Origin of the sequence: Arthrobacter sp. CDRTa11, assembly GCF_026427775.1 — a bacterium.
Taxonomy (GTDB): domain Bacteria; phylum Actinomycetota; class Actinomycetes; order Actinomycetales; family Micrococcaceae; genus Arthrobacter.
The window spans coordinates 5085695-5143365 of the sequence record NZ_CP044532.1 but is presented as its reverse complement, the minus strand read 5'-3'; the positions used below and the strand labels follow the sequence as shown (position 1 = coordinate 5143365).

The following is a 57671-nucleotide window of genomic DNA, read 5'->3' as shown; positions in this document are numbered from 1 at the left end:
CCGGCAGGCCGAAGGTGGAGCTAGAGGCATAGCCGCGGCCTCAGAGGTGTTCGGGCAGGACTTCCCTGGCCAGATCCGCGATGCGCCGCTCATTGGGGAAGGAGAGCTTCCGCGCGAGTTCCTGGATGGGCACCCATGCCACGTCAACGGCTTCCTGGTCGGGATCGTTTTCAATGGTGAGCTCACCACCGGTGGCGCGCAGGAGGTAGTGGTGCACGGTCTTGTGAACCCGGTGGCCGCTGACCGTAAACCAGTAGTCGATGCTGCCCAGCGGAGCAAGGATCCGGCCGTCGATGCCGGTCTCCTCAGCGATCTCGCGGACTGCAGCCTCTTCGTTGTTTTCTTTGCCCTCCGGATGGCCCTTCGGCAGGCACCATTCCAAACGTCCGCCCCTGTTCAGGCGGGCAATGATTGCCACCCGGAGTTCGTCGTCGGACGTGTCCACCACAACGCCACCGGCGGAAATTTCCTCAACCGTAGGCAGAGATGCCGGCGCCGAATGCTGGGCAGGCGCGACGTGGGCACCGATTGCCGACGGCAACGGTGGGTTTGTCCTCCTGCCGGGAGCGCTCGGTACGGGATGGGCCATGAAGTCCACTCTAACGACTCTTCTCCCTCCGTGATGACCGAAACATGGCATCAAGGTGGACTCCGCATGAAGCCCCTTGGACCGCGGACGCGGCAAGAGGCCTTGTGCAGACGGGGTGGACTGACGCTTTCCGGCCGTTTTGCCACCTTTTTCCATTCGGTCTGACAAGCTTAAGTAACTATGGCGCACGCACATCACAAGACTGATACCCACACCGTCGACTTCCAGGTGGACCCGGTGGTCCTGGAGCTGGGGCAGCGCTTTGTCGACGCCGGACATGAGCTCTCGCTGGTGGGCGGGCCGGTGCGGGACCTCTTCCTGGGACGGACATCACCTGACCTTGACTTCACCACCGACGCCACGCCGGACCAGACGGTTGCCCTGATCAAGAAATGGGCTGACAACTACTGGGAAATCGGCCGGGCGTTCGGAACGATCGGAATGCGTAAGGCAGGCTTCCAGATCGAGATCACCACGTACCGCGCCGAAGCCTACGATCCCGAGTCCCGCAAGCCCGTGGTGGCATTTGGCTCGTCACTGACTGATGACCTGCTGCGGCGCGACTTCACCATCAACGCCATGGCGCTGCGGCTGCCAAGCCTGGAACTCGTTGACCCGTTCGGAGGTGTCCGGGACCTGCATGCATCGGTCCTTGCCACGCCAGGCGCGCCCGAGGCGTCCTTCTCCGACGATCCCCTCCGGATGATGCGGGCCGCCAGGTTCGCGTCCCAGCTCGGCATCTCAGTGCACGACGACGTCCGGCTGGCGATGAGCCAGATGGCCGAACGGATTGCCATCATTTCAGCCGAACGCGTCCGTGATGAACTCATCAAGCTGATCTGCGGCGCCCACCCCCGCGTGGGCGTGGACCTGCTCGTGGACACGGGCCTGGCGGAGTTCGTGCTGCCGGAAGTGTCAGCGTTGCGGCTTGAATCGGATGAGCACCACCGCCACAAGGATGTCTACCAGCATTCCCTGCAGGTCCTGGAGCAGGCCACCGAGCTGGAAACAGGGCCGGATGGTGGCGTGCCCGCCCCGGATTTTGTGCTGCGGTTCGCTGCACTGATGCACGACGTCGGCAAGCCGGCTACGCGGCGCTTTGAACCGGGCGGCGCGGTCAGCTTCCGGCACCACGACATGGTGGGGTCAAAGCTGACCGCCAAACGGATGAAGGCGCTCCGCTTCGACAATGACACCATCAAGGCCGTGGCGCGCCTGGTGGAGCTGCACATGCGCTTCTATGGCTATGGCGAGGCCGGCTGGAGCGACTCCGCCGTTCGGCGCTACGTGACCGACGCCGGCCCTCTCCTGGAACGGCTCCACCGGCTGACCCGCTCGGACGTCACCACGCGCAACCAGCGCAAGGCTGAGCGGCTGGCCTTTGCCTACGACGACCTCGAAGCCAGGATCGCCACCCTGCGCGAGCAGGAGTCCCTTGATGCTGTGCGCCCCGACCTTGACGGGGCCCAGATTATGGCCATCCTGGCGCTCAAACCGGGACCTGTTGTGGGCCGTGCCTATAAGTTCCTGCTCGAGGAACGGATGGAAAACGGCCCCCTGGATCCCGACGATGCAAAATCCAGGTTGCTGGAGTGGTGGGCGGACCAGCCCGAATCAGCACCGCCTGCACCCGAGACCGGCATGTCCCCTGCAAACGTGGAACTCTCCCCCACTGAGGAGCCCAAGTGAACATCCCGATGATTGCGCCCCGACCCCAGCTCTGGATCCTGCGCCACGGCGAAACCGAGTGGTCCAAGAGCGGCCAGTACACAGGCCTGACCGACCTGCCGCTGACCGTGGAGGGTGAACAGCAGGCCGTTGAAGCCCGGAAGGTCCTGGACCCGGTGGACTTTGACCTGGTGCTGACGTCGCCCCTGCGCAGGGCCCGGCGCACTGCTGAACTGGCGGGCTTCCCCGACGCCCAGCACGAACCCCTCGCCGTGGAATGGAACTATGGCGACTATGAAGGTGTCAGCTCTGACCTGATCCGCAAGGACAACCCTGACTACCTGATCTGGACGCACGGGGTGCCCAACGGGGAAACCCTGGACGAGGTTGCTGCCCGCGCTGACAAGATTGTGGCCAGGGTCCTCGAGTCAGGCCTGGATAATGTGCTCATTGTGGCGCACGGTCATTTCTCCCGAATCCTGACTGCCCGCTGGCTTGAACTTCCGCCCAGCGAAGGCAGGCATTTCATTCTGGGAACAGCAAAAGTCTGCACCCTGGGCTGGGACAAAAAGACCCCCGCCATTGTCCGCTGGGGACTCTAATTACCTTATTTACAAAATTCTTTTGAAATATTCATGAATTGAGTGGCGAACCGAAGCACTCCTAGTGTAATTTTATTTCTGACCCCAGAGCGTCTTGCCGGGGTCACGGCGCACGTTGCGCGGCCAGTCAGCTGGTGCAACGGCTTAGCGGAAAAGGAGGTTGGGAAAATGATTACTTTGACTAGCGGATGGAAGATGAACATCACCGCGTCCCCGGCCCCTGTCGCTTTTGCGCGCCATCTTGATCGACGAACTGACTCTTAGGACCTATAGCTCCTGATGTACGCATCAGTGGAGCAATAGCCCCTTCATAGCCCCCCGTAGCAGGGTGGTTGGCCGTCAGCACACGATCCAGGCGGAACCCCGCGGTTGCGCAGCACCCCATAGTTCAGAACCAGCTTCTTGTTGGGTCTGCCGCGCCATAGCCTCAGGGGCCTCTTTTCGCACTTTGCGAAACATCGATAATTAGCACCGGGCATTTCTTTGCCTAAATTCAGTTCTCTATTGTCGCGACTATAAAGGGCTCTATTTGCTGTGCCCAATTATATTCCGCTGAAGATCCGAGGAAACAAATGACCGCCACGATACCTGCTGCACCACATTCCCAGCCCGTCAACCAGGCTGCAGACCCAGCGAAAGGAGGTGAAACCACCATGATCAAGAAGATCCAGAAGGCACTGTTTTCCCGGCGCAAACCCATCCGTGAACAACCCCGTGAGTTCAACGCGGAACTGTTGAACGCACACCGTGAGTACGTCTTCTTACTGATGCACCAGCAGATGCGCGGCCTGAACTGATGCCGCAGCCCTCTTCGTTCGCCTAGGAGGAGCTAATGGCCAGTATCGGCAGGAATCCGCCAGGAGCCCACGCGGCAACGCGTGGGCTCCCCCTTTTAAGTCCGGGCCTCCTTCTGCCATTCAGGTGAGCGCGCCTTTTGGTACCCGTGTCCTGTACCGGCCAGGCCGGCGTCGGGAGTTTCGTGCGGTTCCGGCGAACGGTTCGATCGCCCCGGGTGGCAGCCACCCGGGTAAGCTCGAAAGCATGCAGGAGACCAGACCGCCGGCGAACCGACGACGCACCCGGCTGGTGGTTCCTAGCCGCAGCGATCTGCTGCTGAGGAACTTCACCGAGCTGATCGGTGGACCAATGGGTACCCGATCGGCCCCCGGGGTTGTTTCACCAGGGATATTCACCGTGGAACGGGTACTGATCATCCTGACGGTCATCGCCGCGCTGGCGGGCATTGGCATCAAAGGCTATTGCCGTGCCAATGGGTGGGAGTCCCCCAGCCAGTTTTACGCGACGTGCTACTCCGACTTTCCAGAACTCTTCCGTAACCGGGGCCTTGGGGAGGGGACCTTTCCGTTCTTTAGCCAGGGAAGCCTCTTTGAGTACCCGGTCCTGATGGGCCTGATCGCCGGAGCAACAGCCTTTCTGGTTCCCGGCCAAGGGGTGAGCGATGACCGCATCCTGGGGTATTACGACATCAATGCCACCCTGATTGCCGCTGTCTGGATCGTCACGGTGCTGGCTACTGCGCGTATGTCGAACCGCCGGCCCTGGGATGCGGCCATGGTGGCGCTGGCCCCTGGCATCGTCTTCGCCGGGACCATCAACTGGGACATGTGGGCTGTGGGAATGCTGGCCCTGGGAATGTACTTCTTTTCGAAGGAACGGCTGCTCATTGCCGGGGTCCTGATGGGGTTGGGCACCGCCACGAAGCTTTATCCAGTGCTGATCTTCGGTGCGATTCTGCTTCTCGCTCTGCGCACCGGCCGTATCAGGGCGTTCCTGGTGACCGGCGGCGCCGCGCTGGTGTCCTGGCTCGCGGTGAACGTTCCCATCGCGGCGATAAACCCCTCCGGCTGGCGGTACTTTTACCAGTTCACGGAAGACCGGCCGGCCGGCTACAGCTCGCCCTGGTTCGCCTACAACCTGGTGGCGGAGAGGCTCCGCTGGAAGATCCTGGACGCCGAGAGCATCAACGCCCTTGCCCTGAATATTTTCGTGCTGGCCTGCATCGGGATAGCGGTGGTAGCACTGACGGCCGCGCGGCGTCCGCGGATAGCACAGCTCGCTTTCCTGATCGTGGCGGCCTTTATCCTCACCAACAAGGTCTACTCACCGCAGTTCGTGATCTGGCTGATCCCCCTCCTGGCCCTCGCAAGGCCCCGGTGGCGGGATTTCCTGGTCTGGCAAGGCATAGAAGGCCTGCACTGGGCAGCCATCTGGATGTACCTCGGACAGGTGACCAGCAACGGCCCGTCGCAGCACAATATAGACATGCCCTACTACGTTTTCGCCGTAGCGGCCCATATGCTTGCAACGGCATATCTTATGTTCAGGGTGGTGTGGGACATATACGAGCCGACGTACGATCCCATCCGCAGGCATGATCTGGATGACCCCCACGGCGGTCCTTTTGACGGCGCTCCCGACTGGCTGAGGATCGCTGTAGGCCGCCCGGCCGAGTCTGTCCTTCCGTGGAGGGCGAGGAGCCATGCCTGACGTGGCCGTTGTTGGTTCCGGCCCCAACGGGCTGGCCGCCGCCGCAGTGATGGCCCGGGCGGGCCTTTCCGTTGAGGTCTACGAGGCCGCAGGAACGTTTGGCGGGGGGACCCGAACCGTAGAACTGATGCAGCCCGGGCACTTCCATGATGTTTGCTCGTCCGTTCATCCCATGGCGCTGGCCTCGCCGTTCTTCCGGGATTTTGAGCTGGCCCGGCGGGTGGATCTGGTGGTTCCTGATCTTTCCTTTGGATCACCGCTCGACGGCGGCCGTGCGGCCCTTGCCTACCGATCCCTGGACCGGACGGCTGACGGACTGGGGCAGGACGGTGCCGCGTACCGGAACCTGATGCGCCCGCTCGTGAGCCGCATCGGCGGCGTCATGGACTTCACCCAGCATCAGCTCCTGCGGATGCCCCGGGATCCGCTCGCGGCAGTCCTCTTCGGCCTCAGGACGCTTGAACAGGGATCGCCGCTGTGGAATGCCAGGTTTCGGGAGGACCTCGCGCCCACGCTGCTCAGCGGGGTCGCTGCGCACGCGGTATCGCACCTTCCGTCGCTGGCGGCTTCGGCTGCCGGGCTGATGCTCACCGCGCTGGCACATGCTCAGGGCTGGCCGATTCCTGTTGGCGGATCAGCCTCCATCGCCGCAGCACTCGCTGCGGACATTAAAGCCCACGGCGGCGCGATCCATACAGGAACACCGGTAGACAACATCAAGGACCTTGGTGCCCCCCGTGCCATTCTCCTGGACGTTGCCCCCCAAGGACTGCTGAACCTGGCAGGGGCGGATCTCCCCACGGCATACCGGCGATCCCTGGAATCCTTTCGCTATGGCAACGGTTCCTGCAAAGTGGACTTCATCCTGTCCGGACCTGTCCCATGGGCAGCCCGTGAACTGGCAGGTGCGGGGACCGTGCACGTCGCAGGAACGCGGGCGGAGCTCGCTCACGCGGAGAACGAGGTGTCGTCCGGCAGGCATCCCGAACGGCCGTACGTGCTCGCGGCGCAGCCCTCGCCGTTTGACAGCGGCCGGGCGCCGGCAGGCCGGCACATCCTTTGGACGTACTGCCATGTGCCGGCCGGATCAGACCGGGACATGGGCGAGGCGGTCACGGCCCAGTTGGAAAGGTTTGCCCCAGGATTCCTCGATGTGGTGGTCCAGACTCATGTGACAACGGCCGCTGGACTTGCCCGGTACAACAGGAACTATATTGGCGGCGACTTTAGCGCCGGCGCCATGGATGTGCGCGGATTGCTGCAGCGGCCTGTGGTTTCCCCCGTCCCGTGGCGAACACCCTTACGCGGGATCTATCTCTGTTCCTCTTCCACGCCCCCGGGCCCGGGCGTCACCGGAATGCCCGGGTTCTTCGCGGCAAAACATGCACTCAAGGACATATTCGGACTGCCCGTCCCGCACCTCGGCCTCTGAGCCGGCGCGAACGAACACTTGAGGCCCCGTCTCGCGGGGCCTCAAGTGTTCGTTCGCGCGAAGGTGTGCGTACTAGTTTGCGGCGGTGAAGCGTGCCCGGCGGTGGGCAGGCGTTTCGATCTCATCGAGCAATGCAACGGCATAGTCCTGGCTGGAGATGCTGCCACCTGCAGGGGAATCCTTGGCAGTGACATACGTGCCAGTGCGTTCGCCCGGCTGGATGAGGGGAGCCGGGGCAAATACCGTCCAGTCCAGGGACTCGGAAGCCTTCCGGACAGCATTGAGGGCGGCTGCGTGGGTTAGTGCCTCTGCTTTGTAGGCTTCGGGAAAGTCGGGTGAATCGACCAGCCGAACGCCATCGATCTCCAGGGAGCCGGCGCCGCCCACAATGAGGAGGCGGGTCCCTTCAGCGTTGCTGTACGCGGTATCCATCGCTGCGAGCCATTCGCCGTGGTCCCCGCCGGTGCGGCTGGGTCCCGTAGCGAGGACAACGGCGTCGTGATCCTTGGCGATTTCCGCGAAGGTGCTTTCGTCTGCGAGGTGGGCTGCGACAGATTCTGCGCCGGACACGTCCGCGCCCGAGCGGGAGATGGCCGTTACCTGATGGCCGCGGGTCAATGACTCATTGACGATCTGGCTGCCGATCATGCCCGTGGCTCCATAAACTGCAATTTTCATGATTCTCCTTCGTGGTTGCTACGCTGACGAGGTCCAAAGTATCCAGTGGATACTGATAGCTTCAAAGGAACTCAGTTACCCCATGGAAACCATGCAGACCGGGGCCGCTGCCGCCAACTCCCCCGCCTCCAACTCCCGCGCCTACAGCTCTCCCGCCTTTGACGTATTTGAGCCGGACTGTCCCTCCCGTGTGGTCTTTCAGCGCATCGGGGACAAGTGGGCTTCCCTGGTCATCCAGGTTTTGGCGGACGGCCCGGTCAGGTTCTCTGAACTGAGGAAAATGGTCTACTTTGTCACACCCAAGGTTCTGACGCAGACGCTCCGGACCCTCGAGCGGGACGGTCTGATCACCAGGCAGGTTTTTGCCCAGGTCCCTCCCCGGGTGGACTACGAACTGACCGCCTTGGGCCGCTCCCTCCTGGAACCCCTCATTGCGCTTCGCCGCTGGGCCGAGGACAACGTGCCCACCATCCTGGATGCACGTGATGCCTACGATGATGCCCAGGATGCCGCCCGCCTGGGTTGAGAACCTCCCAACGCGGACCAACAGGTTCGCCCGGTCCGAAGCCCTGCAGAAACGGGGCATAATAGCGCGGGTGGGGAACTCAAAAAAACTGACACTTGCCATCATTGGACTTATTCTCGGCACCTCCTTGGTTGCGTGCGACGACGGCAAAGCCGGTGCGAGGGACGCCGCCGGGCAGCTTGCGGCGGCAGTTTCCGCGCTCGACGTCGGCTCCGTTGCCTTTGACGGAAAGGACTCCGCGGCCGCCAACGAGCAGCTCCTTGAGGTTTTCAAAGCACTCGATCCGGAGAAGCCGGCGGTTGAAGCCGGTGAGGTGACGGTGGAGGGCGATACCGCCGCCGTTCCGCTGAACTACACCTGGAAGATCAGTGGCGCTGAGTGGAAGTACACAGTCTCCGCCAAACTCAACAAGTCGGGCGATAGGTGGCTGACGGCGTGGGAGCCTGCCGCATTGGTGCCGGGCCTGGCCGACGGCGAAATCCTCACCAAGGACTCCCAGTCCCCGCCGCGAGCGGACATTCTGGGCGCCGGTGACGCCAAGCTGGTCACGTACCGCCCCGTGGTTAATGTCGGCATTGACAAGCCCCAGCTGGGATCAGCAGACCCTGCGGCGTCGGCGACGAAGCTGGCGGAACTGGTGGGCGTGGATCCCGCCGCCTTCGCTCAGCAGGTGGCCGCTTCCGGCCCCGAGGCCTTCGTTTCGGCGATCACCCTTCGTGAGGAGGGCCGCACCATCACCGACCAGCAGATCGCCGCGATACCCGGCGCCCGGGCCATCCCGGCAACCCTGCCGCTCGCGCCCAGCCGCACCTTCGCGCGGGCAGTGCTTGGTTCTGTCGGCGAGGCTAATGCCGAACAGATTGAAGCATCCGACGGCGCCCTGACCGCCGGTGACGTGACTGGCACAGGGGGACTGCAGCAGCAGTACGACGCCCAACTCCGCGGCACGGATGCGGTAGTGATCCGGGCCCAGCGCGCCGGCCTCACGCAGGAGGAGATCCAAGCCGCCCGCCCCGATCCCCGGCGGGTTGTTTTCGAGGTGGCGCCCACACCTGGCACGCCGTTGAAGACCACCCTTGATCCGAACCTGCAGGCTCTGGCGGAAACCGTCCTGGCGAAGGTGGGCCCGGCGTCGGCCATCGTTGCCGTCCGTCCCTCCTCAGGTGCCGTCCTGGCGGCCGCCTCCGGGCCCGGCAGCAACGGCTACAACACAGCGATGCTGGGCCAGTACGCCCCTGGGTCCACCTTCAAGATGATCGATTCGTTGGCCATGCTCCGCAACGGCATGACTCCGGATTCAAAAGTGGAGTGCACACCTACGCTCACCGTCGATGGCCGGACCTTCAAGAACGCCGAGGGCTATCCCGCCGGCTCACTGGGCTCCGTCACGCTCCGCGATGCCTTTGCCCACTCCTGCAACACGGCGTTCATCGCGGCCCGTGACAACGTCACCCAGGCGCAGCTAGAAGCTGCCGCAATGGCCATGGGAGTGGCGGTGGAAGCCCCCACCCTTGGCGCGGATGCCTTCCTCGGCTCGGTCCCAGGTGAGGCTGCAGGCACCGAACATGCAGCCTCCATGATCGGGCAGGGCAAGGTCCTGCTGTCACCGCTGGCCGCTGCCATGATGGCCGGATCAGTGGCCAAGGGGGCGCCGGTTTCACCGCAGCTCGTCCTGAACCCCGACGCCGGTGCTCCCGCCGCCGACACTGCCGGCGAGCCGAGCGCTGAAGCCGGGCAGCCGACGTCGACTGTTACGCCCGAGGCGCCGTCCAAGGCATCCGACAAGCCCATCACCAAGGAGGAAGCTGCGGCACTGGCGGACATGATGCGGGCCGTGGTCACCTCCGGCCATGCAGGGTTCCTGGCCAGCGTCCCGGGAGCGCCCGTGGCAGCCAAAACAGGAACCGCCGAGTTCGGCAACGAGAACCCGCCCAAAACCCACGCATGGATTGTGGCCGTGCACGGTGACCTTGCGGTGGCTGTTTTCGTGGAGGACGGCGGCCTCGGAGCCACCACGTCCGGGCCCCTGCTGAAGGAATTCCTGACTGCCGCCGGCTAATGACGGAGTTTTCGTCCACTTACGGCGGGTTGGATCGCCCGGAAGTCGCCATAAGTGGACTAAAACTCGGGGTGGTGTGGGCATGGGAAGATTGTTGGCGTGGCCCATATTGACATTTCCGGCATCGATTACTTCCTCTCCGACGGCACCCAGCTGCTCAACGGCGTGACCTTTAAGGTCCCGGACGGCACCAAAACTGCGCTGATCGGCCCCAACGGCACCGGGAAAACCACCCTCTTCCGCATCATCTCCGGTGACCTTTCGCCTGACGAAGGCGTGATCGGACGGTCAGGGAATATGGGCATCATGCGCCAGTTCGTCGGCCAGGTCCGCGACGACTCCACGGTCCGCGACCTTCTGGTTTCCGCCGCTCCGCCCGCTCTGGCAGCTGCCGCCCTCGCCGTGGACGAGTCTGAGCTCGCGATGATTGAGCACGACGACGAACCCAGCCAGATGCGGTACGCCCAGGCCATCGTGGACTGGGGCGATGCCGGCGGCTACGACGTGGAAACTGTCTGGGACGAGGTCTGCATGGCCGCCCTGGGACTGCCCTTCGACCGCGCACAGCACCGCCCGGCGTCGAGCCTTTCCGGCGGTGAGCAGAAGCGCCTTGTCCTGGAGGCGCTGTTTGCGGGGCCGGATGAACTGCTGCTGCTGGATGAACCGGACAACTACCTGGACGTTCCCGGCAAACGCTGGCTTGAGGACAAACTGAACGAGTCCAAAAAAACCGTCTTCTTCATCAGCCACGACCGCGAACTGCTGAACAACGCCGCCGGCCGTATCGTCACCCTGGAACCCGGAATCAACGGCGCCGGGGCGTGGGTCCACGGCGGTGGCTTCGGCTCCTATGTCGATGCACGCGCGGACCGGAACGCACGTTTTGAGGAACTGCGAAAGCGCTGGGACGAGGAGCACATCAAGCTCAAGGAACTCGTCAACATGTACAAAAACAAGGCGGCGTTCCGCTCCGACATGGCCAACCGCTACCACGCAGCCCAGACACGGCTGGCCAAGTTCCTGGAAGCCGGCCCGCCGGAAGCCCTGCCGATCGAGCAGAACGTGAAGATGCGGCTCAAGGGCGGCCGCACGGCCAAACGCGCCATTGTGGCGGAGAAGCTCGAACTTACCGGCCTGATGAAACCGTTCTCCACGGAGGTGTGGTTTGGCGACCGCGTTGGCGTGTTGGGTTCAAACGGCTCGGGCAAGAGCCATTTCCTGCGGCTGCTCGCCACCGGCGGAACGGATCCCGAGCGCGAGCACGTTCCGGTGTCAGATGTTGAAATCGCCGAGGTGCCGCACGAAGGCACCGTTAAGCTCGGCGCCCGGATCCGGCCTGGCTTTTTTGCCCAGACCCATGTCCGGCCCGACCTTCTGGGCAAGACCCTGCTCGAAATCCTGCACCGCGGCGACGAACACCGCTCGGGGCTGGGCCGGGAGGCGGCGGCCGGGGCACTGGATGGCTATGGCCTCGCCGGGCAGTCGGAGCAGAAGTACGAGTCCCTGTCCGGCGGCCAGCAGGCACGGTTCCAGATCCTGCTGCTCCAGCTCTCCGGGGCAACCCTGTTGCTGTTGGATGAGCCCACCGACAACCTCGATCTGCACTCTGCCGAGGCGCTGGAACGGGCCATCGACCACTTCGAGGGGACGGTCCTGGCCGTGACGCACGACCGCTGGTTCGCGCGCACCTTTGACCGCTTCCTGGTGTTCGGTTCGGACGGCCGCGTCTACGAATCGGCCGAACCGGTGTGGGACGAGAAACGGGTGGAGCGCGCCCGCTAAGAAGGATACTCTCTGGCAAGTGAAGTGGTGGTTGATGCGAGAGCGTTCGCATTTTTACCGCAGAAAGTGAGGGAGCGTTTGGCTACGTATACGCCCTGCGTCTGGTCTCTGAGCCGTCCGCTGCATAGGTGACCCATTCGCCTACCTTGCGTCCGGCGTCGTAATTTCCTTCATCCATCACATCGCCGGTGCTGTGCCAGCGCTGCCAGAAGCCGTCCTGCTGGCCGTCCACGGAGGCGCCTTTCTGGAGCAGTCCGCCGCCCTCGCGGTACCAGACGCACGGTCCATCCAGCTGGCCGTTGGCGTATCCGGCTTCAGATTTCACCTGACCGTTCCGGAAATAGAACGTCCAGCGGCCGTGCCGTTCACCATTGAGGTATTCACCGGTACCCGATACCTTGCCGTCTTTGAACAGTTCATCAGCCATGCAGCCACTGTACCGCCATCATTTGATCAAGCGCGTGATTAATTGATCAAATATTGCTAGCATTTGAGCATGAAGACCGATGAGCGCCACCGGCTGATCGGGGAACTCCTGCGCGAGCGGGCGGAAGTGAGCGTTGAGGACCTGACGGCGGCCTGCGACGCCTCAGGAGCAACCATCCGGCGCGATCTTGAAGTGCTCGCAGCGCACGGCGTTCTTCGCCGGATCCACGGCGGTGCAAGGAGCCTCATCGTGGGCGGGGAGAACCCCGGCTACGGTCAGCGTGAACTTGAAGACCAGGACATCAAACTGCGTATCGCTGCCGGTGTGGCCGGATTGCTGCGGGACCAGGAACGCGTGTGGTTGGACAGCGGCACAACCGCCACGGAAATCGCCAGGACCCTGCGGGGCCGGCAGCTGACCCTGATGCCCATGTCCCTGCGTTCCCTGAATGCGGTAACAGCCGAGGACCGGAATGCCGGGCAACGTCCCTCGCTGCTCCTGCCTGGCGGGAGCCTCGTCCCGGGCGAACTCTGCTTCCGGGGACCGATGGCGGAATCGAACATCAGGTCCCTCCGCTTTGACAGCGCTGTAGTCACACCCTGCGCCTTGAACCTCAAGGACGGGCTGCTGGCGCACGACCTGGACGACGCCGCGGTGAAGCGGGCCGGGCTGGAGTCTTCGGGGCGGGTGATTGTTGCCTGCGCTGGCTCCAAATGGAATGCCAAGGCGATGGCGCTGGTGGCCGAACTGGACCTCGTGGACGTGATCGTGACTGAAAAGGACCTTACTGTGCAGGAACTCGCGCAGCTCAACAACCTCTCGGTGGAAGTAGTGAATGTATGAGCATCAATACCAGCACCACAGCCGGACCGGCCCTGAAGGCAGCAGCAATAGCCACATTCGTGGTCTTCGGAATCAACGGCCTGGTTTTTGCCAGCTGGGCTGCCCGGATCCCCGCAGTGACCGAAACGCTGCATCTGACGTCGGGACAAATGGGCACGCTCCTGCTGTGCACAGCCATCGGTTCACTGATCGCACTGCCCACCGCAGGGCTCGTGGTGGGCAAGCTCGGGACGGCCAACACGGTACGCGCCGCGGGCGTCCTGGTAACGCTGTCAGGCGTCGGCATTGCCCTGTCACTCCTCGCTGAATCCGTTGCCGGCACCGCCGTTTGCCTGTTCTTCTTCGGAATCGGGATTGGTCTGTGGGATGTCGCCCAAAACATCGAAGGGGCCGACGTCGAACACCGGCTCAGGCGCACCATCATGCCGCAGTTCCATGCCGCATTCAGCGGTGGAGCGTTTGTGGGAGCGTTGATCGGTGCTGGCCTGTCCAACCTGGGAATTGGCCTGCCGGTTCACCTGTTGGTCATCGCCGGCGCCGTGGGCCTGGTGGCCCTGCTGATGCCGCGCTATTTCCTCCCTCATCTTCCCGCCGCTGTTCCTGCCGACGGTGAACCGAAGCCAGCCAAGGGGCCCTCTGCCTGGCGAGACAGCCGGACCCTGCTGATCGGGGTGGTGGTACTGGGAGCGACCCTGACCGAAGGTGCCGGCAATGACTGGATCGCCAAGGCCTCGGTAGACGGGCTCCACACCACAGAGTCCACGGGCGCCCTGATGTTTGCCCTCTTTGTCCTTGCCATGACGGCCATGCGCTTCTTTGGCGGCCGCGTGATCGACATTTATGGCCGTGTGGTTGTCCTGCGGGCCAGCATGGCGGCCGCAGCAGCCGGGCTTTGCCTGTTTGTGCTGGCCGGAAACGTGTGGCTTGCGGCAGTGGGAGCTGCGCTGTGGGGCGTCGGTGCCGCCCTGACGTTCCCCATGGGAATGTCCGCGGCGGCGGATGACCCAAAGCGCGCGGCTGCAAGGGTTTCCGTTGTATCCACTTTGGGGTATGTCTCCTTCCTGGCTGGGCCCCCGCTGCTCGGATACCTGGGGGACCTCACGGGAATCCACCTGGCGCTGCTGGCGATCCTCGCCCCCATCGTGGTGGCGCTCCTGCTTGCCGGGGCAGCCAAACCGCTGCCGTCCAAGTAGCTCCGGGCGGGATTCATCTCTGCCTGCGGCAGGTTTACCCGTAACGGGCTGCGAGGCAGGCGAAGGGCCGCGGAATCCGGCGGTATGGTGGGGACATGCGCAGGATGTGGGGCAGAAGCCCGGGCTGGATCAGTCGCTTTGACCGGCACCTGGTCCGGGCTGTTTCAGACTTCCCTGGCGGAAACCACGACACCTTTTTCCGCCGTCTCTCCGCGTCCGCCAACCACGGCAAGCTGTGGATGGGTGCGGCCGCGGTGATGGCTGCCTTTCCCGGAAAGCCGCGGCGGGCCGCACTGCACGGACTCATCGCGCAGGCTGTGGCGTCGGCCGTGACCAATATAGGGTTCAAGACCCTGCTGCCGCGGGCCCGTCCGCTGCCGGAACACCTTCCTGTTTTCCGGTTTGTGCATCCCCAGCCCACCAGTTCGTCTATGCCGTCCGGACATTCCGCATCGGCGATTGCATTCGCGGTGGGGGCAGGCCTGGTCAGACCGTCGCTGGGCATGGCCCTGGCCCCGGTGGCGGCTGGGGTTGCCTACTCACGGGTCCATACCGGCGCACACTGGCCGTCCGATGTCCTGTTCGGTTCCGCCATCGGGGCGGGGGCAGCACTCATCACCCGAAAGTGGTGGCCGGTCCGTCCTCCCTTCCCTGAAACCGCCCGCAGCCGGACCTCAGCCCCGCAACTGCCCGGCGGTGACGGACTCAGCATTGTGGTGAACACGCTCGGTGGATCCTTTACGACTGAGACGGCGGTGGCACTCCAGGAAGTATTCCCAAAGGCGTACATAAATACTGTCGAGGCGGGAGAGAAGCTGGAGGAGGAGCTCCAGTCGACCGCCCGCTTTCCAGGAACCGTTGCGCTGGGAGTTTGGGGCGGCGACGGAACCGTTGGCACCGCGGCTGCTGCCGCGATCCAGCATTCGCTGCCCTTGCTGGTCCTGCCCGGAGGTACCCTCAATCACTTTGCAAGGGACGCCGGCACAGGGTCCCTCAAGGCGGCCCTGGCTGCCGCCGGGAGCGGGGAAGCGGCTCTTGCCGACGTCGGGATAGTTTCCGTGGAGCGGGGTCTTCCAGAAAACCCGGAGACTGCCGAGCTGGTGATGCTCAACACTGCGAGCATCGGCCTGTATCCGAATCTGGTGCGGCGCCGTGAGCAGCTGCAGCCGGCGCTGGGCAAGCCGCTCGCCGGAGTTGTGGCCATGTTCCGGACGTTCGCAGCCGGAACGCCCACCACGCTGAAGGTTGACGGGGTGAGGCGCAAACTCTGGATTGCCTACATTGGGCGCGGCCGGTACTACCCCAGGGACCATGCTCCCCTGGTGCGTCCGGTCCTGGATGACGGCGTCCTTGACGTCCGCATGATCACCGCCGACGAATTGTTCGCCCGGCTCCGCCTGCTCTGGTCCGTCCTGACCGGTACGGTGGCCACGTCGCGGATCACCCACCTGAGCGAGGCCACCAGCCTGCGCATTGAGTCCGGCGGTTCACCCATGGTGCTGGCCGTGGACGGCGAGGCACTGGCGGGAGTCCGCAGGGCTGACTTCCGGGTGGAACGGCATGCTCTGACGTACTACTCACCGATGTCCTGAGGGAAAACCTGTCCTGAAAATTGAAAAACGTGGTGCCGGCCTAACGGGAACAACAGCCAAAAGAGCTGGTGCCGGTCATCCATGCGGACTACCCTGATTCAACCCTGAATCATCCCTGAGACCGGCGAAATCGGCAGCTTCCGTCGGTAGCGTTGAGGATGCACACCAAAACTTCCCCGCATCCCGCAGCCCAAAGCTGCTGTTCGAAGGAACCTTCCCATGATCGAGGCAAAAGGCCTGACCAAGGTGTACGGCGAGAAGACCGCCGTCGCCGGAGTCGACTTCACCGTCCAGGCAGGACGGGTGACAGGCTTCCTGGGCCCCAACGGCGCCGGTAAATCCACCACCATGCGCATGATCATGGGACTGGACCGTCCGACGTCGGGCACGGTGACCGTCAACGGCGCACCGTTTGCCAGGCACGCCGCGCCACTGCGCGACGTCGGGGCGCTGCTGGACGCCAAGGCCGTCCACACCAGCCGCTCGGCTTACAACCACCTGAGGGCCATGGCCGCCACGCACAGCATTCCGAAGAAGAGGGTGCACGAGGTCATCGAAATGACGGGCCTGGCAGAAGTGGCCAAGAAGAAGGTGGGCGGCTTTTCGCTCGGCATGGGACAGCGGCTCGGAATTGCTGCTGCCCTGCTGGGGGACCCGCAGACCGTCATCCTGGACGAGCCCGTCAATGGCCTCGACCCGGAGGGTGTGGTCTGGGTCCGGAACCTGGTCAAGTACCTGGCCTCGGAGGGACGCACCGTGTTCCTGTCCAGCCACCTGATGAGCGAAATGGCTGTCACCGCGGACCACCTCATTGTGATCGGCCGCGGGAGGATCATCGCCGATGCGCCGATCCGGGACATTATCAACGGCAAGGGCCGGATCCGTACCCGCGTCCGGACTGACCAGCCGGACCAGCTGATGCAGCTGCTCGCAGGGGACGGTGTCTCCATTGAGCTGCAGGAAAACGAGCTGCTCGAAGTTACCGGCCTGGACCCGCGCCGGATCGCCCGCGCCGCGCTGGACAGCCACGTCATGATCTACGAACTGACCCCGCTGCAGGCAAGCCTTGAGGAGGCCTACATGGAGCTGACCAAGGATGAGGTCGAATACCACTCGCTGATCACCACGGGGGACACTGCTCCCGTCCAGTCCGGAGGCAACTGATTATGAGCTCAACCACCCTCGACCCCAAGCCTTCCCGCCGCGGGGCGCATGCGGGCGCCGTCGTTTCCGGAAAACTGCCCGGCGACGCCACCAGCACCGGCCCGGGCCCCTCCTTCCTCCGCGTGCTGAACTCCGAATTCATCAAGTTCCGCACCCTGCTCTCCACGCTCATCCTGCTCGGCTGCACCATCCTGGTAATGGTTGGCTTCGGAGCGCTCTCAGCCTGGGGTGTTGGCCAGTTCGCCGAGGAAGCATTGCGGGACCCGCAAGCCGCCGCAGCGCTTGCCGCCCAGGGCGGGGACCCGGCCATCACCGTCCCCACCTCCGCCATTCCGTTCGCCCAGCTCATCCTGGGATCGCTTGGCGTACTTCTGATGAGCTCCGAGTTCGCAACGGGGATGGCGCGCTCCACCTTTGCAGCGGTGCCGAAGCGGACGCCGGCCTTCATAGCCAAACTGCTGGTGGTGATGCTGACCGCGTTCATTGTCACCGCGGTCTCGGTGTACCTCGCTGGTTTGGTGGCCCTGCCAATCCTGGACAACTACGACCTCAAGCTGGACCTGTCCAGCTCCCAGTCGGTGAAGTTGCTGCTCGTCAACAGCGTCTACGTCGCAGCCGTTGCCGCTATTGGCATGGCACTGGGATCCCTGCTCCGGAACTCGGCCGGCGGCATCATGAGCCTCGTTGGCCTGTTCTTTGTGGCGCCGATTGCGTTCCAGCTGATTCCGGGCGACTTCTTTGTCCAGACACGCAAGTACCTGCCCGGCAATACGGTAGAGGCCATAACAGCCGTCCAGCACGCGCCCGACACCCTTGAAGTCTGGCAGGCGGCCCTGGTCCTGGGCGCCTGGGTGGTTATCCCGGTGGTGCTCGCCGCCGTCGTGCTGAAGAAACGTGATGTTTAGGCGGCCGCTCGCCTAGGCTCAACCCATGACCCATGCAGTACCTGTAAAGGACGCGCCGGCCGGCCAGGCCGACGCGTCCTTTGCCGAGATCACAGCCAAGCGCCGCGGCACGATCCGCCGCTACCTCTTCCAGCACCCCCGGGTGATGGACGGGCTGGTTGCCCTCAGCTATGCGCTGCTGGTGGCCCCCACGGTGGTGGATGCCGTGATGTCCGGCAGTTGGCTGGCAGCCGCCCTCCTCCTCATGGTGGCCGGAGCCATGTTCTTCCGGCGCTCGTACCCTGTGGCACTGGTGGCCTTTGTGGCCGTGATGGAAGTGGCCGTTACGCTTCTCCATCCCTGGGGCTCCAATGTTTCCGCCGGGCTATGGTTCTCGCTGTACGCGGTGGCAGTGGTGCACACGAGGCGGTTCGCTCTGATGACGCTGGCATTGGCTACGGCGCCGCTGGCCCTGCTGTACCTTCTGGCCGCCGTCGGCCCCATGGAAAATTCCTTTGTCCATGACCCGGGAGCCAATCCGGGGGACTTCCACCTCCTGACCAGCATCGCCACCGGTGCCACCATTGCGCTCTCCAACGTCATTGCCACCGGCATCGGAATCTCCGTGCGGCAGCGGCGGGAACACGAACAGGAAATCGCCGCCTGGGCGGCCCGCACGGCTAGCCTGGCCTCTGTCAACGAACGGAACCGGATCGCCCGCGAAATGCACGACGTCGTGGCGCACTCGCTGACGGTGATGATCAGCCTGTCGGACGGCGCCGCCGTCGTGGTCAGGAAAAGTCCCGACCGCGCCGGCGAAGTCCTCAGTGAGCTCTCCCGTACCGGCCGGATGGCCCTGGGCGACATGCGGCGGGTGCTGGGTGTCCTGCGGGACGACGCCCAGGGGAACGCGCCACGCCAACCGCTCGCATCAGGAGACAGCCTGGCCAAGCTGCTGGAGGGATTCCGCACGGCCGGCCTCCCTCTGCACTACTCGCACACCGGCCCTGCGCTGCCCCAGGATGCGGCGTTCCAGCTGACGGTCTACCGGATCGTGCAGGAATCCCTCACGAATGTGCTGCGGTACGGCCGCTCGCTCAGCCGCGTGGACGTGGGCATTGTCCGTGCCGGCTCAACCGTGACCATAGACGTGCTCGACGACGGCACCGGGCATGCCGCGCAGGGCTCTTCTGAACCTGGCGGAGCCGGCCCGGGTTCCGCGTTCGGACCGGGCCCGGGGCCCGGTGGTGGGCCCGGGCCCGGTGTGGGGCCCGGCATTGGTGTCGGGTCTGGCCAGGGGCTCGCGGGGATGGCGGAGCGGGCACGGATCTATTCGGGCACGGTGGAGGCCGGCCGGAGCGGACACGGCTGGCGGGTTCGGGCGCTGCTGACCTGGCCTGGTGACCGGGAGGCCGGGCAGCCCGGCAGGCCGGATTCCGCTGGCGGGGCACCTGTACAACCGCTCCCACCCAGCAACAGCCACATCCACCAGCCCCCCGGCCAAGAGCCTGAAATTCAACAGCCCCAAGTCCAAGAGCCCCAAATTCAACAGCAAGGCAAGGCATGACAGACTCCCAACCCATCACCGTCCTCCTGGTGGACGACCAGCCGCTGCTCCGAATGGGCTTCCGCCTCATCCTTGAAGGTGAGGATGATCTCGGGATCGTCGGCGAGGCCTCCGACGGCGCCGAGGCTGTGCGTCAGGTCCGTGAGCTTAACCCGGACGTTGTGCTGATGGATGTCCGAATGCCCGTCCTGGACGGCATCGAGGCAACACGTGCCATCACGGCGTCCGGGTCAGCGGCGAGGATCATCATCCTGACCACCTTTGATGTGGACGAGTATGCTTTTGCCGGCCTGCAGGCAGGCGCGTCCGCCTTCCTGCTGAAGGACGTGGCGCCGTCAGAGCTGATTCATGCCGTTCGCGTGGTGGCCAGCGGCGACGCGGTGGTGGCCCCGCGGGTCACCCAGCGGCTGCTGGAAACGTACGTCCGCGGTGCCCACAGGCCTGCCAACGCGGCAGCCCCACGGGATCCCCTCCTGGAGGACCTGACGCCCCGTGAAACGGAGATGCTGGAGGCCATGGCCGAGGGGCTGTCTAATGGTGAGATCGCACACCGCTATTTCCTGTCTGAAGCCACAGTCAAGACGCATGTCCGCAGGATCCTGACCAAACTCCACCTGCGGGACAGGGTCCAGGCCGTGGTGTATGCCTACGAGACAGGTCTGGTTGTCCCAAGCAACCCCGACTACTGACGCACAGCCCGTACACAGGAATGCCCTATGCACGTTACAGGCGTTAGCGGTTGGATGGAGGCATGACCAATCACGAGCCCCATCCCAACCACGACCGCGGCCTTGAGTTCGATCTGTCCACGCTCATGAGCCGCCGTTCGCTGGGAATGTTCCTCGGCGCCGGCGGCGCCGCCGCGGCATTGGCTGCCTGCACTCCCGGGGGATCATCGTCCGCCCCGGCCACATCGTCCGCCGCCGCTACAGAAACTGCCTCCGCAACCGGCTCTGTGGCGCCTTCTGCCAGTGCTACTCCCACCGTGACCCGGGCCATTGCCGAGTGTGGCGTGGAGATCCCCGAGGAAACGGCAGGACCCTACCCCGGCGACGGCTCCAACGGCCCCAATGTCCTGGAGGCCTCCGGAGTTGTCCGCCGGGACATCACCTCCAGCTTCGGGACGTCCGGCACCAAGGCCGACGGCGTGCCACTGACCTTCACCCTGACGCTCCTGGACAACTCCAACGGCTGCGTGCCCCTGGCCGGGGCGGCCGTCTACGCATGGCATTGCGACAAGGACGGCAAGTACTCGATGTACGATTCGGGCCTGACGGACGAGAACTACCTCCGCGGCGTCCAGGAAGCCGACGCGAACGGACAGGTCACCTTCACGTCAATCTTCCCGGGGGCCTACCGCGGACGCTGGCCGCACATCCACTTTGAAGTGTTTGAATCCATGAGCAACGCGGCGTCGGCCGGGCAGGTTCTGGCCGTTTCCCAAATCGCCCTCACCGATTCCTCCTGCCGTGACGTGTATTCCAGGACAGGCTACGAAGCCAGCGCCAGCAATTTCCCCAGCACCACCCTGCAATCGGACATGGTGTTCCGCGAGGACGGCGGCATCTACCAGCTGGCCACGATGTCAGGATCTGGTGCCACGGGTTATACGGCGGGGCTCAACGTCACCATCTAGCGCCGCAGGTGGGGCCGTGGCCCGGCACTAGACTCGAGACCATGCCTTTGCCTTCCACCGCCGCTGACCACATCCAGGACCTCGGCGCATATGTCAGCGCCTCGCCGTCGAGCTTTCATGCCGTCCACGAAGCGGCACGGCGGCTGGAGGAGGCCGGCTTCACGGGGCTCGACGAGCGGGATCCATGGGAGGCTCGGGCGGGATCGTTCTACATCATCCGTGATGGCGCCCTCATCGCCTGGGTGGTTCCGGAGGCGGCAGGCCCCACTACCGGCTTCAACATTGTGGGTTCGCACACGGATTCGCCGTCGTTCAAGCTCAAGCCGAAGCCCACCATTGGCGCCCACGGGTGGCTGCAGGCCGGGGTTGAAATCTACGGTGGTCCGCTGCTGAACTCCTGGCTGGACCGTGAACTGCGGCTGGCTGGCAGGCTGGTGATGCTGGACGGCACACAACACCTCACCGCCACCGGTCCCCTGCTGCGCTTCCCCCAACTGGCCATCCACCTGGACCGTGCGGTGAATGACGCCCTCACCCTGGACAAGCAGCGGCACATGAACCCGGTGTGGGGGCTCGGGGACCCGGCCGGGGTTGACCTGCTGGGAGTGCTGGCGGCCCACGTGTCCGGGGTCGGCTCTGTGAACGCGGCTGAGATCGGAGGGTACGACGTCGTTATTGCGGACACGCAGGCCCCTTCCGTTTTTGGCGCCAACAGTGAGTTCTTTGCCTCCGGGCGGCTGGATAACCTGTCCGCCACGCATGCCGGGCTGATGGCACTGATTGCGCACGGCGCCTCCGGCCCTGGGCCGGACGGGGCAGTGCCGGGCGGTACAGCGCCCATCGCCGTCCTGGCAGCGTTCGACCATGAGGAAATCGGCTCCAATTCCCGTTCCGGGGCCTGCGGTCCCATCCTCGAAGACGTGCTGGTCCGTATCTCCGACGGCCTTGGTGCGACGGCGAGCCAACGGCGTCAGGCCCTGGCGGCGTCGTTCTGTGTATCCGCAGACGCGGGCCACGCCGTGCACCCCAACTATGCGGAGCGGCACGATCCCGCCAATCATCCTGTGCTTAACGGCGGGCCCCTGCTGAAGATCAACGCCAACCAGCGCTATGCCACGGATGCCAACGGGGCTGCCTTCTGGGCGAAGCTGTGTGGCGAGGCCAAGGTGCCGTACCAGGAATTCGTCTCAAACAATGTGATGCCGTGCGGCTCAACGATCGGGCCTTTGACTGCGACGCGGCTGGGCATCCGAACGGTAGACGTTGGGGTGCCGCTGCTCTCGATGCATTCCGCCCGTGAGCTGTGCGGGGTGGAGGATCCGCACTGGCTGGCCAGGGTGGCGGAGCTGTTCTTCAGGACCTCGCCGTAGGACTTTTTCAGCAGGATTTCCGCACCACAAAGCTGGTGCGGATACCCACATAGTCGGCATGCTTTCCTAGTGCCCGGCTGCGGCCAAGCCTACGGTTGAACAATACGGATGCCCCGTGGGCATGCGGTCCATGGTTCCGGGCCGCATGGCGGAGAGACTCATAGTCTCGCCACCCGCTGGACACCGGTAACAACTATCTGAATGCGACAGCAGGTGCCGGGAAGCCGGTGCCGCTGGCAGGAAACGGGAGTGCAGACCCGGATCCTGCCGCTGCGTGGTTGTGCCGCGACTATGGAGCCGAAAAATGAAGTCTGCACCTGGATTGTTCTCCCGGCGGATCCTCAAGCAGGGTGTCCCTGCCCTGATCCTCGCACTGATTGTTTCGACGCTCTCCGTCGCGGCCGATCCGTCGCTGCTGGCTCCTGCCCGCGCCGCAGGTCCGTGCGATGCGCCGGTGGTCAGCAAGGTTGCCTGCGAGAATACCCAGCCCGGCAGCCCGGCGTCGGAGTGGCAGGTGGCGGGCGCGGGCAACAGCACCATCCAGGGCTATGCGACGTCGATGAGCGTCAACGTGGGTCAGACCGTCACCTTCAAGGTCAAGACGACGGCCTCCGCGTACCGGATCGACATCTATCGGCTGGGCTACTACCAGGGGCTTGGTGCCCGCAAAGTCGCTCCCAACATTCTTCCTTCGGTACCCCTGCCGCAGGCCCAACCGAACTGCGCCACGTTCCCGGCAACAGGCCTGATTGACTGCGGAAACTGGGCTGTTTCCGCCTCCTGGCCGGTGCCGGCGTCGGCGGTATCAGGGGTCTACCTGGCCCGGCTGGTCAGGACGGACAACAGTGCCGCGAGCGTTATTCCGTTCGTCGTCCGCGACGACGCCGCAAAGTCGGACATGTTGTTCCAGACGTCCGACTCGACCTGGCAGGCCTACAACACCTACGGCGGCAACAGCCTGTACAGCTGCACCGTTGCCTGCCCGCCGGGCAATCCGCTCGCCTACAAGGCAGCCTTCAAAGTGTCCTACAACAGGCCATTCAATTCGGCGCTGGATGACCAGGGCCGCAGCTGGCTGATGTACGCCGAATATCCCATGATCCGGTTCATGGAGGCGAACGGCTACGACGTGAGCTACATGAGCGGCCTCGATGTTGCCACCAAAGCTCCGCTGCTCCTCAACCACAAAGCATTCCTGTCCGTCGGTCACGATGAGTATTGGTCCGGCGAGCAGCGCGCGAACATTGAAGCCGCCCGGGATGCCGGAGTGCACCTGGCCTTCTTCAGCGGCAACGAGATGTTTTGGAAAACGAGGTGGGAACCCAGTTCTGACGGAAGCAACACGGCGGGCCGCACCCTTGTGTCGTATAAGGACACCCACTTTGATGGCAACACGGATCCGGTCTCTTGGACGGGTACGTGGCGAGACCCCCGGTACGGGACAGCAAGGGGCGGCGGCAATCCCGAGAATGCCGTAACCGGCCAGTTGTTCCTGGTGAACTCAGGGACCACGGACATCGTAGTGCCATCGGCCTTCAAGCACCTCCGGCTCTGGCGCGGAACCTCCATTCCCGGCATGGCAAACGGTGCCTCAGTAACACTGGGTGCCGGGTTGGGGACCCTTGGCTATGAGTGGGACATCGACGCAGACAACGGCTTCCGCCCACCTGGTGCATTCCGTCTGTCCCACACCAACAGCACTAACGCCGAGATATTCACGGACTACGGATCCCGTACGCTGAACGGTCAAGCGGCAACCCACAACCTCACGATGTACAAGGCCAGCAGCGGCGCCTTGGTCTTCGGTGCCGGCACGGTTCAATGGTCCTGGGGGCTGGATGCCTTCACCACGGGCAAGGCAATTGACCCGAACATGCAACAGGCCACGGTCAATCTTTTTGCCGACATGGATTCCCAGCCGGCCACGCTCATTGCTGGCCTGACCGCTGCCCAGCCCTCCGTAGATGCCACCGCCCCAAGCTCGACGGTCACATCTCCGGCGCCGGGTGCGACTCTGCCGGACGGCACCCTTGTCACGGTAACGGGGACAGCCACCGACGCCGGGGGCGCCGTGGCGGGGGTGGAGGTTTCCACCGACGGCGGAACCACCTGGCGCCGTGCGAACGGCACCACCAACTGGACGTACTCCTGGAACGCTCATGGCAGCCCGACGTCAGTGCTGCGCTCCAGGGCAGTGGACGACAGTGGCAACCTGGAATCCGGTTCCCCCGGAGTCGTGGTCAATGTCTCCTGCCCCTGCTCGCTGGTGGGTGCGAACGTGGCTCCGGCAGTGGCGGACGCGGGCGATTCCGGGTCCATTGAAGTAGGCGCCAAGTTCTACTCCGATGTACCCGGAACCATCAGCGCTGTCCGGTTCTTCAAGTCCAGCCGGAACACCGGCACCCATACGGGAAGCGTGTGGAGTGAATCCGGGCAAAGGCTGGCCACGGCGACCTTCACGGGGGAATCGGCCACTGGGTGGCAAACTGCTGCCTTGACTCCGCCGCTCGCGATCACGGCGAACACAAAATACGTGGTGTCCTACTTCGCCCCGCAGAGCCACTACGCCCAGGACTCAGGCTACTTCTACAACAACCCCTCGCCTTCCGGGGGGATCAACGCCACGGACAGCGCACCCCTGCACTTCACGCGCAGCGTCCCGGGCGCGCCTAACGGTTTCTACAGGTACGGCTCGACTTCAGGGTTCCCAGACCAGATTTACGACGCCGAGTACTACTGGGTTGACGCGCTCTTCAGTCCTACGGGGACAGCAGCGCCCGCGGTATCCTCCGTGTCACCCTCCAGCGGTGCAACCGGGGTTGCCCTGACGATCAAGCCTTCAGTGACATTCAACCAAGCCGTCACTGGGTCATCGATAGCGTTCACACTCAAGAACCCGGCAGGTGCCACGGTGGCGGGTTCACTGGCATACGACTCTCCCACAAACACGGCCGTCTTTACGCCGGCAAGTGCCCTCGCTTATGGGACCACCTATACGGCCACAGTTAGCGGCGCCAGGAACGCAGCCGGGCAAACCATGGCCCAGCCCTACTCCTGGACGTTCACGACGGCGGCCGCCCCGACGGCCCCGACAGTGTTGTCTGTGTCGCCGGGGGACAAGGCAACGGGCGTGGCAGTGAACGTTAAGCCCGCAGCAACCTTCAACCAGGCCGTCACCGGTTCCTCCGTGGTGTTCGGACTGAAGGACGCGGCCAATAATACTGTCGCTGGTTCTTCTGCCTTTGACTCCGCCTCAAATACAGCCACTTTCACGCCCTCGGCGGCCCTGGCCTACAGCACCACGTATACGGCGACAGTCAGCGGCGCCACCAACGCTTCCGGCCAGACAATGGTGGCCCCTTACTCTTGGACGTTCACGACGGCGGCGGCCCCGGCCCCGTGCCCGTGCACGGTCTTCAGCGCGACGTCCGTTCCCGCCGTTGCGTCCGAGAATGATGCCAACGCGGTGGAAGTGGGCATGAAGTTCCGCTCCGACGTGCCAGGCAGCGTCAACGGAGTCCGCTTCTACAAGGGAACCACCAACACGGGCACGCACACCGGACATCTCTGGTCCGCCACTGGGACGCTCCTTGCCTCTGTTACCTTTGCAGGCGAGACGGCGTCCGGCTGGCAGCAGGCGAACTTCTCCACCCCTGTGGACATTACGGCGAATACGACCTATGTGGTGTCCTACCATGCACCCAACGGGCACTACTCGGCGAACAGCGGCTTCTTTGGAACCTCAGCGGACAGGGCTCCGCTGCACGGGCTCGCCAGCGGCACCGACGGGCCCAACGGCGTGTATCGGTACGGGGCCTCCGGCTACCCCACGGCCAGTTTCAACAACACGAATTACTGGGTGGACGTGGTCTTCAGCACAACACCGTCAGAGGTGCCGCCCTCAGTGACATCCGTGACACCGGCGAACAATGCTGCAGACGTGGCGGTCGCGGTGAAGCCGACGGCGGCGTTCAACCAGGCGGTGACCGCTTCTTCGGTGGTCTTCACAGTAAAGGATGCCGCAAACGCCGCGGTGGCCGGAACCACCGCGTACGACGCCGCCACCAACACGGCGACGTTTACGCCGTCCGCCGCCCTTTCCTACAACACCACCTACACGGCCACCGTCAGTGGGGCCTCAAATGCGGCCGGCCAACTCATGGGCGCACCCTACTCCTGGACATTCACCACCACCGCGGTTCCTGTGCTCCCGGCTGTCTCCTCGACGTCTCCGGCAAACAACGCCACCGGTATACCGGCAGATGTGAAGCCAGCGGCGACGTTCAACCAGGCCGTGACGGCCTCCTCAGTGACCTTCACCCTCAGGGATGCCGCCAACGCGGCCGTGGCGGGGACCGTGGCCTACGATTCGGGTACCACCACGGCCACGTTCACGCCGGGGGCGGCCCTGGGCTTCAACACCACCTATACGGCGACTGTCAGCGGCGCCAGGAATGCCGCCGGCCAGACGATGAGCGCACCGCACTCCTGGACATTCACGACCGCGGCGGCGCCCGTGGCCTGCCCGTGCTCGGTATTCACTCCCAATGCTGTCCCCGCGACGGTATCCACCGAGGACAGCAACTCGGTGGAACTCGGAATGAAATTCCGTTCGGATATTACGGGAACGGTGACCGGCGTCCGCTTTTATAAGGGCAGCGCCAACACCGGGACGCATATCGGGCACCTATGGACCTCCACTGGGACACTCCTGGCATCCGTGACATTTGAGGAGGAGACCGCCTCAGGGTGGCAGCAAGCACTCTTCTCGTCACCGGTACCGATCGCTGCGAACACCACGTACGTGGTCTCCTACTTCGCGCCGGAGGGGTTCTACTCCTCCAGCAGTGGATTCTTTTCCTCCGCCACAGACCGGGCCCCTCTGCATGGGCTCGCCAGCGGCGTGGACGGCCCCAACGGGGTTTTCCGCTACGGTGCTGCTGCCTTCCCGATGGACAGTTTCAACAACACCAATTACTGGGTGGACGTCATCTTCAGCACGGGCACCGCGGGTGCTGCGCCTGCGGTGGTGGCAGTCTCGCCCGCCAATAACGCCACGTCGGTGCCGGAGAGCGTGAAACCGACGGCCACCTTCAATCAGGCCGTAACCGGATCTTCCGTGGTGTTCACCCTGAAGGATGCTTTTGGCACAGCGGTGGCGGGTTCAGCAACCTACAGCGCATCCACAAATACCTCCACCTTCTCTCCGGCGTCGGTGTTGCCGTTCAGCACAACGTTCACGGCGACTGTCAGCGGCGCCACAAACGCCTCCGGCACAGCTATGAGTGCACCGTTTTCCTGGAGTTTCACCACCAAGGCAGCCCCGGCTGCCTGCCCTTGCAGCGTTTTCAGCCCCACAGCCGTGCCCGCCACGGTGAACACCAACGACAGGAAAGCGGTGGAAGTGGGGATGAAGTTCCGGTCAGATGTGGCCGGCACGGTGACAGGAGTCCGGTTCTTCAAGGGCAGCTCCAACAGCGGCACGCATACAGGACACCTGTGGTCGTCATCAGGGGCCTTGCTGTCCTCCGTCACCTTTGTCGGCGAGACGGGTTCGGGCTGGCAGCAGGCGATGTTCTCCTCGCCAGTGCCTATCGCAGCCAACACAACCTACGTGGTGTCCTATCACACGACCGTCGGCTTCTACTCATCGACGAAGGATTACTTCAGCAGTGCGTCTACCGATAATCCTCCGCTGCACGGGCTCGCGAGCGGGGTGGACGGGGCGAACGGGGTATACCGCTACGGCAGCACGGGCTTCCCCACTGACAGTTTCAAGAACACAAACTACTGGGTCGACGTCGTTTTCAGCCGTTCGTAGCCAGCTATGTGGAACCAGGTGCAGCGAATGAGTCTGGCTAAGAAGTGGGTGGCTTTGGCGATCGCCTATGTCTTGGCGGTCAGCGCGGCGGGCTGCTCGGCTGTCCCAAACGACGAAGGCGCGCAGAAAACGCCCGCTGCGACTCCATCCGCGTCATCCCCGTCCACAGGCGGGACGCGCCCCGTCCCGCGTACAGAACCGGCCGGCGCGGCGAACGAATTCCAGACGATGTCCGGACTGGGAGTCAATGCCAACGTCCACAGCTGGAATAACGGGGAACTAAAACCGGCCATCGACAAAATCGCGGACCTGGGCGAGGTGACCTGGCGGGTCATCATCGACAAAGCGGACTGGGAAACGGAGGAAGTTCCCGGCGGCACAGAAACCATCGACTGGGCCCTTTACTCCTCCATCTATGAGCGCGGCAAGATGGCCGACCTTTGGGACACCATCGAGTACATCAATTCCAAGCCGGACCAGCAGGTCATGATCAACGTCATGGGCGGAGTGCCCGGCTGGATGGGCGGCAACCGGATCGATGAATCCCGTGAAGACCACTGGGTTCGGATGATCGCCTCGATGGTGGCGTACGGCCGTGAAGTCCGGGGCCTGGACTTCAAGCTCCTCGGCCCCATGAATGAGACGGACTGGAATGGCATTGAAGGTCCCCAGGTTGGGCCCGAGCAATACGTGCGGCTCCTCCACAAGCTCATAGTCCGCCTGGACGGGCTGGGCTTTTCGGATATCCGTCTCGCAGCGCCGGATACGGCGTCCGCCGCCAAGGCCGTCTCGGAGTACCTCCCTGTCCTGGCCCAGGACCCCCTGGTGATGTCCCGGTTGGCACACATCGCCATCCATAGCTATGACGGTGATTCCGCCGGGATGGAGAGTGCCCTGCGCAGGGCAGCCAACCCAGGGCCAGACTTCTGGGTTACCGAGTTTTCCGGTCCCTGCCCTGGCTGTGACGCCGGATCGCCCAACCCCATGGACTGGTCATCCGCCGCGGCAACGGCTGCCGACGCTCTGAATCTCCTGGAGCAGGGCGCCGCAGGGCTGCAGCAGTACGACGCCTGGGATGGCTATTACGAACACCACGAAAGCATGGGCTACTGGGGCCTGCTCGGCTATGACCAAGGGACGGGAAAGTACACACCCCGCAAAACCTATTACGTCATGCAGCAACTGATCAGGCATACCCCAAGGAACGCCGTCCGGATTGCGGCCTCTTCCGCGGACGAAGGTATCCAGGTTGTTGCCTTCCGCGACCAGACGACGGGGCGCATCACGTTTTTCGGCAACAACACCTCCGACCGTCCAGTGGAGGCGAGGCTGGACACGCCCGGGATAAGCCAGGACGTGCAGCTCGCGAGCTACGCCACGGACGCCACCCGGGACATGGAGTCCGGCGAGCCTGCCGTGCTGGCGGACGGATCAGTCACTTATACGGCCGCTGCCGGCTCCGTCTTCACCTTGACCGGAATACCCTCGAAAGGCTAGGCACTATGACCCTGTCAGGCTCCCTTCGAAGCCTCTTGCAGCCCGCGGCCCTGCTACGGCCGGAACGACAACGCCCTGTCCTTGCCAGGAACCGCGGACTCGCTGTGCGGCCTGGCCAAGGGCAAAGGGTGAGGCTCGGGGGCGTACCCGTCACACTGCTCGAAGCCGAGGACGCGCTGGAGGTCATCCTTGAGCGGGCGCGGAACGGCGGACGCCAGCCTCTGGCAGTCGCCTCCGCAAATCTTGACCATGTGAAGCACTTCGGCCAGGACAGCCGGTGGGAGGCCACCTTGGATCTCCAGGCAGCGGTGGAATGGTTCACGCTCCTGGACGGATCGCCGCTGGTCTCCCAAGCCGCGAAGCTCACCATGCGGAAGTGGCCGCGGCTTTCCGGCAGTGACCTCATCAAGCCAATATTGAACGCCGCCGAAACTGCAGGACTACGGGTTGGCTTCATCGGGGGAACACCCCAGTGCCACGGCCAGATTCGCGAAAAATTCGCCAGGGACCATCCGGACCTCATGGTGGCCGGCTGGTGGGCACCGGAGCGGACGTCCCTCACAGACCCGATCGCTTCCCGGGCTTTGGCGGCGGAAATTTTAGAAGCCAGGACGGACATCCTGGTGGTCTGCCTTGGCAAGCCCCGGCAGGAACTTTGGATCTCCGAATTCGGCCACTTGACGGGGGCGAAGGTGATGCTCGCCTTTGGCGCGGTGGTGGATTTCCTTGCGGGCAGGATACGCAGGGCTCCCGCCCGGGTCAGCAACCTCGGCTTGGAATGGGCCTGGCGGCTCGCGCTGGAGCCCCGGCGGCTCGCACGCCGCTACCTGCTGGACGGTCCCGAAGCCTATCTCAAACTTCGGCGCAACAGCGGGATCACGGGGGAAGGCGCCACCGGGGAGCCCATCCTGCATGTTCCCATCCCGGCAACTGGCACCGCGGAACCTCCACGGCGGGAAGAATTTTCTTCGCACTTGGAGCACACGGACGTTGCCGTGCTCATCGTCACCTATAACAGCGAGAATGATCTTCCCCTGTTGCTTCAAACCCTCCGTGCAGAAACGCGGGATCAGTCGATCAAGGTGATCGTGGCTGACAATTCGCCGACGCCGTCCACTCTGTTGCTGCTCAAGCATCACGCCAACGTCTATTCCTTTGCCACGGGAGGCAACCTGGGATATTCAGGCGGGATCAATGCGGCCCTGGCCCAGGCCGGCACCGCCGAGGTGTATCTGGTGCTGAATCCGGACATGAGGGTCGAACGGGGTTCCATACAGGCGCTGCGGACGAAGATGGCATTAACCGGGGCAGGGGTGGTGGTGCCGCTGCTCCTTGACGACGACGGTTCCGTCTATCCGTCCCTGCGGCGTGAGCCCGGCGTCTTCCGTGCCCTGGGCGATGCCCTGATGGGCAGCAGGCTGCCAGGCAGGCCTGGATGGCTATCTGAAATGGATTTCGATGGGGAAAGCTACCGGCATCCTCACAGGGTGGACTGGGCAACAGGTGCAGCCCTTCTCATCCGCCCGGACATACTCCATTCCGTGGGCCAATGGGACGAGTCGTTTTTCCTGTATTCCGAAGAAACCGACTTCCTGCGCAGGGTCCGCGAAGCGGGAGCTTCAGTGTGGTTCGAGCCTCGGGCGCGGATGCGGCATTGCAGGGGTGGCTCCGGCAGTTCCCCTGCCCTGGACGCCCTTATGGCCATCAACCGCATCAGGTACATCCGGAAGTTTCACTCGCGGAGCTACGCGCGCGCCTTCCGGGCCGTCGTCGTGCTTTCCGCCCTGCTGCGTTCGCCGCGGCGCCAGGGAATCCTGGCCGCAGTAAGCAGGGAAAAGAGGTGGGCGCAACTGCCTCAGGCCGCACGCTACGGCAAGCCCAATGGCGGCGCCGCCATGCCTGCCGGTGCCGTAATCATTCCGGCCCACAACGAGGCTGCGGTGATCGGCAGGACGCTGGAGTGCCTGGCGCCGTTCCTGGGACTCAAGGATCTGGAGGTGGTGGTGGCCTGTAACGGATGTACGGACGAAACGGCCGCCGTGGCCTCGTCGTTTCCAGGCGTCAAGGTACTGTCAATCCCCGAAGCGTCCAAGGTGGCGGCCCTCAACGCCGCGGACAACGTGGCCACACGATGGCCGCGCCTCTACCTGGACGCTGATATCGACATACCAGAATCAGCCATTTCGACTCTCTTTGAGTGTCTGGACGGGGACGGTCTGTTGGCCGCACGGCCCACGTCCCGCTACGTCACTGATGGCGCATCCTTTACGGTCCGCTGCTACTACCGGGCGCGCCAGCGGATTCCCTCTACACAGGAAGGCTTATGGGGCGCCGGATCCTACGCACTGACGGAGGAGGGCCACCGGAGACTCGGGACTTTTCCCGAGGTAACAGCGGATGATTTCTACGTTGATGGACTGTTCAAAGAGGGCGAAAAGCGTGTCATACCGACAGAGCCGGTACGTGTGCGGACTCCGCAGACCGGCCGGTCACTGCTCGCTACCCTGAGGCGTGTCTACCGTGGCAACACCCAGTTGGATCGTCGCGGCACACGTTCAGCCACGGCGTCGGAACTGCTCAGGTCCGTGCACGGTCCGGTCAGTGCATTTGATGCCTGTGTCTATGCCGCTTATGCGGGTCTGGGACGGGTCCGGCCCCGCACGCAAACACTATGGGAACGCGACGAAAGCAGTAGGTCGACACAATGTTGAACAACGTGGACCATATCCTGCTCACCCGCTTCAACCTTCCTTCCAACGGATATGAAAGTATGGTTCGGGCGCGGGAGGGGTGGCTGCGCAACCGGGTGGAGCTATTCGAACGGTACTGCCTGCCGTCCGTCCGATCCCAGTCGGATAAGCGCTTTAAGTGGATCATCTACTTTGATCCGCTGAGTCCCGATTGGATGAAGGAACGGATCACTGAACTGAACCGTGACGGCCTCTTTATACCGGTTTACCGGCACGAGGTACTCAGGGGCCAGCTCATCAGTGACCTCAAGGCGGCAGTCGGAACGCCGGCAGGGTATCTGCTCACCTCCAATCTGGATAACGACGACGGCGTTGCCTCTGATTTCACGGCACGCCTGCGGTCCGTTGTGCCCGACGGCAGGACCGCCGCAATATATTTGCTGCATGGCCTGATCATGTCCGGAGGCGGTGTCTACCGCCATACGGACCCCAGCAATGCCTTCTGTTCAGTTCTTTCACCCTGGCCAGCGCCGCAAACATGCTGGGCGGAATGGCACAACCAGCTGGAACGCACCATGCCGGTTATCCGACTGGATGGGCCGCCCGCCTGGCTCCAGGTGGTCCACGGATCCAATGTCAGTAACAGGGTTCACGGCAGGCGCGTATCACCAACAAGGTTCCTGGATGCCTTCCCTGGCCTTCTTGATGAGCTTGCCGACCCCACTCTTGGCCAGCTCCTGGCGGACCGTGCGGCCCTTTTTCCGGCACGTATGGCACGCGATGCCGGCCGGAAGGCTGCGAAGACAGTGGTCCGGACAATTTCAGGCCCTGAGGGAATTGACGAATTCAAACTCCGTGCTGCTTTCCTTATGCGAAAAGTGTCAAAGGCTATGAAAGGAGCCCGAAACGGATCACTATAAAGTCAGCCAATCTTCGATGAGCGTTAATCGGAGAGTAGAGGAAGACTGGGGGCAGACTATGTGGTTGCGTGACATGTTGCTTAGCTTGTGGCGGCTTTGGTATGTAGTGCTGGCGGGGCTATTGGCCACGGCCTACGTTTGTTACATTCTGAACCAAACCGTGCCGGCAACGTACACTGCCCGGGGCAGCCTGGTAATGATGCCGCCGAATTCCACCGTGGGACCGGATGGTAATCCGTTTCTTTTCCTCGGCGGAATGAGCCAGGCATTGGACATTCTTGCCGTCAAAGTTTCTTCGGAAGAAATCGCGAAACCAATTGTGGATTCGTACCCGGACACGTCCTATGTTGCCGAACCCGACCGGAGCACCAGCGGATCGGTGCTCCTCATCAGGGTGGCCTCTGGCAATGCAAGTGACATTATGGCGGTGCTGGAGTCCAGCGTTGCGGCCGTCCCTGCTGTACTGACGGGCATGCAGGATGCCCAGAATATTCCACCAGACTCCCGCCTTCGGCTGATGACGCTTGTTGTGGACACGGAGCCCAAGGAAGAGACGAAAACGCGCACCGCGGCCGTCATGGGTGCGGGCGGCGTGGGGGTGGCCTTGACGGTCCTGCTGACCGGCTTTGTCGACGGCCGGATGCTGGCGCGGAGGCTACGAAAGGAAATCGAATCTCCCAGCGGATCGAGACGTGAAGCGTCGCGGTCGCGCCGACGTGTGAAGGACAAAGCAGCAGGGAGCGAAGGGGCCACAGATGTGAACCTGCCGGAATCCGATCCTGCTGCGGCCGCGCACGCTGAGGTACCGTCAGGCGACGGGACCGGGCCGGCCAGAGACCGGACCCCGGCTAAGTCCAAGGCCTAGCGTCTCATGCATAAACTCACCCGCGGGAGACCAACGGCATGACCGCCGGAGAACTCCTTGGCATCATGTGGCGGCGCTGGTACATCGTGGTAGCCGGCTTGATCCTGACGATGTGGGGCAGTTCATCGCTGGCCGCGGTAGAGCGTACGTACTGGGTCGAAGTCCAACTGGTCTTTATCCAGCCGGGATCTGCCTCCGTTGCAAACGTCTCGGATCAGATTGTTCCGTCCCTGATTAACTTCGCCGGCATCGTCCAGCGCCGGGTGACCGAGACCGGGAACCCTGCGGAGTTGCCGTCGTCGGGCGCAACCCTCTACGGGAGCGGCGTTCGGGAGGGATACTCGATCACCTTGCCCAACAGCGGAACGCAGTGGGCAGCGAGCTACTCCACTCCGATCCTCGTTGTGCAGGCAGTAGGCCGCAGTCCGGAAGCTGCCCGTGAAACCTTGGACCGTGTCCTGGCTGAAGTGGATGTGGCCGCAACTGAGCTTCAAAATGCCCAAGGCGCGCCACCGGAATCGCATGTCTTCATAGAACGCTCGCCGGCTACGCCTCAAGTGATTGATGTTGGTGGCACCAAGATTGGACAACTGAAGGGAATGGCCGCCCTCGCCGGAGTGGGGCTGGCCATGACCGGCTCCGGTGCTGTGGGATTCGATCGCATGATGCAGAAAAGAAGGCCGGCACCTGCCGTCCCGGAGCGGCCATGAGTCACCAACAAGCAATCCCGAACAGGTCAATGGGCCGACTGCCAAGGCAAGCTTCCGGCTGGGATGCAGTGACTGTGCTGACTTTAGGAATGCTGCTGACCTGTGCCTTTCCCTCATCCTTGAGCATCGCCGCTTTGGGACCGCTGGGGCGGCCGGGAGTGCTGTGGTTCCTCGGCGCGGTTCTTTGGTGGGAATGGTCCCAGCTGCAACGGCCCTTTCCGTCCGTAGCGCAGCTCAAACCGGTCCGGCGTTGGCTTTTTGTTTTCCTCGGAGTGATCCTGGTCAGCTATGCCCTCACCAACTTCGTTGGGCTGGCTGCGCTGGAGGCCCGCGCAGCAGACAGCGGATTGATCAGGGCGTTAAGTTGGATTGGGATCCTCCTCATTGCCAACGACGGGATTACGGACCGGTGGAGGCTTCTGGTGTTTCTGCGCCGGGTTGCCCTCATTGGCGCGTTGATGTCCACACTTGGGCTAGTACAGTTCGCCACTGGCCAGTCGATCGTTTCTGACATTAACATCCCCGGTTTCACCTCGGGTTCCGAGTCCGGAAATGTCCAAAGCCGGGCGGGGTTCCTCCGCGCGGCAGGAACGGCGTCACATCCGCTGGAGTATGGAGTGGTCCTATGCATGTCCCTTCCCCTGGCCATTACCCTGGCGCTGAACGAGTTCAAGAGGGGTTCGGTGCGGCGCTGGCTGTCAGTGGGCGCAATACTAGTGGCTTCGGCACTGTCCGTTTCCCGCTCAGCTCTGATCGGAATTGCGGCGGCCATCATCGTATTGTTCCCCAGCTGGTCCAAGACAGTCCGCATCCGCGCGGGACTCGCGGCAGTGGCCGGCGTTGGAATGATGTATCTTCTGGTACCCGGCATGGTTGGCACAGTCCGTGGCCTCTTTACAGGGCTTTCCGAGGATGCCAGCACGGCATCGCGCACGAACAGCGTTTCCGCCGCCCTGGAAGTTGCTGCGCGGACGCCTGTGATGGGGCGCGGCCTCGGCACTTTCCTGCCTGAATATAGAATTCTGGACAACCAATACCTGCTACTCCTGGTTGAACTGGGCGCGGCGGGCCTGATCTCTTTTATCCTCCTGATTGGTGCCGGCATCTACTGCTGTGAACGGGCCCGGCGGCGGTTTGCGGATCGGCTCATGAAGCAGTTGAGTGTTGCTGTCATGGCTTCCCTGACTGCGGGCGCCCTCACCTTCGCATTTTTCGATGCATTCAGCTTCCCGATGTCCGCGGCCTATATGTTCCTGATGCTGGGGATTGCAGGGGCACTTTGGCGCATTGCCACGGTGGAAGACAGCGCCCGACAGGCCGGGGAATGGAACGCCGGTGACCACAGCGGGGCCATTGCGCAGCTAAAAACCCCTGGCGGTGCGGGCAAAGAAGGCCCGGCAGAGCTCCGTCAGCCGGGCCGGCTTCCGGATGAGCCGCCACAGGATGCGCCCCGCGTTCTGTGATATCTCAACGGCCAGGCCGGGGAGCCGGTCATCCCGATCCAGATGGCAGTCAAAATGTCCGGCGATGTGCCTGACAGGGACCCGAAGGCCCACGATCTCATTGAGCACGTTCCCGCCGTGAATAACCTGAAGCCACATAGGGTGGCGCGTCCGGACATTCCTGACAGGGCCCCGCTCATCAACGCGGTAATGATGTTCCAGAAACACTGTCTGGGGCGGCGATTCCAAGCACGATGCCTCCAGCAGCGACAGAAACGGATTCTTTGTATAAGGCCGCAGATACGCCCGTTTGGCTGCGTACTGCGCCCCGCTGACAAGGTTGATGAATTCGAAGTCCTGGCAGTCAAAACAGGACTGGATCACACGGACGAAGTCCCTGGACACAGCGTCGTCGTTATCTACGCGGGTGGTCAGGATATACGGCGCGCTGGTGCGTGCGGCGATGGCCTGTGACACGGTTTCCGCGCTGAAGGAACCGTGGACGTACACCGCCTCGAAGTTGCCGGGTGCATCCCTGGCCACTTCCCGTTGAAACCACTCCGGGCTCTGATCGTCAAAGAACACCAGCCAAGTGAAGGAATCGACGTTTTGCTTCGACAGGGTCGGCAGGCAGTATGTCCGGAAGAGATCCAGCCGGCTCCGCAGCCACTCCTCACTGGGTTCGCCTGTGTGGTAGAAGCTGCGCACATTAAAGCGGGTCAACACGAAGTGGGCTGCCTTGCCATTGGCGATCCGGGGTGCTTCGAGGGCCTCATTCGCCATGACCGGCCTCCTGCATCCCAAGCCCGGCAACATCCGGTACTGGAAACCCAGGGCGATGGCCGTAAACCGCAAGCTCGATCTCCGCGGCCACGGCTGCCTGCGCCGGACCCCAACCACTCCGGGCACTGGCCGCCAAGGCAGCCAGGTCTGTTGCATTGAGGGGGGACATTACGGCACGAGACAGGGCATCGGCCAAGCCCGCGGGTGTGGGCGGTGCCCACCTGACGTGTCGGTTGGGCAGGCCCATGCGTGCGAGCGGTGAATCATTGGCCACGGGCTGCATACCCGCCGCCAGCATCTCTTCAGGGACCAGCGACACGTTGGTGAACGACAGAGCCAAACCGGCTGCAGACTTGTTGTAAAGCACGTTGAGTTCCGCCGGCGAGAGTTTTCCCACATAACGGTGGGGAACATCCCACTTGGCGATCCTGTCGCCAAAGACTGTTATTGGCTGGTCCGGGTGGCGGCGGTGGAACTCTGCCAGCGCAAGTTGGGCCAGCATGGAACCGCGCCGATCTACGCCTGGCCTGGAAAAGAATGCCACGCCTGATCTGGGTCCAAAATTCTTGAGGGTGTATACGCCCGTGTCACAACCAAACGGAGCCACCGCAGCATTGGCGCCTGTTTCACGGAGAAGCAGCTCCTGCACCATGTTCCCCACGGCGATATGGCGGAACCCGAACCGATAAGTATCCTCGGCCAAGGCGTAAAGACTTCCGCGAGGATAGAAAAAAGGCTCATAGTCCTGGATGAAATAAATGCGGTGCTGTGTTCCATTTCCCCTGCGGGCGAGTACATGGGCAGTCTCCCACGAGCTGGCAAAGCACACGTCGTAGCCGTCAAGCCTGTCCGGAACGTACCTAATTTCCGCCGACATGTGCGGCCAATGCCGCCTGATGATGCTGGTGTCGAAGTCCAGGTTGGATCCATGGCGGTTGTAGAGAAGGACAGTGCAGCTGTGACCGCGATGCTCTAGGCCTTCCACCATTCTGAACAGGGTGGTATGGCCACCGCTGCCAGGTGCCGGAGGGGTGCAGAGCCACGCGATGCGCAGCGGTCCGTCAGTGCGCCCATGAGGTTGGCACCCGGGCGTAAGCACTCGAGAGTCGGCGATATCGCCGGCCAGCAGGGGGAAATCCAGATCGGCCGTACGGAACTCGGTGGCAATCCAGTGCGTGAAGCGCCGCGCGAGGCGCTGATTAACGTCCCTGAGGCCGTTGGTCCGCAGCCGGGAGAAGCCCCGTGACGCCAGCGTCCAAGTGTGGCTCATCCTAGAACACTCCATTCCTGTGCCACCGGTACCAGTTCAACTCAGAGCGAAGCCGGCCACGGACGCGCCTGGCCAATGAAATCACCTGCCGAGGATTGGCACTATTACTGTTCAGCCTTGCTGTGAGCCGCGCCCACTCCTTGGATCCCTCAATTCCCGGTTCTGCGGCCTTGGCGAATTCACGGTAAGCGGTCACCAGCTCCGGATGGGGAAGGCCTCGGTCCACTTCAAGAGCTGCGGTGTACAGGGCTTCGCTGACAAGGGCCCGTCTTGCTTCAGAAAGAAGTCCCGCGGATCCGGGGATGCTTCCGGCGACGCCACCGAAGAGGGCTTCAAATGCCTCCAGCCGCTCGCCCAGATCAAGGACGCCATTCACCTCTTGTGCGGACATGCTGCCCAAGTGTTCACGGTGCCAGGCCTGATCGGCTCCGTGTATGTATGCAACGTCCGAGAAGGCTGAGAGCCGGAACCAGAATTCCATGTCTGGGGTGTGCCGGAGCGGCGCTTGATACCCGATCTCTTCCACGACTGACCGGCGCATCAGGGCCTCGGGCGAGGTGATGACGTTCTGTCCGGACCTGCACCTGTCCCGAAGCCATGTCAGGCCCGGCCAGATGGTCCACGCGGAGGGCGTTTGCTGGAATTCGGGGGGAACGTCAGTGGAGAAATGGACTGGATGGCCATAGACCAGGCCCACGGACGGATAGTTCTGCGCCACCAGCGTGGCTCTTGCCAGTGAACCGGGCGTCAGGAGATCATCTGCATCAAGGCGGACGAGGAATTCACCACTGGCCAACCGTGCGCCGTCGTTGAACGTTTCGACCATTCCTGCATTCCGGTTGTGGGCAAGGACTGAGACGTTCGCGTGGTTTGATTCCAGGCGCCTGGCAACGTCAAGGCTTGCGTCCGTGGAAGCATCATCGACGATTATGACTTCCACGAGGACATCCTCCTGCTCAAGGCAGCTTTGCACAGCCTGCGGAAGGTAGTGGGCGTAGTTGTAACAGGAAACGACCACCGTCACGGTCGGAAGATGAGGGCGATTCTGCTGTGGCCTTACCTTGATGCGCTGGTGGACACCCTGAACTGTGTTGGACATAATTTCAACCCCTTAATGCCGACCGGAGTGCTCCGGCGGCCTGTTCCTGCTGAACGGCCGTAATGCCGGGATACAGAGGAAGGGAAAGAATCTCCCCCGACAAGGCCTCCGCCGTTGGAAATGCACCTTTCCGATATGCCAGGGATGCATATGCCGGCAGTAGATGAACAGGGTTCGGATAGTGGATCCCTGCGCCAATGCCACGCTCGTTGAGGGCAAGCAGCAGGCGGTCCCTGTCCGGCACCCTGATCACGTAAAGATGGAACACATGTCCGTTGCCGGGCAGGGTGCGCGGGAGGACAACCTCGTCCAGGTCTGACAATAATTCGCCGTATAGCGCAGCTGCGTTGACCCGCTGTTGGTTCCACTCATCCAACAATGCGAGTTTGGCATTGAGGACCACCGCCTGGAGAGTATCAAGCCGAGAATTGAAGCCGATGTCCAGATGCTCATACCGGGCGTTTCCGCCGTGGTTGCGGAGTTTCCGCAGCCGGTCGGCAATTTCCGTGGAGTTTGTCATGACGGCCCCCGCGTCACCGTAGGCGCCAAGGTTCTTGCCTGGATAGAAGCTGGTAGCGGCAACATCGCCCAGCCCGCCGGCCCGCACGCCCAGCCTGGTAGCACCCTGCGCCTGTGCCATGTCCTCCACCAGTGTGACGCCGGGAGGCAGTACCCGGGCTATGAGTTCCATCGGCGCGGCCTGCCCAAACAGGTGCACGGCTATGACTGCTTTGGTTCTTGCGGTGATCCTGCCGGCAACCTCTTCGGGCCCGAGCAGAAAGTCCTCGTCGCAGTCGGCCAGGACCAACTCGGCACCCGCCCGGAGGACTGCGCCAGCTGTTGCCACGAAGGTGTTTGTCGGGACAATAACTTCGTCGCCCGGGCCTACTCCGGCCGCCCTCAGGGCCAGTTCGATGGAGTCAGTGCCGTTTCCGACACCAACGGCGCAGTTGACGCCGCAGTATTTAGCCCAGGCTTCTTCGAATTCAGTAACCTGTGGCCCCATTATGAAACTGGATTCCGCGATCACACGGTTGAACCCTTCACGGATGGCATCGGCCACTTGCAGTTGTTGGTGGGACAGGTCCACCAAGGGCACGTATTGCTGGGTCATGTGATTCCCCCTGAAGGTTTGGCCAGCCGCTTGTTGCCGGGGCTGGCGTCGATGATCGGATGGACGTCCTCAGGAGGCACCCAGGCTATGGCCTCACGGACGCGCTGGCGGAACCACCGGAAGAGCAGCAGAGAATACACGGCTCCACCCGCGGCCCCACCCGCCAGCAAGCCGCCCAGAGCTGTGGGCTGCAGGGCAATCATGCCTACCGCCGCGGCTCCGGCCGGTACGGCCGCGGCCACTGGTGGCCATAGACGGACAGCAACTGCCCGCAGGTCGGACCCGTGGGCGCGCAGCGACAGGGCGTAGGCCGGGCAGACAACCAGGAGCGCAATGGTCAGATGCGCAATCGCTGCTCCGGCTATTCCAGCCAACTGCACACCGGCGAGCAGAGCCGGCACCAGCGCCGCTAGCCAAACAACCTGTACCAGGAACGTTGCATGGGCGGCACCCCTCGCCAGAAGATAAGAGGCCCCGAGGTCAAAGAGAGTGCGCAATGCCCCGAAGATCCCGAGCCATGCGAGCACGGCTGCGGCCGGAAGCCACTTCTCTCCGTAGATCAGTTCCACAAGTGGTGCCGCGAGTACTGTGAGCATGAGTCCGGCTAGGAGCGATACAGCCCAGACGGGACCCATTACGGCAGCGAGACTTTTGTCCTGCCGTCCGGAAGCGAGCCGGGCGAAGGCTGGAATAGATATTGACCGAACTACCTGCCCCAAAGCGCTCATGGGCCAGTTGGAAACATTGAACGCCAGAAAATAGAACCCGAGCGCCACTGGTCCTGCCAGTCGGGAGATGGCGACGTTGTCTGCGTTCAGGAGAGCCCAGGAGAGCATGTTCGCGCCCGCCACGGGGATTCCGTAGCGGAGGATTCCCGGGGCCATGGAAGGGTCAAAGCCAAAGCGGACCTTTTCTCCGGACAGTCTGAATTGCAGGATCAGCGTGACGGACTGGGAGACGATTCGAGCGGCAGCGAGACCCATCACGCCCCAGCCTGCCAGGATCAGAGCAATGGTGAGGGCCGTCCCCACGAGGAATTCCACTAGGGCGATGATGAAAAGTTTCTTTTGGGCGAATCGGCGCTGTAATGCTGCGTAGGGAACCACACCCAACCCTGCAAGCGTCAGGGAGAAAGCCATCACGCCGATGACAGGGCCGGCCTGGCCGCTTCCCATCAGGTCGGCGAGGCCTTGGGCCGAGGCCGCCATCACGGCGGTCATGGTTGCGCCGGAAATTAGGGCGAGGGTGGCTACAGTGGGAGCTTTGGCTTCGGCTTTGGCGTTGTCCGAGCGGATTAGGTCCGTGCTCATTCCGAGGTCCGCCAGGGTTATCAGCACGGCTTGAACTGTCAGGGCCACGGCAAAAACGCCGAACTGCTCCGGTGCCAGCAGACGGGCAAGGAAGATGCCCACGGCGAAACTGCCCAGCCGAAGGAGAAGGCTGTTGACAGTGCTCCATGCCAGTCCGGAGCCAATGACGCTCCTCAGGCTGTCCCTTGCCACGACGGTCATATCCCAGATCGCCTCCAGCGCCGCCACCGTAAAGACCAGCGCCAACGGTAGAGGAACTCTGCGGCCAGCCGGCGAGCCGGCGATGCATTGCCGTGCTGGCGCCTGAGATGGGACGCCCAAAGCCCCGACCCGGCTATGTCGGCATCTGTTTCAGAAGCAAAGGCGGCAAGCTCTGATGCGCTTCCGTGCTGTGCACCTTGAGTGTCCGCCAGATGGACCGCAGAGCGAACGGCTTCGACGGCGAGTGCCCTCCTGGCCGTGCGCAGCAGGTGCCTGGGCCGGGTCAGGCCGCCGGCACCGAGGGAGCACAGCTCATCGAATACCTGGCGCCGTGCACGGATGTCGTCCAGGGCAGAGCCGAAATCGGTGAGATGCATGTTCCCGCCGTGGACCCGGTAGTATGCCTGCGTTGGTCCGTTGACTCTGCCCACATCACTGATGGCAGCGGCACGCAGCCAGAATTCCATATCGGCGGCATGGGGCATGTCGGACCGGTAACCGCCGAGCTGTTCCAAGACGGAGCGGCGCACCACAGCTTCCGGGTTGACGATGATGTTGGATCCCCGCCGGCACATGATGCCGATCCAGTCCTCGCCGCCCCAGATTGACCACGAAGACCTTCCGCCAAACGATGAGGGCGGTGTATCAGAGAACTCTTGCGCAAAACCGTAGACCAGGCCGACTCCGGGATGCCGTTCCATAAGCGCAGCCGACCTGGCAAGAGAGCCGGGCGCCAGGACGTCGTCAGCTGAGAGCAGCACAACATAGTCCCCGGTGGTCCGGGCAAGGCCATCGTTGTACGTGGCGATGTGTCCGAGGTTGGCCGAATGCAGTACTGGGTGGATCCTAGGGTCCGCTGCTGCAAGTTGGAGGGTGAGTTCCGCGCTTCCGTCGGTGGATGCATCATCCACAATGAAGACCTCGACATCCACGTCAGCCTGGTTCACCGCGGAGGCAACGGCATCCGGAAGGAAGCGCGCGTAGTTGAAGCAGGGAACAACAACGGAAACCAAGGGGCGGCGTTCGAGCCTTTCCGGCGCCATTCGAATGGCGCCGGCGCTTCGGTTGACCAGCCCCGCACTCACCGCGAACCCCCAAAGCTGAACGTTCCATTGTCCATTTCGTGGGCCGGTACCCCCACCCAGGTTTGGCCGTCAGGGACGTTGCTCAGGACGGCGGCACCCATTCCCACCGTGGCGTACGCCCCCACTGACGTCCTCTCGCGGACGCTGGAATTCATCCCAAGGTAGGCGGCCTTGCCAATCCGGACTCCGCCGCCCAGCGAGACACCGGCGGCAAACGTGGCGAAGTCGGCCACGTCATCGTCGTGCGTGAACGTCACCGACGGCATGGCAACCACGTGCCGTCCCAGGGTGACGGACGCGGTCAGCGTAACGTTCCGCAGCAGGATGCTGCCCCGGCCAATCCGGCAGCCTTCGGGGCACTGTACGGTGGGGTCGATCGCCGTACCGTAGCGGGCCTCATGCAGGCCCATCGCGGTGAGCCGGTCCACCACCGCCTCACGCGCCTTGCCGGATCCCAGGCACACCAGCACAAAGGCGTGGGTGTACTTGGGGGCGTCATCGATGGTCCCCAGGACGGGCGCGCCGTCGACGGTGACCCCCGCCATCTCCTTGTCGTCGTCGAGCAGTCCCACGACGTCGTACTGGCCGCTGCTGCGCACCATTGCCAGGACTTCGCGGGCCAGTCCGCTCGCCGCGATCAGGATCAGTTCGCTCACGTCCCCACCTCGCCGGCCGCGGCACGGATGCAGGCGATGACCCGGTCCAGCCCCGATGCATCCAGTTCGTGGAAGACCGGGAGGATCAGGGTCCTGTCGGTGAGCCGCTCCGTGTGCTGCAGCGCGGCGTTGCCGGTGTCGCGCCAGCGGTAAGCGGGCTGCCGGTGTGCCGCCATGATCCCGCGGCGGGCTGAGATGCCGGCGTCGGCAAGCCGGGCCAGGAGCCCTTCGCGGTCGGTAGGGAAGGCGGGCAGGACTTCGAGCCAGAAAGACTGGAAGTTGGTGGCACCGTACGGCGGGTCGGCAACGAACCGAAGCCCTTTCAAGCCCGAAAGGCGGGCGACGTACTGGGCCGCGATTTCCCGTCGCCGTTCCACTATCTGAGGGAGCCGGCTAAGCTGCACAATTCCGACGGCGGCCTGCAGGTCAGTCATCCGGTAGTTGAAGCCAATCTCCAAATACACTTCCGGCGGGGCCAGCAACGACCCGTGGCGGTCCGTGGCGGAAACGCTCATGGAGTGCTCCCGCAAAGTCCTGGCCCGGGCCGCCCAATCAGCGCGGTGCGTGGTCAGCATCCCACCCTCGCCGGTAGTGAGGATCTTCCGCGGGTGGAACGACCACACCGCCACATCCGCCCCGGTCCCTACCGGCCGGCCTTTATAGGTGGACCCGACGGCGCATGCCGCGTCCTCGATGACGGTGAGCTCATGCCGGTTGCACAGCTCCCGGATGGGGTCCAGATCAACGGGTACGCCGCCCTGGTCCACCACGATGACCGCCCGCGTATCCAGGGTCAATGCCGCGTGGATCGTTTCTGCGGTCACATTGCCGGTGGCCGGGTCAACGTCGCAGAACACCGGCCGGGCCCCCACATACGCCACTGCGTTCGCCGTGGCAATAAAGGACAGGGACGGCACCACCACATCGTCTCCGGGTCCAACGCCCGCCACCACCAGTGCCAGGTGCAGCGCAGAGGTGCAGCTGGAAGTCGCGACGGCGTGACGCACCTGGTGCGCATGGCTGAAGTCAGCTTCAAACTCCTTGACTTTCGGTCCCTGCGCAACCCAGCCGGAGGCAACAACCTCCGCCAGAGCGCGGGCCTCCTCATCGCCGAGCCAGGGCTTCATGACGTTGATCCGGGCAAGGACTGTTTCGGCAGTCATCGGGCACCAACTTTCCTGGTTGCGGCGATCTCGTCCCGCAGTGGCTCCCACCAGCTGACGAGTTCGCGGAGCCCTTCCTCGAGCCCCACTTTGGTTTCGAATCCCAGATCGTGCCGGGCCGCCGCGGTGTCCGCGAGCCGCCGGACCACACTGTTCACCAGACGCACCTGGCCGTGCTCCACGGCCAGGTCGGACCCCATGGCCCGGAGCAGCGTGCGTGCCATGTCCAGCAGGCTTGTTTCGGTTCCACTGGCGATGTTGTAGATCCCATGGCTGACATCGCTCCCGGCCGCCAGGACGTTGGCCCTGGCCACGTCGGCCGTATAGACAAAGTCCATCGTCTGCAACCCGTCACCAAAGATCAGGGGCGGTTCGCCGTCCGCGATCCTCTCCATCCACCGGACCAGCACCTCCGTATACAGGCCATGGACGTCCATCCGGGGTCCATAAACGTTGAAGTAGCGGAGCATCACGTAGTCCAGGCCGGTCATGGCATGGAAGCTGCGGGCCATCCCCTCGTTGAAGGACTTAGCGGCTCCATAGAAGGTGTCGTTGTTGGCGTGATGGTGGCGCTCAGGCGTGGGGAACTCTTCAGCCATGCCGTACACCGACGCGCTTGAGGCCGCTATCACCTTGTCAACCTTGTGCTCCGCTGCAGCCTCCAAAACGTTGAAGGTTCCGTTGACCAGGACCTCCAGTGCAAGCCGGGGTTCTTCGGCACATTGGGTAATTCTGATGGCCGCCTGATGGAAGACCAGGTCTTTGCCCCGGGTCAGGTCATGCACCAGGTCACGGTTGCAGATGTTGCCCTGGACCAGGTCCACCTGCCCTGTGGCCAGCGCCCCGGCCAGATTGATCAGACGGCCCCGAACCATGTTGTCCAGTACGTCTATGCGGTTCACTCCTGCTTCCAGCAGGGCGTCCACCAGGGTTGACCCCACGGTTCCGGCACCGCCCGTCACCAGGACGTTGGCCCCCTGAAGCTCGCTCACAGCACACGCTCCAGCTGAACAGCGGAATCTACGGTTTCGGAACCTTCAGTCCCAACTCCGGCCACTGAAGAGGCCCGGCCATCCATGCTCAGGCTGCGGGTCACCGCTTCCAGCACTGAGAGGACCCGCAGCCCGGATGCTCCGCCAGTGCGGGCTTCGCGCCTGTTGTGGATACAGTAGGCCAGCTCTTCCACCACCTGGCTCAGGGCCTCCCGTTCCGGCAGGGCCGGGGACCAGGTATCGCCCAGACGGTAGGAGATCGCGGATGTTTTCTTCTCGCCGGGTGATTTCGGCTGCCGGTCCAGGCTGACGCCCCGGTCGTAGACACTGAGCCGCTGCTGCGGGTTGAGGTCGTCCCACACCAGCGTCCGCAGCGAACCGCCGATCACCATCTGCCGGATCTTGGTGGGGCTCAGCCAATTCACGTGCACGTGGGCGGTGGCGTCATTCGGCAGCCGGAAATTCAGGTGTCCCACACAGTCACGGCCCGTACCCAGCGGATCTGCTCCGAACGCCGACACTTCAGCCGGATTCAGTCCGCCGGGAAGGATGAAGTCCAGGATCGCCAGGTCGTGGGGTGCCAGGTCCCAGAACACATCCACATCCGGCTGTACCAGCCCCAGGTTGATCCGTACAGAATCGACAAAGAGGATCTCGCCCAGCGAGCCGGCCTGCACCAGTTCCTGCATCTTCAGCACGGCCGGGGTATAGCAATAGGTGTGGTCTGCCATCAGGACCAGCCCGTTCGCCTTGGCCTCGGCCACCATCTCCAGCCCGTGCGCCCGGCTGTCGGCCAGCGGCTTCTCCACCAGGACGTGCTTCCCGGCGCGCAGCGCGGTCATCACCGTCCCGTGGTGGGTGCGGGCCGGCGTCGCGATGGCCACAGCGTCCACATCAAAGGTGTCCAGGAGTTCATCGAGGGATTCGACGACGGGAATATCACCCAGCGTGGCAGCCAGCTTGGCGGCGCGCTTAATGTCCAGATCGCAGATGGCCACCAGGTCCCAGTCGGGGCTTGCCTGCAGGTTCCGGGCCAGATTCGGACCCCAGTACCCTGCCCCGACGACGGCGATCCTGAGTTTCCGCGTCGGTTGCCGGTGCGTGGGGGTGTGGAACGGATTGGCGAAGTTTTTCATGTCACTTTTCTTTCCCCGCGTGCGGTTCTTAGTAGGCGCCGGAAGGCCGGATGACTGCGCGGAAGGTCCGCCAGAGAATCAGGAGATCTCCGGCGATGGACCAGTTTTCGACGTAATAGAGGTCCAGGCGTACGGCCTCGTCCCAGGAGAGGTCGGAGCGGCCGTTGATCTGCCAGAGCCCCGTGATTCCTGGTTTGATCAGCAGGCGCCGGTGCGTGTGCTTCTCGTAGCCGTCCACTTCCCGGTTCAGCGGGGGACGCGGGCCCACCAGGCTCATGTTGCCGAGCACCACGTTCCACAACTGTGGAAGTTCGTCCAGTGAGTACTTGCGCATCCAGCGTCCGCAGCGGGTGACCCGGGGATCGTCCCGCAGCTTGAAAAGAACGCCGGCTCCTTCATTGCTGCCGTTCAGGGCTGCAAGACGGGCTTCGGCATCCACCACCATGGAACGGAACTTGAACATCCCGAACACCTTGCCGCCCTTGCCAACGCGCTCCTGGCGGAAAAGCACCGGCCCCGGGCTGTCCAGCCGAACGATAACTGCCAGCGCCATGAGCAGGGGGGACAATGCCAGGAGCGCCGCCAGCGCCATCGCAACATCCATGACACGCTTGAGCACATGCTTCGCCCCGGAGTACTGCGGTATGTCCACGTGCATGAGGGGAAGGCCCTCCACCGGGCGCCAATGGATCCGCGGACCGGCAACGTTGGTGAGCGTTGCTGCCAGGACCATTTCGGCGGCGCATTCCTCCAGCTTCCAGCCCAGCTCGCGGATGAACCTGTTGCCGCCAGGGAGCGGTCCGGCAACAATCACGGCGTCGGCCTCTGCCAGGCGTGCGGTCCGTGCGATGTCGTCAGTGGAGGACAGGACAGGTACCTGTTCCCTGTCCACCCGGAGATTTGCCCCCCTGCGTGCACCCGGGAGGCAGACCCCAAGGATCTTGTAGACGGCACCGGATTTTCTGGCGATCTGTTGGACCACGTACCGGACATCCTCCGGTTCCCCCACCACGATTGCCCTCGAGAGGTGGCGTCCGCGTGCCTTTTCCTTGGTCAGCCATCGCCTGAAGGCCCAGCGGTTACCTGTCAGGGCCACGAGGCCCAGTGGCAGGGAGACGGTGACAAACGCGGTGGCCTGGACATGGAACACGACGGCGATGATCGCCATCAGGCCGAAGATCCGCAGGCTTGCGGAGGCAACGCGCTTGTATTCGTCTGCGCCGACGCCCAGGACCTTGGAATCACGGGTCCGGTAGAACTCGAGGGCGGCCAGCCACAGGACGGTTACTGCTGCTGCGGTGGCGAGGGTTCTGTTGCCGTGGCCCGTGCCGGCTGATGCTCCGCCCCCGGCCAGCAGGTAGCCGGCGAAGACGGCGCCCGCCACCAGGAGCGAGTCGGCCGCGCGAAGAAGTCCAATGAGTGTGCCGATCCAGGCACTGGCCGCTTTACGGCCTTGCCCGGCCTGTAAAAAGGCCGCCGCCGGCGGCAGCAGGTCCCGGGTTCCAACGGGCACTGCTGCCGCCAACGGCGCGGTTGCCTGCCGTTGTGCAGCAACGGTGGCAACGGGCCAGCTAAAGGCGCCATGCCGGGTACGGGCAACTGGTATCTCTGCCATGGTGACCCCTTTCCCGGCGACTGACGCTTTTTGTCCTCTGGCCGTGCTGCAAAATTAGTCCGGTGGGGGCGCTTTCAGCGGGGAAAAACGGGGGCTTTGTGGGTGTGGGAAGGCAACAGTGTGGATACTGCGGGTACCTGCAAATATTGCCGGTTCTGCCTATAGGACAGGCAGGACGTACGGTTCCCGGGCGGCAGCTTCCTTGCCCGCAGCCAGAGCGGTCAGCTGGGCACGTGATTCCACTCCAAGCTTGCGGTAGATCGCCGTCAGGCGCACTTCTACCGTGCGGACGGAGACGTACAGCGTGGCTGCAATTTCCTTGTTCCGCATCCCCCGCGCCACCATCTGCGCCAACGCACGTTCATGGTCAACGAGCATCAGCATGGCCGGGTTGCCTGCCGCGCGCGCCGGTTCCACCCGCTCGTCCAGCAACAGCGAGTCCACGTGCTGGGTCCAGGCATCGGCGCCGGCTTCATCGAACATCACCTTGGCACGCAGGAGGCCGTCGCGGGCATCCCGGAGCCGTCCAAAGGCGTGGAGCCGTTCGGCGTAGCAGAGCAGCGTCCGCGCCCGCTCGAGCACCGACTCATGGCCGTTCCGGCCCTCCAGGGCCTGGCCGAACAGCTGCAGGGACTGTTCGCCGTCGGCCAGCATTGCCCTGCTCCTTGCCACAGCCATCATCAGCCAGGGGGACCTCAGGCCCACGGACCGGCTCTCCAACCGGAAGAGTGCCTGGGTAGCTTCCCGGTGCCTTCCCATTCGGACCAGGACTTCCACCAGATCGGCCTCGCACCGCAGCAGTGTGGGGTTTCCGAATGCAGCTCCGATCTCCACAGCCCGGGAGAGCTGCGCGAACGATTCGGCCAGGTTGCCGCGCATCAGCGCAAAATGGCCCTGGCAGGCAGCCAGTTGGGCGGTGACGGCAGCGTGGCTCTCGGCGCCGGAGAAGTGTTGGGCCTCTGCGGCATATATCCGTGCCATCGCTTCGTCACCCAATGCATGGGACCGCCAGACCCGGAAGATATGCCGCATTCCGCGGTGGTATTTGAGTTCCGGTTCGGAGAGCTCCAGGTCCTCGATCAACCTCACGGCTGTCCGAACATTGCCTGCACGGATCTCATTGTCCACCGCAAGGTAGGCTGCGGTTTCCCGCCAGTTGATGCTGCTCGCCTCAACGGTGTTCCGGACCATGGCGAAGGCTTCCTGGGCCAGCTCATGGTGCTCCGCATAGCTCAGGGCCCGGGCCAGCACCAGGAGTGTGGCGGCGTTATCCGTCCCTCCGGCGTCGTGTTTGCGGCTGACGTTTTCGGTTTTTCCGCTGACTGCTTCGATCAGGAGCTTTGTGCGCGCCATGAGGGCCAGGCAGTCCGCGTTAGCTGAATCCTTGAACTGTTCCGCATGGCGGAGCAGGCCAACCGCGTCTTCCAGTTCCCACCGTTCCGCGTAGTAGAGCGCGCCCACTGCCAGCAGGTTGGCGGCGAACGTGGGATCGTGCCGGCCGAATTCCTTGACCAGCCGCAGCACCATGCTGGAGCGCACGGCGGCGCCCTGGACGAACTGGATTTCGAAGGACAGGCCGGTAAGGCGAAGGATCAGGGCGGGGTTTCGCGTCACCCGCTGCGCCCACTCAAGGTAGCGCTTGGCGTAAACGAATTCGCTTCGGTTGAACAGCAGCTCGGCAACAGTGGCAAGGCGGGCAGCGGTCTCTGCTTCCCAGGGGTTGATGGTGAGGGCGCGCTCAATGTATTCAATGGCGAAGGCAATTTCCCCGCTGCGGATGAGGTCCACGGCGAAGCGGAGGAGGCCAAACGGTGTCTGCCGCTCCAGTGCGGTGAAGCTCAGGTGCCACCGCCTGGCGTAAGGGTCTGTAGGATCCGCCGCTGCAGCCATGGCGCGGTGGTTCGCTGTCCGTACCGCCGGCGTCATGGCAGCAAAAACATATCCCCGGAGCAGCTGGTCCGAAATCCGAAGGTGCGGCCCCGTCCTGGTGGCAATTCCGGAGGCGAGGAGCTCATCCACACCAGGCCAGAGCTCGCTGTACACCTTTTCCAGTGTCGCGATGTCGCTCCGGCAGGACAGCGAAAGCAATTCAAGGACATGGTGGGCAGCCCGCGATAGCCCGCCCACGGTTGCGGCAAACTCCGATTCAAAACTGCCCTTGCAGGGAAGCGGAACCGGAAGGGCGTACTTCCCTTCGGCCTGCCGCTCAAGCAGGCACGTGTAGAGTTCGACGGCGGCGAGCGGGTTGCCCTGGGTGGCCGCCGCAACCGCGTGGACTGCTGCGGTGGCCGTTTGCCGGGCCGGAATCGACTCAAGCATCCGGACGGTGTTGTTGTAGTTCAGCGGTTTCAGCACAAGCGAGGGCAGACTGGCGAACGGACTTTCGGCTGATTCTTCCCGCACACTGAGGAAGAGCGTCATTTCCGTTCCTGCCAGGCGCCGGGCCAGAAAACCGATGACGGCCTGGCTGCTTGGATCAAGCCGATCGGCGTCGTCAATGACGATCACGGTGCGGGACGATGATCGCTGGTGAAGTCCGTTGAGCAACATGGTGGACACCGTGGGGACGTCCATGGAGCGGTTCGAGTCCCGGAGCAGTTCATCCGTGAACCTGTTCAGGACCGGGTCATCGATTCCGTTGAGGAGTGCGGTAAGGCCAGACAACGGCCAGTCGGATTCGGAGGCACTGGCCCTGAGGAATACTGTCCGGTAATCAGAAAGCCTGGGGATCTCGGAAAGCAGCGCTGTTTTGCCGACGCCGCGCCGGCCGGCAATGGTCAGGGCTGAATCCTTTGGACCGCGGATAACTGAGAGGACGCGGTCCAGCTCCTTGCTTCGGCCTACTAACGACATGCAGGTCCCCCATTTCGAGAAGGAGACCGACATATTCACTTAAGCCAAAGTTGCCTGCAGGAGCGTCCGGCCACTTTCGTGACCGGCGGACCAGCTACCCGGCCGCTTTCACGGCCAGCACGGTTCCCAGCCGTTGGGTGCAAATATAGACCTCGGGTAACTCCGCACACCAGAGAGATTTCGCCGATTAGGTACCTGTTTTTGGGGCATAGGTACCTGTATTTCCGCCGCGTTACAAAATATACGTTCAGGCATCTCTTGGTTTCTCTTTGTGTTCCGTCTTGTGAATACATCCGATAGACAGAGGGCGGATCTGTGCCCTTGCACACTTACTGCCCGCCCGGACGAGTCTAGGGTGGGAGGAACCTGTGATCCACAGCACGGATGGGCTTCCCTCCCTGGCGCAGTCCGGGGGCCTGTAGCCGGGCGCCGCCCGGCTGCAACACATTCGGCACAAACATTAAGGACGGCGCATCCATGCAGTCTGACCAGCAATTATCCAAGTCGCTCAAGCCGCGGCACCTGTCAATGATTGCCATTGCCGGCGTGATCGGTGCCGGCCTTTTTGTGGGTTCGGGCGCGGCCATCCAGCAGGCCGGGCCGGGAATCCTCCTGGCATACAGTGCCGCCGGAATCGTGGTGATCCTTGTGATGAGGATGCTGGGTGAAATGGCTGCCGCCAACCCGGAAACAGGCTCCTTCTCCACCTACGCGGACAAGGCTCTGGGCCGCTGGGCGGGTTTCAGCATCGGCTGGCTCTACGCGTGGTTCTGGATCATTGTGCTCGGCATCGAGGCAACGGCCGGGGCGGCCATCATGCACCGGTGGGTCCCGGGGATCGACCAGTGGGTCTGGGCGCTGATCCTGATGGTGCTGCTGACGCTGACGAACCTGGGATCGGTAAAGTCCTTCGGCGAGTTCGAGTTCTGGTTTGCCTCCATCAAGGTCACGGCGATCGTCCTGTTTCTGCTCTTCGGTGCCGCTGCGATCCTGGGCCTGGTCCCCGGTGTTCCGGCTCCGGGCTTGAGCAACCTGGTGGAAAACGGCGGTTTCCTTCCCAACGGACCGGGAGCTGTCCTGGCCGGCATCCTCGTTGTGGTTTTCTCGTTCTTTGGCGCCGAAATCGCCACCATCGCCGCGGGTGAATCGGAGAATCCCGTGGATGCCGTTAAGAAGGCCGTGAAGTCCACCGTGTGGCGCATCCTGGTGTTCTACATCGGCTCCATCGCCATTGTGGTGACCCTGCTGCCCTGGAACTCCGCGAACGTTGCCAAGAGCCCTTACGTGGCGGTCATCGAACTCTTTGGCATCCCGGGCGCCGGCACCATCATGGACATTGTGGTTCTTACCTCGGTTCTGTCCTGCCTGAACTCCGGCCTCTACACCGCCAGCCGCATGCTTTTCTCGCTCTCAAAGCGCGGGGACGCTCCCAAGTCCTGGACGAAGATCTCGCGTCGCGGGGTCCCCGCCGCCGCAGTCCTGGCTTCCACCGTGGTGGGTTTTGTCACCGTGGGGCTGAACTACATCGCACCGGATACGGTGTTCCTGTTCCTGGTCAACACCTCCGGGGCCATTGCACTGTTCGTGTGGCTGGTCATTGCCACGTCCCAGCTGATCCTGCGCAAGCGCATGGGGGCAGCAGCCAAGGACCTTGCCCTGAAAATGTGGCTCTTCCCGTACTTGACCTGGGTGTCGATCGTCAGCATCGTTGCCCTGCTCATCGGCATGGTCATCCTGGACACCACCCGCGAATCGCTGCTGCTGTCGCTGGCGTTGGCGGCGATCGTGGTGGGGCTGGGCGTTTGGCGCTACCGCAAGGGCGGGAATGCGGCCGCATCCGGCCACGGCACCAGCGACAGCCCAGAGTCTGCCGAAGACGTGGATGCCGTCATAGGTGCGGGTCCGGCGTCCTGATCCCGGCAGGCCACCATTAGGCCGCGAGGCCCAGCACAAGGTTGATGGTGGCCGCCAGGATGACGGTGCCGAAGAGGTAGGACAGCAGGCTGTGCTTGAGGGCCTCGCGCCGGATCAGGTGGTTCTCCAGGTTGGTGTCTGACACCTGGTAGGTCATGCCGATGCTCGTGGCCAGGTACGCGAAATCGGTGTACCGCGGCGGCTCGTCCTGGTTGAAGTTCACGCCGCCGTCCTTCTGCCCGCCGTAGTAATGGCCGGCATAGCGGAGCGTGAACAAGGTCTGCACCAGCATCCAGGACAGTGCAACGCTTGCCAGCACCAGGGCCGCACCTCCCAGCCTGGAGCCGCCGTCTGACCGGTGTGAATCAATAACGACGACGGCCACCGCAACCAGTGAGGCGATGTTTGCCACCAGGATGAGGAGGTCGGTCGTGGCCCGGGACGGGTCCTCGGTGGTGGCGTGCCTCTTGGTTTCCACAGGATCCATGCGACCCACCGCCGTCCACACCCACGCCACGTAAACCAGCGCCGCGGTGGCCCAGCCTGCCGCCGGAGCCTGCAGCCACCGGCCGCTGGCCCCGGTGGCTGCCCCCGCAGCCACCCCCGCCACTAACATGGCTAGGAAACGAAGCCTGCTGCGGCGAAGGGTGGTGGGGGAGGCGTCCATGGTCTGTACTCTAACGGCGGCGCCTGCACTCCCCGCGGCTCCGCGCCTCAATGATTCCGGTGCCGCACCTTCCGCTGCGCGCCAAGTCCTCCGCACCCTGCCGCGGTTTTCCACATAGCCGCAGCCGGTGTTCCAGGGCCGCAGTCCGCGGCTTAGTCTGGAGTCAGTCACGAATCGCCTAACCGGTCCACATGCACTAAGATAGTGAAGTCTGTGCTGCGCTCTGCCTCCGTTCCGGTGGCCGGGCCGTGCATGGCATCGCAAATGAACCTCCTGTTACGGAAATGCCGTAACCGCTTAGCCCAAAGGAGGTGGGTTCACATATGCGTCCTTACGAATTGATGGTAATCATCGACCCCGAGGTCGAAGAGCGTACCGTTGAGCCGTCGCTTCAGAAGTTCCTGAATGTCATCACCAACGATGGTGGAACCATCGAAAAGGTTGACATCTGGGGCCGTCGCCGACTGGCCTACGACATCAAGAAGAAGTCTGAAGGTATCTACGCCGTGGTGAACTTCACCGCCAAGCCGGACACCGCCAAGGAACTTGACCGCCAGCTGAGTCTCAATGAGACCATCATGCGCACCAAGATCACCCGCCCCGAAGAGCAGAAGGTCGTGGCTGAGTAATTCAGCCCGATTTTCATTCTTTACCCCGCAGGAACTAACTCTTCACCCAGATCGAACAAGGAGGCAGTAGATGGCAGGCGAAACCACCATTACGGTCATCGGTAATCTCACCAGTGACCCGGAATTGCGGTTCACACCGTCCGGTTCGGCAGTTGCGAACTTCACCATCGCTTCCACCCCTCGTACCTTTGATCGCCAGTCCAATGAGTGGAAGGACGGGGAAACCCTGTTCCTGCGCGCATCTGTCTGGCGTGAAGCTGCCGAGAACGTCGCGGAATCCCTGACCAAGGGGATGCGCGTCATCGTCTCAGGCCGCCTGAAGAGCCGTTCCTACGAAACAAAAGAAGGCGAGAAGCGCACCGTTATCGAGCTTGAGGTCGATGAAATCGGCCCCAGCCTGCGCTACGCCAATGCCAAGGTCAACCGCACCCAGCGCTCCGGCGCCGGAGGCGGACAAGGTGGCTTCGGCGGCGGCAACAGCGGTGGCGGTTTCGGGGGCAACCCCGGCGCAAACCAGGGTGGAAACTCCGGCGGAAGCTGGGGCGGCAACCAGCCCGCTGCACAGGAGGACCCTTGGGCCACTCCCGGTGTCAGCAACGCAGGCGGCTGGGGCAACGGCCCGGATTCCGAACCTCCCTTCTAACCATTCACAAAGGGCCGACGTCGGCTCCGCCCCGGGTGCCCATGGCACCATGGCGATGACGCCGTCGGACCACCACCATCCCGTGGATCAATATCCACGGGCTCCCTAGAATAGGAGCTCCACGATGGCTAAGGCTGAACTCCGTAAGCCCAAACCAAAGTCCAACCCCTTGAAGGCCGCTGACATCACTGTCATCGACTACAAGGACGTAGCATTGCTGCGCAAGTTCATCTCCGACCGCGGAAAGATCCGCGCACGTCGCGTTACTGGCGTCACGGTGCAGGAACAGCGCAAAATCGCACAGGCAATCAAGAACGCCCGCGAAGTTGCTCTGCTGCCTTACTCCGGCGCTGGCCGCGGCTAAGGAAGGGATTAACTAACATGGCAAAGCTCATTCTGACCCACGAAGTAACCGGTCTCGGTGCTGCTGGCGATGTTGTCGAGGTCAAGGACGGTTACGCACGTAACTACCTGCTGCCCCGCAACTTCGCCCTGACCTGGTCCAAGGGTGGCGAGAAGCAGGTTGAGTCCATCAAGGCTGCCCGCGCCGCCCGCGAGCACGCTTCCCTGGAAGATGCTCAGAAGCAGGCCGCTGCACTCTCCGCGAAGCCGGTCAAGCTCGTCGTCAAGGCTGGCGAGACCGGACGCCTGTTCGGCACCGTCAAGCAGGGCGACGTGGCTGACGCTGTTGAGGCCGCTGGCCTTGGCCGCATCGACAAGCGCAAGGTTGAACTTCCGGCACACATCAAGTCGGTTGGTTCCTACCAGGCCAACGTCCGTCTGCACGACGACGTTGCCGCTGTGATCGAACTCGACGTCGTCGCCAGCAAGTAGCAGGGTTCCCTGAAACCGAGCTTGCGAGGTTTTAGGGACGCTACGCGGCGCAAGTAGCAGGTAAGTAGTTTCTGACTGCAAAAGACCCCCGTTGCCGGATTCCGGCCGCGGGGGTCTTTTTGTCGGCGGAAAAGACTTGGCGAGTGGCGGTGGTAGCCTGCAGCGGTGACTCAGAAAACAGACGCGGCCCGCCGGCGTCGCTCCTTCAGCCAAGTGGATGTGTTCACCGCTGAACCGTACCGGGGGAACCCGCTGGCCGTGGTGGTGGACGGCGACGGACTGACAACGGAGCAGATGCAGCAGTTCGCCAACTGGACCAACCTCTCGGAGACAACGTTTCTCCTGCCTCCCACTCATCCGGACGCCGACTACCTCGTGCGTATCTTTACCGCCCGGGAGGAGTACCCGTTCGCAGGGCATCCCACGCTGGGTTCCGCCCATGCATGGTTGGAGGCCGGCGGCATACCCAAACAGGAGGGCTTGCTGGTTCAGGAGTGTGGCGCCGGCCTGGTTCGGGTAAAGCACGACGGCGGCCAACTGGCCTTCGCTGCGCCCCCTCTCACGCGTTCGGGACCGGTGGATGAGGAAGACCTGGCGAAGATCGCTTTGGGACTCCAGTTGCCCCGTACAGCGCTTCAGGACGCGTCCTGGCTGGTGAACGGCCCCAACTGGATCGGGGTGCTGCTGGAATCGGCGGAGCATGTCCTGGCAGTCAGGCCCGACTACTCCGCGCTGGATGGGCTGAACGTTGGCGTCATTGGACCGTACGGAACGGGCACCAGGCGCGTCGGCGGGGATCCTGGCGGGCCGGAATTTGAGGTTCGTACCTTCATCCCGGGCGATGCCGCAGCCGAAGATCCCGTGACAGGGAGTTTTAATGCAGGGGCAGCGCAATGGCTGATCGGCAGTGGGCGCGCGCCGGCGTCCTACACTGCCGCGCAGGGCACGGTGCTGGGCCGGGCGGGACGGGTAAGTGTGGACTCCGTGCAAGGCGACATCTGGATAGGCGGAAGCTCCACTACCTGCATCCACGGATCTGTGGTCCTTTAGTTCAGGCACCGCCGGCGGGGGAATAAACGCTGACGCGCTGCGGTTAGCAAGGTACATGCAAACGCATCTAGTGTACTTTGAACCTAACCAGGAGCAGACCGTGGAAACCCGCCGCATTACCGTTCTTTCAGCCGGCCTCGGCGTTCCGTCATCAAGCAGGCTGCTCGCTGACCAACTTGCAGCGTCAGCAGA

At 63.4% G+C, this 57671-nt stretch carries 47 protein-coding genes (1 of these 47 cut by a window edge); 31 read left to right on the top strand and 16 right to left on the bottom strand.

Going from position 1 to position 57671, the window contains the following annotated elements:
• Positions 1-40: 40 nt before the first annotated feature.
• The gene (locus tag F8G81_RS23430; RefSeq protein WP_267279348.1) at positions 41-541 is read right to left on the bottom strand and encodes an NUDIX hydrolase; all 501 of its coding nucleotides are present in this window, start codon (positions 539-541) and stop codon (positions 41-43) included.
• A gap of 228 nt (positions 542-769) precedes the next feature.
• Here F8G81_RS23430 and F8G81_RS23425 point away from each other — a divergent pair, with 228 nt between their 5' ends.
• The 5 genes from F8G81_RS23425 to F8G81_RS23405 all read left to right on the top strand — a co-directional run bounded on the left by F8G81_RS23425 (position 770) and on the right by F8G81_RS23405 (position 6799).
• Positions 770-2278 (top strand): CCA tRNA nucleotidyltransferase, encoded by a 1509-nt coding sequence (locus F8G81_RS23425; protein ID WP_267276994.1) that lies wholly within the window; start codon positions 770-772, stop codon positions 2276-2278.
• Positions 2279-2286: 8 nt separating this feature from the next.
• Positions 2287-2859, top strand: coding sequence for a histidine phosphatase family protein (locus F8G81_RS23420; RefSeq protein WP_267279347.1), 573 nt, complete (start codon positions 2287-2289; stop codon positions 2857-2859).
• A gap of 572 nt (positions 2860-3431) precedes the next feature.
• Complete coding sequence (locus tag F8G81_RS23415) at positions 3432-3656, top strand: hypothetical protein (protein ID WP_267276993.1); 225 nt, start codon at positions 3432-3434, stop codon at positions 3654-3656.
• A 244-nt stretch (positions 3657-3900) separates the two neighbouring features.
• Positions 3901-5367, top strand: a complete 1467-nt coding sequence (locus tag F8G81_RS23410; RefSeq protein ID WP_267276992.1) for a glycosyltransferase family 87 protein — start codon at positions 3901-3903, stop codon at positions 5365-5367.
• Positions 5360-6799 carry a phytoene desaturase family protein gene (locus F8G81_RS23405; protein ID WP_267276991.1) on the top strand — a complete coding sequence of 480 codons (1440 nt, stop codon included), beginning with the start codon at positions 5360-5362 and terminating at the stop codon, positions 6797-6799. Before F8G81_RS23410 ends, F8G81_RS23405 begins: the two co-directional genes overlap by 8 nt.
• 72 nt (positions 6800-6871) lie before the next feature.
• Here F8G81_RS23405 and F8G81_RS23400 read toward each other — a convergent pair whose 3' ends face one another.
• On the bottom strand, positions 6872-7477 hold the full coding sequence (locus tag F8G81_RS23400; protein WP_267276990.1) for an NAD(P)-dependent oxidoreductase: 606 nt from the start codon (positions 7475-7477) through the stop codon (positions 6872-6874).
• 91 nt (positions 7478-7568) lie between these two features.
• On the opposite strand from F8G81_RS23400, the gene F8G81_RS23395 reads away from it, so the two are divergent.
• The 3 genes from F8G81_RS23395 to F8G81_RS23385 all read left to right on the top strand — a co-directional run bounded on the left by F8G81_RS23395 (position 7569) and on the right by F8G81_RS23385 (position 11844).
• Positions 7569-8003: a winged helix-turn-helix transcriptional regulator gene (locus tag F8G81_RS23395; protein WP_267279346.1), complete on the top strand. Its 435-nt coding sequence runs from the start codon at positions 7569-7571 to the stop codon at positions 8001-8003.
• 70 nt (positions 8004-8073) lie between these two features.
• Positions 8074-10062 carry a penicillin-binding transpeptidase domain-containing protein gene (locus F8G81_RS23390; RefSeq protein WP_267276989.1) on the top strand — a complete coding sequence of 663 codons (1989 nt, stop codon included), beginning with the start codon at positions 8074-8076 and terminating at the stop codon, positions 10060-10062.
• Positions 10063-10161: 99 nt separating this feature from the next.
• The gene (locus F8G81_RS23385) at positions 10162-11844 is read left to right on the top strand and encodes an ABC-F family ATP-binding cassette domain-containing protein (protein WP_267276988.1); all 1683 of its coding nucleotides are present in this window, start codon (positions 10162-10164) and stop codon (positions 11842-11844) included.
• Between the two features lie 82 nt (positions 11845-11926).
• On the opposite strand, the gene F8G81_RS23380 is transcribed toward F8G81_RS23385, so the two are convergent.
• Positions 11927-12271: a toxin-antitoxin system YwqK family antitoxin gene (locus tag F8G81_RS23380; protein WP_267276987.1), complete on the bottom strand. Its 345-nt coding sequence runs from the start codon at positions 12269-12271 to the stop codon at positions 11927-11929.
• A gap of 69 nt (positions 12272-12340) precedes the next feature.
• Between F8G81_RS23380 and F8G81_RS23375 the strand changes: the two genes are divergently transcribed.
• The 16 genes from F8G81_RS23375 (at position 12341) to F8G81_RS23300 (ending at position 36486) form a co-directional block, all read left to right on the top strand.
• Positions 12341-13114, top strand: a complete 774-nt coding sequence (locus tag F8G81_RS23375) for a DeoR/GlpR family DNA-binding transcription regulator (RefSeq protein WP_267276986.1) — start codon at positions 12341-12343, stop codon at positions 13112-13114.
• The gene (locus F8G81_RS23370) at positions 13111-14307 is read left to right on the top strand and encodes an MFS transporter (RefSeq protein ID WP_267276985.1); all 1197 of its coding nucleotides are present in this window, start codon (positions 13111-13113) and stop codon (positions 14305-14307) included. Before F8G81_RS23375 ends, F8G81_RS23370 begins: the two co-directional genes overlap by 4 nt.
• Positions 14308-14402: 95 nt before the next feature.
• Entirely contained in the window at positions 14403-15899 is a 1497-nt protein-coding gene (locus tag F8G81_RS23365; RefSeq protein WP_267276984.1) for a bifunctional phosphatase PAP2/diacylglycerol kinase family protein, read from the top strand.
• A 219-nt stretch (positions 15900-16118) separates the two neighbouring features.
• Positions 16119-17063: an ABC transporter ATP-binding protein gene (locus F8G81_RS23360; RefSeq protein WP_267276983.1), complete on the top strand. Its 945-nt coding sequence runs from the start codon at positions 16119-16121 to the stop codon at positions 17061-17063.
• A 2-nt stretch (positions 17064-17065) separates the two neighbouring features.
• A complete protein-coding gene (locus F8G81_RS23355; protein ID WP_267276982.1) occupies positions 17066-17968 on the top strand; it encodes an ABC transporter permease in 903 nt (300 codons plus the stop codon).
• A gap of 25 nt (positions 17969-17993) precedes the next feature.
• Positions 17994-19514, top strand: a complete 1521-nt coding sequence (locus tag F8G81_RS23350; protein WP_267276981.1) for a sensor histidine kinase — start codon at positions 17994-17996, stop codon at positions 19512-19514.
• On the top strand, positions 19511-20203 hold the full coding sequence (locus F8G81_RS23345) for a response regulator (protein ID WP_267276980.1): 693 nt from the start codon (positions 19511-19513) through the stop codon (positions 20201-20203). Before F8G81_RS23350 ends, F8G81_RS23345 begins: the two co-directional genes overlap by 4 nt.
• Positions 20204-20265: 62 nt before the next feature.
• Complete coding sequence (locus F8G81_RS23340; RefSeq protein ID WP_267276979.1) at positions 20266-21150, top strand: intradiol ring-cleavage dioxygenase; 885 nt, start codon at positions 20266-20268, stop codon at positions 21148-21150.
• Between the two features lie 41 nt (positions 21151-21191).
• Positions 21192-22520: a M18 family aminopeptidase gene (locus F8G81_RS23335; RefSeq protein WP_267276978.1), complete on the top strand. Its 1329-nt coding sequence runs from the start codon at positions 21192-21194 to the stop codon at positions 22518-22520.
• Between the two features lie 304 nt (positions 22521-22824).
• Positions 22825-28341, top strand: a complete 5517-nt coding sequence (locus F8G81_RS23330) for a DUF4082 domain-containing protein (RefSeq protein WP_267276977.1) — start codon at positions 22825-22827, stop codon at positions 28339-28341.
• A 27-nt stretch (positions 28342-28368) separates the two neighbouring features.
• Positions 28369-29838 carry a glycosyl hydrolase gene (locus F8G81_RS23325; RefSeq protein ID WP_267276976.1) on the top strand — a complete coding sequence of 490 codons (1470 nt, stop codon included), beginning with the start codon at positions 28369-28371 and terminating at the stop codon, positions 29836-29838.
• A 128-nt stretch (positions 29839-29966) separates the two neighbouring features.
• Positions 29967-32549: a WecB/TagA/CpsF family glycosyltransferase gene (locus F8G81_RS23320; RefSeq protein WP_267276975.1), complete on the top strand. Its 2583-nt coding sequence runs from the start codon at positions 29967-29969 to the stop codon at positions 32547-32549.
• Complete coding sequence (locus F8G81_RS23315) at positions 32543-33448, top strand: glycosyltransferase (protein WP_267276974.1); 906 nt, start codon at positions 32543-32545, stop codon at positions 33446-33448. The genes F8G81_RS23320 and F8G81_RS23315 overlap by 7 nt, the downstream gene beginning before the upstream one ends.
• Before the next feature lie 58 nt (positions 33449-33506).
• Positions 33507-34313 (top strand): hypothetical protein, encoded by an 807-nt coding sequence (locus F8G81_RS23310; RefSeq protein WP_267276973.1) that lies wholly within the window; start codon positions 33507-33509, stop codon positions 34311-34313.
• A gap of 38 nt (positions 34314-34351) precedes the next feature.
• A complete protein-coding gene (locus F8G81_RS23305; RefSeq protein WP_267276972.1) occupies positions 34352-35023 on the top strand; it encodes a hypothetical protein in 672 nt (223 codons plus the stop codon).
• Between the two features lie 89 nt (positions 35024-35112).
• Positions 35113-36486: an O-antigen ligase family protein gene (locus F8G81_RS23300; RefSeq protein WP_267276971.1), complete on the top strand. Its 1374-nt coding sequence runs from the start codon at positions 35113-35115 to the stop codon at positions 36484-36486.
• On the opposite strand, the gene F8G81_RS23295 is transcribed toward F8G81_RS23300, so the two are convergent.
• The 12 genes from F8G81_RS23295 to F8G81_RS23240 form a co-directional block, all read right to left on the bottom strand.
• Positions 36385-37248, bottom strand: coding sequence for a glycosyltransferase (locus tag F8G81_RS23295; protein ID WP_267276970.1), 864 nt, complete (start codon positions 37246-37248; stop codon positions 36385-36387). The genes F8G81_RS23300 and F8G81_RS23295 overlap by 102 nt on opposite strands.
• A complete protein-coding gene (locus tag F8G81_RS23290; RefSeq protein WP_267276969.1) occupies positions 37238-38518 on the bottom strand; it encodes a glycosyltransferase family 1 protein in 1281 nt (426 codons plus the stop codon). The genes F8G81_RS23295 and F8G81_RS23290 overlap by 11 nt, the downstream gene beginning before the upstream one ends.
• Position 38519: 1 nt before the next feature.
• Positions 38520-39617 carry a glycosyltransferase family 2 protein gene (locus F8G81_RS23285; RefSeq protein WP_267276968.1) on the bottom strand — a complete coding sequence of 366 codons (1098 nt, stop codon included), beginning with the start codon at positions 39615-39617 and terminating at the stop codon, positions 38520-38522.
• A 4-nt stretch (positions 39618-39621) separates the two neighbouring features.
• Positions 39622-40731, bottom strand: a complete 1110-nt coding sequence (locus F8G81_RS23280; protein WP_267276967.1) for a DegT/DnrJ/EryC1/StrS family aminotransferase — start codon at positions 40729-40731, stop codon at positions 39622-39624.
• Positions 40728-42287, bottom strand: coding sequence for an oligosaccharide flippase family protein (locus tag F8G81_RS23275; protein WP_267276966.1), 1560 nt, complete (start codon positions 42285-42287; stop codon positions 40728-40730). The genes F8G81_RS23280 and F8G81_RS23275 overlap by 4 nt, the downstream gene beginning before the upstream one ends.
• A complete protein-coding gene (locus tag F8G81_RS23270) occupies positions 42239-43327 on the bottom strand; it encodes a glycosyltransferase family 2 protein (protein ID WP_267276965.1) in 1089 nt (362 codons plus the stop codon). The genes F8G81_RS23275 and F8G81_RS23270 overlap by 49 nt, the downstream gene beginning before the upstream one ends.
• Positions 43324-43983, bottom strand: coding sequence for an acetyltransferase (locus F8G81_RS23265; RefSeq protein WP_267276964.1), 660 nt, complete (start codon positions 43981-43983; stop codon positions 43324-43326). Before F8G81_RS23265 ends, F8G81_RS23270 begins: the two co-directional genes overlap by 4 nt.
• Complete coding sequence (locus F8G81_RS23260) at positions 43980-45146, bottom strand: DegT/DnrJ/EryC1/StrS family aminotransferase (protein ID WP_267276963.1); 1167 nt, start codon at positions 45144-45146, stop codon at positions 43980-43982. The genes F8G81_RS23265 and F8G81_RS23260 overlap by 4 nt, the downstream gene beginning before the upstream one ends.
• Complete coding sequence (locus tag F8G81_RS23255; protein ID WP_267276962.1) at positions 45143-46138, bottom strand: NAD-dependent epimerase/dehydratase family protein; 996 nt, start codon at positions 46136-46138, stop codon at positions 45143-45145. Before F8G81_RS23255 ends, F8G81_RS23260 begins: the two co-directional genes overlap by 4 nt.
• Positions 46135-47274: a Gfo/Idh/MocA family protein gene (locus F8G81_RS23250; protein WP_267276961.1), complete on the bottom strand. Its 1140-nt coding sequence runs from the start codon at positions 47272-47274 to the stop codon at positions 46135-46137. The genes F8G81_RS23255 and F8G81_RS23250 overlap by 4 nt, the downstream gene beginning before the upstream one ends.
• Positions 47275-47302: 28 nt before the next feature.
• Positions 47303-48889 (bottom strand): sugar transferase, encoded by a 1587-nt coding sequence (locus F8G81_RS23245; protein ID WP_267276960.1) that lies wholly within the window; start codon positions 48887-48889, stop codon positions 47303-47305.
• A 159-nt stretch (positions 48890-49048) separates the two neighbouring features.
• Positions 49049-51742 carry an AAA family ATPase gene (locus F8G81_RS23240; RefSeq protein ID WP_267276959.1) on the bottom strand — a complete coding sequence of 898 codons (2694 nt, stop codon included), beginning with the start codon at positions 51740-51742 and terminating at the stop codon, positions 49049-49051.
• A 477-nt stretch (positions 51743-52219) separates the two neighbouring features.
• Between F8G81_RS23240 and F8G81_RS23235 the strand changes: the two genes are divergently transcribed.
• Positions 52220-53656, top strand: coding sequence for an amino acid permease (locus tag F8G81_RS23235; RefSeq protein WP_267276958.1), 1437 nt, complete (start codon positions 52220-52222; stop codon positions 53654-53656).
• A 16-nt stretch (positions 53657-53672) separates the two neighbouring features.
• Here the strand turns inward: F8G81_RS23235 and F8G81_RS23230 are convergent, their stop codons facing one another.
• Positions 53673-54494 carry a DUF1345 domain-containing protein gene (locus tag F8G81_RS23230; protein ID WP_323809223.1) on the bottom strand — a complete coding sequence of 274 codons (822 nt, stop codon included), beginning with the start codon at positions 54492-54494 and terminating at the stop codon, positions 53673-53675.
• A 152-nt stretch (positions 54495-54646) separates the two neighbouring features.
• Here F8G81_RS23230 and rpsF point away from each other — a divergent pair, with 152 nt between their 5' ends.
• The 6 genes from rpsF to F8G81_RS23200 form a co-directional block, all read left to right on the top strand.
• A complete protein-coding gene (gene rpsF, locus F8G81_RS23225) occupies positions 54647-54952 on the top strand; it encodes a 30S ribosomal protein S6 (RefSeq protein ID WP_050683795.1) in 306 nt (101 codons plus the stop codon).
• A gap of 70 nt (positions 54953-55022) precedes the next feature.
• Positions 55023-55595, top strand: a complete 573-nt coding sequence (locus F8G81_RS23220; protein ID WP_267276957.1) for a single-stranded DNA-binding protein — start codon at positions 55023-55025, stop codon at positions 55593-55595.
• Between the two features lie 124 nt (positions 55596-55719).
• Complete coding sequence (gene rpsR, locus F8G81_RS23215) at positions 55720-55959, top strand: 30S ribosomal protein S18 (RefSeq protein ID WP_003800144.1); 240 nt, start codon at positions 55720-55722, stop codon at positions 55957-55959.
• A 17-nt stretch (positions 55960-55976) separates the two neighbouring features.
• Positions 55977-56429, top strand: a complete 453-nt coding sequence (rplI, locus tag F8G81_RS23210; protein WP_066288679.1) for a 50S ribosomal protein L9 — start codon at positions 55977-55979, stop codon at positions 56427-56429.
• Positions 56430-56594: 165 nt separating this feature from the next.
• The gene (locus tag F8G81_RS23205) at positions 56595-57479 is read left to right on the top strand and encodes a PhzF family phenazine biosynthesis protein (protein WP_267276956.1); all 885 of its coding nucleotides are present in this window, start codon (positions 56595-56597) and stop codon (positions 57477-57479) included.
• A 100-nt stretch (positions 57480-57579) separates the two neighbouring features.
• On the top strand, positions 57580-57671 hold the 5' end (the start) of the coding sequence (locus F8G81_RS23200; RefSeq protein WP_267276955.1) for an FMN reductase. The gene runs 535 nt beyond the window's last position; only the first 92 of its 627 coding nucleotides appear in the window; its start codon is at positions 57580-57582; its stop codon lies off the right edge, out of view.

Bases quoted from the DNA above. Each gene is read 5' to 3' on its own strand.
- F8G81_RS23425 (WP_267276994.1), top strand. From the start codon at position 770: ATGGCGCACGCACATCACAAGACTGATACCCACACCGTCGACTTCCAG.
- F8G81_RS23420 (WP_267279347.1), top strand. From the start codon at position 2,287: ATGATTGCGCCCCGACCCCAGCTCTGGATCCTGCGCCACGGCGAAACC.
- F8G81_RS23415 (WP_267276993.1), top strand. From the start codon at position 3,432: ATGACCGCCACGATACCTGCTGCACCACATTCCCAGCCCGTCAACCAG.
- F8G81_RS23410 (WP_267276992.1), top strand. From the start codon at position 3,901: ATGCAGGAGACCAGACCGCCGGCGAACCGACGACGCACCCGGCTGGTG.
- F8G81_RS23405 (WP_267276991.1), top strand. From the start codon at position 5,360: ATGCCTGACGTGGCCGTTGTTGGTTCCGGCCCCAACGGGCTGGCCGCC.
- F8G81_RS23400 (WP_267276990.1), bottom strand. From the start codon at position 7,477: ATGAAAATTGCAGTTTATGGAGCCACGGGCATGATCGGCAGCCAGATC.
- F8G81_RS23395 (WP_267279346.1), top strand. From the start codon at position 7,569: ATGCAGACCGGGGCCGCTGCCGCCAACTCCCCCGCCTCCAACTCCCGC.
- F8G81_RS23380 (WP_267276987.1), bottom strand. From the start codon at position 12,271: ATGGCTGATGAACTGTTCAAAGACGGCAAGGTATCGGGTACCGGTGAA.
- F8G81_RS23375 (WP_267276986.1), top strand. From the start codon at position 12,341: ATGAAGACCGATGAGCGCCACCGGCTGATCGGGGAACTCCTGCGCGAG.
- F8G81_RS23370 (WP_267276985.1), top strand. From the start codon at position 13,111: ATGAGCATCAATACCAGCACCACAGCCGGACCGGCCCTGAAGGCAGCA.
- F8G81_RS23365 (WP_267276984.1), top strand. From the start codon at position 14,403: ATGCGCAGGATGTGGGGCAGAAGCCCGGGCTGGATCAGTCGCTTTGAC.
- F8G81_RS23360 (WP_267276983.1), top strand. From the start codon at position 16,119: ATGATCGAGGCAAAAGGCCTGACCAAGGTGTACGGCGAGAAGACCGCC.
- F8G81_RS23355 (WP_267276982.1), top strand. From the start codon at position 17,066: ATGAGCTCAACCACCCTCGACCCCAAGCCTTCCCGCCGCGGGGCGCAT.
- F8G81_RS23350 (WP_267276981.1), top strand. From the start codon at position 17,994: ATGACCCATGCAGTACCTGTAAAGGACGCGCCGGCCGGCCAGGCCGAC.
- F8G81_RS23345 (WP_267276980.1), top strand. From the start codon at position 19,511: ATGACAGACTCCCAACCCATCACCGTCCTCCTGGTGGACGACCAGCCG.
- F8G81_RS23340 (WP_267276979.1), top strand. From the start codon at position 20,266: ATGACCAATCACGAGCCCCATCCCAACCACGACCGCGGCCTTGAGTTC.
- F8G81_RS23335 (WP_267276978.1), top strand. From the start codon at position 21,192: ATGCCTTTGCCTTCCACCGCCGCTGACCACATCCAGGACCTCGGCGCA.
- F8G81_RS23330 (WP_267276977.1), top strand. From the start codon at position 22,825: ATGAAGTCTGCACCTGGATTGTTCTCCCGGCGGATCCTCAAGCAGGGT.
- F8G81_RS23325 (WP_267276976.1), top strand. From the start codon at position 28,369: ATGAGTCTGGCTAAGAAGTGGGTGGCTTTGGCGATCGCCTATGTCTTG.
- F8G81_RS23315 (WP_267276974.1), top strand. From the start codon at position 32,543: ATGTTGAACAACGTGGACCATATCCTGCTCACCCGCTTCAACCTTCCT.
- F8G81_RS23310 (WP_267276973.1), top strand. From the start codon at position 33,507: ATGTGGTTGCGTGACATGTTGCTTAGCTTGTGGCGGCTTTGGTATGTA.
- F8G81_RS23305 (WP_267276972.1), top strand. From the start codon at position 34,352: ATGACCGCCGGAGAACTCCTTGGCATCATGTGGCGGCGCTGGTACATC.
- F8G81_RS23300 (WP_267276971.1), top strand. From the start codon at position 35,113: ATGCTGCTGACCTGTGCCTTTCCCTCATCCTTGAGCATCGCCGCTTTG.
- F8G81_RS23295 (WP_267276970.1), bottom strand. From the start codon at position 37,248: ATGGCGAATGAGGCCCTCGAAGCACCCCGGATCGCCAATGGCAAGGCA.
- F8G81_RS23290 (WP_267276969.1), bottom strand. From the start codon at position 38,518: ATGAGCCACACTTGGACGCTGGCGTCACGGGGCTTCTCCCGGCTGCGG.
- F8G81_RS23285 (WP_267276968.1), bottom strand. From the start codon at position 39,617: ATGTCCAACACAGTTCAGGGTGTCCACCAGCGCATCAAGGTAAGGCCA.
- F8G81_RS23280 (WP_267276967.1), bottom strand. From the start codon at position 40,731: ATGACCCAGCAATACGTGCCCTTGGTGGACCTGTCCCACCAACAACTG.
- F8G81_RS23260 (WP_267276963.1), bottom strand. From the start codon at position 45,146: ATGACTGCCGAAACAGTCCTTGCCCGGATCAACGTCATGAAGCCCTGG.
- F8G81_RS23250 (WP_267276961.1), bottom strand. From the start codon at position 47,274: ATGAAAAACTTCGCCAATCCGTTCCACACCCCCACGCACCGGCAACCG.
- F8G81_RS23245 (WP_267276960.1), bottom strand. From the start codon at position 48,889: ATGGCAGAGATACCAGTTGCCCGTACCCGGCATGGCGCCTTTAGCTGG.
- F8G81_RS23240 (WP_267276959.1), bottom strand. From the start codon at position 51,742: ATGTCGTTAGTAGGCCGAAGCAAGGAGCTGGACCGCGTCCTCTCAGTT.
- F8G81_RS23235 (WP_267276958.1), top strand. From the start codon at position 52,220: ATGCAGTCTGACCAGCAATTATCCAAGTCGCTCAAGCCGCGGCACCTG.
- rpsF (WP_050683795.1), top strand. From the start codon at position 54,647: ATGCGTCCTTACGAATTGATGGTAATCATCGACCCCGAGGTCGAAGAG.
- F8G81_RS23220 (WP_267276957.1), top strand. From the start codon at position 55,023: ATGGCAGGCGAAACCACCATTACGGTCATCGGTAATCTCACCAGTGAC.
- rpsR (WP_003800144.1), top strand. From the start codon at position 55,720: ATGGCTAAGGCTGAACTCCGTAAGCCCAAACCAAAGTCCAACCCCTTG.
- rplI (WP_066288679.1), top strand. From the start codon at position 55,977: ATGGCAAAGCTCATTCTGACCCACGAAGTAACCGGTCTCGGTGCTGCT.